Annotated in this window: 55 protein-coding genes and 3 pseudogenes (2 of these 58 running past the window's edge); 31 read left to right on the forward strand and 27 right to left on the reverse strand. The window is 64.6% G+C overall.

Annotated features, from left to right (window positions below):
• Together HL671_RS13825 and HL671_RS13830 are read right to left on the reverse strand one after the other, a co-directional pair.
• Window positions 1-970, reverse strand: partial view of a sigma-54-dependent Fis family transcriptional regulator gene (locus HL671_RS13825; protein ID WP_172236709.1) — the 5' portion only. Its footprint begins 971 nt before the window's first position; 970 of the gene's 1,941 nt are visible here — the first part of the coding sequence; the start codon lies at window positions 968-970; its stop codon lies beyond the left edge, outside the window.
• Window positions 971-1,478: 508 nt separating this feature from the next.
• A pseudogene (locus HL671_RS13830) lies at window positions 1,479-2,429 on the reverse strand (LysR family transcriptional regulator); the annotation flags it as partial.
• 250 nt (window positions 2,430-2,679) lie between these two features.
• On the opposite strand from HL671_RS13830, the gene HL671_RS38000 reads away from it, so the two are divergent.
• The 4 genes from HL671_RS38000 to HL671_RS13850 all read left to right on the forward strand — a co-directional run bounded on the left by HL671_RS38000 (window position 2,680) and on the right by HL671_RS13850 (window position 8,235).
• Window positions 2,680-3,048, forward strand: a complete 369-nt coding sequence (locus HL671_RS38000; protein WP_210263887.1) for a hypothetical protein — start codon at window positions 2,680-2,682, stop codon at window positions 3,046-3,048.
• Between the two features lie 96 nt (window positions 3,049-3,144).
• Entirely contained in the window at window positions 3,145-3,537 is a 393-nt protein-coding gene (locus HL671_RS13840) for a FixH family protein (RefSeq protein ID WP_012043734.1), read from the forward strand.
• An 82-nt stretch (window positions 3,538-3,619) separates the two neighbouring features.
• Window positions 3,620-5,047 (forward strand): efflux RND transporter periplasmic adaptor subunit, encoded by a 1,428-nt coding sequence (locus HL671_RS13845; protein WP_172236711.1) that lies wholly within the window; start codon window positions 3,620-3,622, stop codon window positions 5,045-5,047.
• Complete coding sequence (locus HL671_RS13850; RefSeq protein WP_172236712.1) at window positions 5,044-8,235, forward strand: efflux RND transporter permease subunit; 3,192 nt, start codon at window positions 5,044-5,046, stop codon at window positions 8,233-8,235. Before HL671_RS13845 ends, HL671_RS13850 begins: the two co-directional genes overlap by 4 nt.
• 341 nt (window positions 8,236-8,576) lie before the next feature.
• Here HL671_RS13850 and HL671_RS13855 read toward each other — a convergent pair whose 3' ends face one another.
• The 3 genes from HL671_RS13855 to HL671_RS13865 all read right to left on the reverse strand — a co-directional run bounded on the left by HL671_RS13855 (window position 8,577) and on the right by HL671_RS13865 (window position 10,272).
• On the reverse strand, window positions 8,577-8,729 hold the full coding sequence (locus HL671_RS13855) for a hypothetical protein (protein ID WP_210263888.1): 153 nt from the start codon (window positions 8,727-8,729) through the stop codon (window positions 8,577-8,579).
• A 195-nt stretch (window positions 8,730-8,924) separates the two neighbouring features.
• Window positions 8,925-9,989: a HoxN/HupN/NixA family nickel/cobalt transporter gene (locus HL671_RS13860; RefSeq protein WP_172236713.1), complete on the reverse strand. Its 1,065-nt coding sequence runs from the start codon at window positions 9,987-9,989 to the stop codon at window positions 8,925-8,927.
• A 4-nt stretch (window positions 9,990-9,993) separates the two neighbouring features.
• Window positions 9,994-10,272: a metal/formaldehyde-sensitive transcriptional repressor gene (locus HL671_RS13865; RefSeq protein WP_041750712.1), complete on the reverse strand. Its 279-nt coding sequence runs from the start codon at window positions 10,270-10,272 to the stop codon at window positions 9,994-9,996.
• 381 nt (window positions 10,273-10,653) lie between these two features.
• On the opposite strand from HL671_RS13865, the pseudogene HL671_RS13870 reads away from it, so the two are divergent.
• From HL671_RS13870 to HL671_RS13880, 3 genes and pseudogenes are all read left to right on the forward strand, one after another.
• A pseudogene (locus HL671_RS13870) lies at window positions 10,654-10,795 on the forward strand (chromate transporter); the annotation flags it as partial.
• 131 nt (window positions 10,796-10,926) lie between these two features.
• Window positions 10,927-11,163, forward strand: a complete 237-nt coding sequence (locus HL671_RS13875; protein WP_012043741.1) for a PepSY domain-containing protein — start codon at window positions 10,927-10,929, stop codon at window positions 11,161-11,163.
• Between the two features lie 15 nt (window positions 11,164-11,178).
• Entirely contained in the window at window positions 11,179-12,090 is a 912-nt protein-coding gene (locus HL671_RS13880) for a DUF1259 domain-containing protein (protein WP_172236714.1), read from the forward strand.
• Between the two features lie 135 nt (window positions 12,091-12,225).
• Here HL671_RS13880 and HL671_RS13885 read toward each other — a convergent pair whose 3' ends face one another.
• A complete protein-coding gene (locus HL671_RS13885; protein ID WP_012043743.1) occupies window positions 12,226-13,467 on the reverse strand; it encodes an APC family permease in 1,242 nt (413 codons plus the stop codon).
• Window positions 13,468-13,794: 327 nt separating this feature from the next.
• Between HL671_RS13885 and HL671_RS13890 the strand changes: the two genes are divergently transcribed.
• The 3 genes from HL671_RS13890 to HL671_RS13900 all read left to right on the forward strand — a co-directional run bounded on the left by HL671_RS13890 (window position 13,795) and on the right by HL671_RS13900 (window position 15,607).
• On the forward strand, window positions 13,795-14,361 hold the full coding sequence (locus HL671_RS13890; RefSeq protein ID WP_172236715.1) for a cytochrome b: 567 nt from the start codon (window positions 13,795-13,797) through the stop codon (window positions 14,359-14,361).
• Between the two features lie 143 nt (window positions 14,362-14,504).
• Window positions 14,505-14,909: an OsmC family protein gene (locus HL671_RS13895; protein WP_012043745.1), complete on the forward strand. Its 405-nt coding sequence runs from the start codon at window positions 14,505-14,507 to the stop codon at window positions 14,907-14,909.
• Window positions 14,906-15,607, forward strand: coding sequence for a VIT1/CCC1 transporter family protein (locus tag HL671_RS13900; protein ID WP_012043746.1), 702 nt, complete (start codon window positions 14,906-14,908; stop codon window positions 15,605-15,607). Before HL671_RS13895 ends, HL671_RS13900 begins: the two co-directional genes overlap by 4 nt.
• Before the next feature lie 397 nt (window positions 15,608-16,004).
• On the opposite strand, the gene HL671_RS13905 is transcribed toward HL671_RS13900, so the two are convergent.
• Complete coding sequence (locus tag HL671_RS13905; RefSeq protein ID WP_210263889.1) at window positions 16,005-16,196, reverse strand: helix-turn-helix domain-containing protein; 192 nt, start codon at window positions 16,194-16,196, stop codon at window positions 16,005-16,007.
• Between the two features lie 31 nt (window positions 16,197-16,227).
• On the opposite strand from HL671_RS13905, the gene HL671_RS13910 reads away from it, so the two are divergent.
• Together HL671_RS13910 and HL671_RS13915 are read left to right on the forward strand one after the other, a co-directional pair.
• Window positions 16,228-16,542, forward strand: coding sequence for an alpha/beta hydrolase family protein (locus HL671_RS13910; protein WP_172236643.1), 315 nt, complete (start codon window positions 16,228-16,230; stop codon window positions 16,540-16,542).
• A 335-nt stretch (window positions 16,543-16,877) separates the two neighbouring features.
• Window positions 16,878-17,213 carry a hypothetical protein gene (locus HL671_RS13915; protein ID WP_172236716.1) on the forward strand — a complete coding sequence of 112 codons (336 nt, stop codon included), beginning with the start codon at window positions 16,878-16,880 and terminating at the stop codon, window positions 17,211-17,213.
• A gap of 318 nt (window positions 17,214-17,531) precedes the next feature.
• Here the strand turns inward: HL671_RS13915 and HL671_RS13920 are convergent, their stop codons facing one another.
• The 4 genes from HL671_RS13920 to HL671_RS13935 all read right to left on the reverse strand — a co-directional run bounded on the left by HL671_RS13920 (window position 17,532) and on the right by HL671_RS13935 (window position 24,080).
• The gene (locus HL671_RS13920; RefSeq protein ID WP_172236717.1) at window positions 17,532-17,903 is read right to left on the reverse strand and encodes a hypothetical protein; all 372 of its coding nucleotides are present in this window, start codon (window positions 17,901-17,903) and stop codon (window positions 17,532-17,534) included.
• 1,121 nt (window positions 17,904-19,024) lie between these two features.
• Window positions 19,025-20,137, reverse strand: a complete 1,113-nt coding sequence (locus tag HL671_RS13925; RefSeq protein WP_172236718.1) for an ABC transporter permease — start codon at window positions 20,135-20,137, stop codon at window positions 19,025-19,027.
• Window positions 20,138-20,139: 2 nt separating this feature from the next.
• Window positions 20,140-22,914 carry a ribosome-associated ATPase/putative transporter RbbA gene (gene rbbA, locus HL671_RS13930; RefSeq protein ID WP_172236719.1) on the reverse strand — a complete coding sequence of 925 codons (2,775 nt, stop codon included), beginning with the start codon at window positions 22,912-22,914 and terminating at the stop codon, window positions 20,140-20,142.
• Complete coding sequence (locus HL671_RS13935) at window positions 22,911-24,080, reverse strand: HlyD family secretion protein (protein WP_246579810.1); 1,170 nt, start codon at window positions 24,078-24,080, stop codon at window positions 22,911-22,913. The genes rbbA and HL671_RS13935 overlap by 4 nt, the downstream gene beginning before the upstream one ends.
• A 309-nt stretch (window positions 24,081-24,389) precedes the next feature.
• Here HL671_RS13935 and HL671_RS13940 point away from each other — a divergent pair, with 309 nt between their 5' ends.
• Window positions 24,390-24,965: a TetR/AcrR family transcriptional regulator gene (locus HL671_RS13940; RefSeq protein ID WP_172236720.1), complete on the forward strand. Its 576-nt coding sequence runs from the start codon at window positions 24,390-24,392 to the stop codon at window positions 24,963-24,965.
• An 86-nt stretch (window positions 24,966-25,051) separates the two neighbouring features.
• Window positions 25,052-25,246, forward strand: a complete 195-nt coding sequence (locus HL671_RS13945) for a hypothetical protein (protein WP_172236721.1) — start codon at window positions 25,052-25,054, stop codon at window positions 25,244-25,246.
• A gap of 208 nt (window positions 25,247-25,454) precedes the next feature.
• Here HL671_RS13945 and HL671_RS13950 read toward each other — a convergent pair whose 3' ends face one another.
• The 4 genes from HL671_RS13950 to HL671_RS13965 all read right to left on the reverse strand — a co-directional run bounded on the left by HL671_RS13950 (window position 25,455) and on the right by HL671_RS13965 (window position 30,008).
• Window positions 25,455-27,752: an FdhF/YdeP family oxidoreductase gene (locus HL671_RS13950; protein WP_172236722.1), complete on the reverse strand. Its 2,298-nt coding sequence runs from the start codon at window positions 27,750-27,752 to the stop codon at window positions 25,455-25,457.
• 284 nt (window positions 27,753-28,036) lie between these two features.
• Window positions 28,037-29,122, reverse strand: coding sequence for a YeeE/YedE family protein (locus HL671_RS13955; RefSeq protein ID WP_172236723.1), 1,086 nt, complete (start codon window positions 29,120-29,122; stop codon window positions 28,037-28,039).
• A 136-nt stretch (window positions 29,123-29,258) separates the two neighbouring features.
• Window positions 29,259-29,609, reverse strand: coding sequence for an ArsR/SmtB family transcription factor (locus HL671_RS13960; protein WP_012043755.1), 351 nt, complete (start codon window positions 29,607-29,609; stop codon window positions 29,259-29,261).
• A 24-nt stretch (window positions 29,610-29,633) separates the two neighbouring features.
• Window positions 29,634-30,008: a thioredoxin domain-containing protein gene (locus HL671_RS13965; RefSeq protein WP_172236724.1), complete on the reverse strand. Its 375-nt coding sequence runs from the start codon at window positions 30,006-30,008 to the stop codon at window positions 29,634-29,636.
• A 131-nt stretch (window positions 30,009-30,139) separates the two neighbouring features.
• Between HL671_RS13965 and HL671_RS13970 the strand changes: the two genes are divergently transcribed.
• Entirely contained in the window at window positions 30,140-30,874 is a 735-nt protein-coding gene (locus HL671_RS13970; protein WP_012043757.1) for a cytochrome c biogenesis CcdA family protein, read from the forward strand.
• On the opposite strand, the gene HL671_RS13975 is transcribed toward HL671_RS13970, so the two are convergent.
• On the reverse strand, window positions 30,875-31,582 hold the full coding sequence (locus tag HL671_RS13975; protein ID WP_012043758.1) for a hypothetical protein: 708 nt from the start codon (window positions 31,580-31,582) through the stop codon (window positions 30,875-30,877).
• A gap of 99 nt (window positions 31,583-31,681) precedes the next feature.
• Between HL671_RS13975 and HL671_RS13980 the strand changes: the two genes are divergently transcribed.
• From HL671_RS13980 to HL671_RS14050, 15 genes are all read left to right on the forward strand, one after another.
• On the forward strand, window positions 31,682-32,254 hold the full coding sequence (locus tag HL671_RS13980; protein WP_246579710.1) for a thioredoxin family protein: 573 nt from the start codon (window positions 31,682-31,684) through the stop codon (window positions 32,252-32,254).
• A 125-nt stretch (window positions 32,255-32,379) separates the two neighbouring features.
• On the forward strand, window positions 32,380-32,823 hold the full coding sequence (gene soxX / locus HL671_RS13985; protein WP_041750720.1) for a sulfur oxidation c-type cytochrome SoxX: 444 nt from the start codon (window positions 32,380-32,382) through the stop codon (window positions 32,821-32,823).
• A 20-nt stretch (window positions 32,824-32,843) separates the two neighbouring features.
• A complete protein-coding gene (gene soxY / locus HL671_RS13990; RefSeq protein WP_012043761.1) occupies window positions 32,844-33,296 on the forward strand; it encodes a thiosulfate oxidation carrier protein SoxY in 453 nt (150 codons plus the stop codon).
• 15 nt (window positions 33,297-33,311) lie between these two features.
• On the forward strand, window positions 33,312-33,638 hold the full coding sequence (gene soxZ, locus HL671_RS13995; RefSeq protein WP_012043762.1) for a thiosulfate oxidation carrier complex protein SoxZ: 327 nt from the start codon (window positions 33,312-33,314) through the stop codon (window positions 33,636-33,638).
• 33 nt (window positions 33,639-33,671) lie between these two features.
• Complete coding sequence (gene soxA / locus HL671_RS14000) at window positions 33,672-34,496, forward strand: sulfur oxidation c-type cytochrome SoxA (RefSeq protein ID WP_172236725.1); 825 nt, start codon at window positions 33,672-33,674, stop codon at window positions 34,494-34,496.
• 24 nt (window positions 34,497-34,520) lie between these two features.
• A complete protein-coding gene (gene soxB, locus HL671_RS14005; protein WP_172236726.1) occupies window positions 34,521-36,215 on the forward strand; it encodes a thiosulfohydrolase SoxB in 1,695 nt (564 codons plus the stop codon).
• Between the two features lie 5 nt (window positions 36,216-36,220).
• On the forward strand, window positions 36,221-37,504 hold the full coding sequence (gene soxC / locus HL671_RS14010) for a sulfite dehydrogenase (RefSeq protein ID WP_172236727.1): 1,284 nt from the start codon (window positions 36,221-36,223) through the stop codon (window positions 37,502-37,504).
• Window positions 37,488-38,201 (forward strand): c-type cytochrome, encoded by a 714-nt coding sequence (locus tag HL671_RS14015; RefSeq protein ID WP_374050103.1) that lies wholly within the window; start codon window positions 37,488-37,490, stop codon window positions 38,199-38,201. The genes soxC and HL671_RS14015 overlap by 17 nt, the downstream gene beginning before the upstream one ends.
• Before the next feature lie 26 nt (window positions 38,202-38,227).
• A complete protein-coding gene (locus HL671_RS14020; protein ID WP_172236729.1) occupies window positions 38,228-38,662 on the forward strand; it encodes a DsrE family protein in 435 nt (144 codons plus the stop codon).
• 10 nt (window positions 38,663-38,672) lie between these two features.
• Window positions 38,673-39,575 (forward strand): alpha/beta hydrolase, encoded by a 903-nt coding sequence (locus tag HL671_RS14025; RefSeq protein WP_172236730.1) that lies wholly within the window; start codon window positions 38,673-38,675, stop codon window positions 39,573-39,575.
• A 9-nt stretch (window positions 39,576-39,584) separates the two neighbouring features.
• Window positions 39,585-40,025, forward strand: coding sequence for a DsrE family protein (locus HL671_RS14030; RefSeq protein WP_172236731.1), 441 nt, complete (start codon window positions 39,585-39,587; stop codon window positions 40,023-40,025).
• A 68-nt stretch (window positions 40,026-40,093) separates the two neighbouring features.
• On the forward strand, window positions 40,094-41,194 hold the full coding sequence (locus HL671_RS14035; protein ID WP_172236732.1) for a YeeE/YedE family protein: 1,101 nt from the start codon (window positions 40,094-40,096) through the stop codon (window positions 41,192-41,194).
• A 93-nt stretch (window positions 41,195-41,287) separates the two neighbouring features.
• Window positions 41,288-41,830, forward strand: a complete 543-nt coding sequence (locus tag HL671_RS14040; RefSeq protein ID WP_172236781.1) for a YeeE/YedE thiosulfate transporter family protein — start codon at window positions 41,288-41,290, stop codon at window positions 41,828-41,830.
• A gap of 12 nt (window positions 41,831-41,842) precedes the next feature.
• The gene (locus tag HL671_RS14045) at window positions 41,843-42,403 is read left to right on the forward strand and encodes a YeeE/YedE thiosulfate transporter family protein (RefSeq protein ID WP_172236733.1); all 561 of its coding nucleotides are present in this window, start codon (window positions 41,843-41,845) and stop codon (window positions 42,401-42,403) included.
• A gap of 41 nt (window positions 42,404-42,444) precedes the next feature.
• Window positions 42,445-42,786: a rhodanese-like domain-containing protein gene (locus HL671_RS14050; protein ID WP_172236734.1), complete on the forward strand. Its 342-nt coding sequence runs from the start codon at window positions 42,445-42,447 to the stop codon at window positions 42,784-42,786.
• A 65-nt stretch (window positions 42,787-42,851) separates the two neighbouring features.
• Here HL671_RS14050 and HL671_RS14055 read toward each other — a convergent pair whose 3' ends face one another.
• The 10 genes and pseudogenes from HL671_RS14055 to HL671_RS14095 all read right to left on the reverse strand — a co-directional run bounded on the left by HL671_RS14055 (window position 42,852) and on the right by HL671_RS14095 (window position 54,778).
• A complete protein-coding gene (locus tag HL671_RS14055) occupies window positions 42,852-43,487 on the reverse strand; it encodes a DsbA family protein (RefSeq protein ID WP_172236735.1) in 636 nt (211 codons plus the stop codon).
• Window positions 43,484-45,592, reverse strand: a complete 2,109-nt coding sequence (locus HL671_RS14060; protein ID WP_172236736.1) for a protein-disulfide reductase DsbD family protein — start codon at window positions 45,590-45,592, stop codon at window positions 43,484-43,486. The genes HL671_RS14055 and HL671_RS14060 overlap by 4 nt, the downstream gene beginning before the upstream one ends.
• A gap of 704 nt (window positions 45,593-46,296) precedes the next feature.
• Window positions 46,297-47,184 (reverse strand): MBL fold metallo-hydrolase, encoded by an 888-nt coding sequence (locus tag HL671_RS14065; RefSeq protein ID WP_172236737.1) that lies wholly within the window; start codon window positions 47,182-47,184, stop codon window positions 46,297-46,299.
• Window positions 47,185-47,251: 67 nt separating this feature from the next.
• Window positions 47,252-47,455, reverse strand: coding sequence for a YgaP family membrane protein (locus HL671_RS14070; RefSeq protein ID WP_012043778.1), 204 nt, complete (start codon window positions 47,453-47,455; stop codon window positions 47,252-47,254).
• An 87-nt stretch (window positions 47,456-47,542) separates the two neighbouring features.
• Window positions 47,543-48,211 carry a Crp/Fnr family transcriptional regulator gene (locus HL671_RS14075; RefSeq protein WP_172236782.1) on the reverse strand — a complete coding sequence of 223 codons (669 nt, stop codon included), beginning with the start codon at window positions 48,209-48,211 and terminating at the stop codon, window positions 47,543-47,545.
• Window positions 48,212-48,466: 255 nt separating this feature from the next.
• A complete protein-coding gene (locus tag HL671_RS38340; protein WP_246705860.1) occupies window positions 48,467-49,717 on the reverse strand; it encodes a 3'-5' exonuclease in 1,251 nt (416 codons plus the stop codon).
• Window positions 49,718-50,428: 711 nt separating this feature from the next.
• Window positions 50,429-50,629: pseudogene (locus HL671_RS39065) on the reverse strand (exonuclease); the annotation flags it as partial.
• Between the two features lie 235 nt (window positions 50,630-50,864).
• Window positions 50,865-53,708: a PAS domain-containing protein gene (locus HL671_RS14085; RefSeq protein ID WP_307768992.1), complete on the reverse strand. Its 2,844-nt coding sequence runs from the start codon at window positions 53,706-53,708 to the stop codon at window positions 50,865-50,867.
• Window positions 53,709-54,020: 312 nt separating this feature from the next.
• Window positions 54,021-54,152: a hypothetical protein gene (locus HL671_RS38775; RefSeq protein WP_256374712.1), complete on the reverse strand. Its 132-nt coding sequence runs from the start codon at window positions 54,150-54,152 to the stop codon at window positions 54,021-54,023.
• A 20-nt stretch (window positions 54,153-54,172) separates the two neighbouring features.
• Window positions 54,173-54,778, reverse strand: a complete 606-nt coding sequence (locus HL671_RS14095; protein ID WP_172236740.1) for a TetR/AcrR family transcriptional regulator — start codon at window positions 54,776-54,778, stop codon at window positions 54,173-54,175.
• Between the two features lie 67 nt (window positions 54,779-54,845).
• On the opposite strand from HL671_RS14095, the gene HL671_RS14100 reads away from it, so the two are divergent.
• Window positions 54,846-55,271, forward strand: a complete 426-nt coding sequence (locus HL671_RS14100) for a VOC family protein (RefSeq protein ID WP_012043784.1) — start codon at window positions 54,846-54,848, stop codon at window positions 55,269-55,271.
• A gap of 293 nt (window positions 55,272-55,564) precedes the next feature.
• Here HL671_RS14100 and HL671_RS14105 read toward each other — a convergent pair whose 3' ends face one another.
• Window positions 55,565-55,775: the 3' end of a GNAT family N-acetyltransferase gene (locus HL671_RS14105; protein WP_172236741.1), read on the reverse strand. The gene runs 308 nt beyond the window's last position; 211 of the gene's 519 nt are visible here — the last part of the coding sequence; its start codon lies off the right edge, out of view; it ends in the stop codon at window positions 55,565-55,567.

A 55,775-nucleotide genomic window follows, 5' to 3' on the forward strand; every position in this document is an offset into this window, starting at 1 on the left:
GAAGCGCGGCGTCGCGCCCGCGGATGGCCACCGCACCGCGCTCTCCGGGGGCGCGGCGGCGGGTGTGCATCACGACGATCGCGCCGACACCCGTGCTGCCGTTCTTGACCAGCTCGAAGCTCGCATGCGGCAGGATCTCCTTGAGCTTCGCCGGCCAGTCCTCGAACGCGACCGTCTTCAGGAACCGCGTCGGTGCGTCGCCGTCGGTGTTGAGACCGTTGTCCTTCATGGCGCGCAGCCCACGCTCGGTCGCATGCAGGATGGCGCCGCGGCGGTCGAGCAGGATGCATTCCTCGGTCGCCCAGGACGCGCGCTTGGCGATGAAGTCGCACAGCAGCTGCTCCTTGTCCTGCCGCGCCAGCTGCGCCAGCACGCTCTCGACGTGATGGCCGACCGCCACCGCCAGCGCCAGGCTCTGCGGATTGAACGTGCTGGCGGGACCGGAGATGTCGACGACGCCGAGCAGCTCGCCATCGCTCGGATCGTGAACCGGGACGGCGGCGCAGGTCCAGCGCTGGACCTCGGTGCAGAAATGCTCGGCGCCGTGAATCTGCACGGGGCACGAGTCGGCCAGCGCCGCGCCGATTGCGTTGGTGCCGATGTCGGCCTCGCTCCAGCGCCCGCCGTGCTCGAGATGCACTGCGCGACCGGCATCGATGACCCTGGCATCGCCCTGGGTGTCGATGATCAGGCCGGTGGGATCAGTGAGGATCATGATCGAGCCGGCGTCGCTCAGGAACGTCCTGGAGTTCTGCAGCGCGCAACGCGCGGCCTGGCGAAGCGCCGCGTGCTTGGCGCGCTGGCGAAACAATTCAGCCTCGGCGACGAGCGGCGCCTTCGCCCGATCGACCGTGACGCTGTGCTGCCGCGACCGCTGCCACGAAGCGGCCACTGTCGACCTCACGTCGCCCGACAAGGTGCCGCGCTCGACGAATTTCTGCCATGCGGCCCGTACGTCGCGTTGGTCCATTCCGGTTCCTCCAACGTGTCGATGCCCGCTGCCCACGTCGCCTCGCGATCAAACGCCTGCTGCGGATGTCATGGCGTGGCCAATCGGCCATTCATCAGCCGCAATTGTCGAATCGTTCGAGCCGTTCGAACCTGCTACCTCCAAAATGTCGGAAAATATGTGCGCGTGCGACAACGAGGGCGACGAACTCAGCCCGTCAACCACCTTGCTCGCGTTTCACGTCCCCGACGTTCCAGCGCTTCGTCGACGCTGGTAACGCCCGACCTTATACGCCTTGGTAGAATGCGCAAAGCCGAACTCATCGCGTTGCTGATCAATCATGCGACAATTTGAACGCGCATCGCATCTGCTCTGTCCAGCAATGTTGACATGCACCGCATCCGAATGGCTGCAACACACGACATCGCCGCAACCATCAACGCGCCTCGCGCATCGGTGTGCGATGCGGGACAGCATCCATCATCTCGCGGCCCCGACGTGCTAGCCGGCTACTACGTTGCATCGCGGTTCAAGCTTGAGAGGGCGGCCGCGCTTGGCGTGCGGGCCGAGGCGTCACAGACGTGGCCGCGGACTCACGACGCTCGCGCGGGCCGATGCTTGCTTTCAGTCGTACAAATTGCTGCTTCAGCCGCGGAACCGCGAAATCGGTGAAGGCGCGGACCTTGGGGACTGACAACCGGCCCTGCGGAGCGATCACATGCGCGGGCATCTCCGGATCCTCGTCGCCGGCGAGCACGATGTCGAGCTCACCGCGCGCGACCTGCTCAGCCACCTGATATGAGTACATCCGCGCCACGCCACGGCCGGCTACGGCGGAGGCCACGGCCGCATAGGTGCTGTTGACGACCAGCCGCGCCGTGAACTGCTCCGTCCGCGGTGCTGACGATCCAGCCGCCGGCGCGAACGTCCAGGAGTTCGGCAGATGCGCCATGGCCACGATCTGGTGCTTGGCGAGATCACCGGGCTCGGCGATGCGTGGATGCTGCTTCAAATAGCGCGGAGAGGCGACCACGACCCGGCGCACATCGCCGAGGCGGAATCGCGACCATCGCCGAATCCGCCAGCGGACCGATGCGCAGCGCGACATCGAAGCCGTCCTCGATCAGATTGACCGCACGATCGAACAGCAGGAGCTTGGCGGACACGGTCGGGTCGGCGTCGAGAAACGCATCGAGGATGGGGCGCAGCACCATCTCGCCCGAACCACCGGCGCCGTGATGGCGATGACGCCGCGCGGCGCCGCCTTCCGGCCGGCCGCGATCATGTCGGCCTCTTCGAGCTCGGCGAGCACGCGGCGGCAGATCGCGGCATAGCGCTCGCCTTCCTCGCTCAGCCTGATCGACCGCGTCGTCCGGTGCAGCAGTTCGGCGCCGACCTGGTTCTCCAGGAAGCTGATGGCGCGGCTGACCGCCGCCGGCGAGCGGCCGAGCTTGCGGCCCGCGCCGGCGAGGCTGCCCTCCTATGTCCTCGTCAACGGAAGTGGTGATTGTTTCGCGATGAAATGCCTTGCGGGCGCATGCAGTCGCACGGAGACGGGCGCACGATGATCTGGCTGCATCGCGGTCTCCGGATGGTGGCCACAGCGCCTCGGCTGGACAGACAAGCGCCCGGCGACGGTCACGAATGCTTGACCCGGATCAATGACTGCGTCAGGACGCGAAATATGATATTCAGAGGCTGGTTGCTGCCCGAAAGGTAAACGCGTCTCCATGCGGCTTGTCCGTACCATGCTGGCATTCGTGATCGCCATCTCGCTGGCGATGGTGCCGCTTGGCGCGTCGGCCGCCGCGCATGCCATGCCGTCGGGTGGCATGAAGGCGAACATGACGATGGCCGGCGCCGGCGACATGTCGATGGATGAGTGCTGTCCGGACGACATGGACGGAAAGACCTCCCACACCGACGGCCAGAAGTGTGGAATGGGCGTCTGCTGTATCGGCGGCGCGGTCGCTTTTGACGACGTTCGACCGATCGCGTTCGGCCCATCTGCCGTCGCGGCGAGCAAGATCGCCATTCCTTCGGATCAGGTCGCCGATTTGCGCGGGACCAGTCCTCCGTTCCGACCTCCACGAATCTGATCTCGCAAATCCGCGCGAGCAGCACGCTTGCTCGCGATGAAGCGGACGTGTGCGCCTGCAGCGCCACGGTCGAGATCAATCCATGAGGACAGAACAATGCTTTCCAAGCTCACGACTGCGGCTTTGGCCGCCACCCTTTCGCTTGCCGCTTCTGCCGCCATGGCCGGCGCCAGCGACTTCGCCTTCGAGCCTGTCAATCCGGAGATGAAGAAAGGCGACGACGTCACGCTCGCCGTTCGTTTGTTGAACAGACAGACCGGCAAGCCGGTGCCGGATGCGGTCATCTTCAAGACCCGCGTCGACATGGCGCCCGACGGCATGGCCGACATGGAATCGTCCGTTTCTCCGCTGCCCTCGAAAGAGCCGGGCGTCTACACCTTCAAGACCGACCTGCCGATGGCCGGCCGCTATCAGGTGACGCTGTCGGCGAAGGTGCAGGGCGAGCCGGAGACGGTCACCGGCAAGGTCATCGTCAAGGCGACCAAGTGAGCGCTGGGGCGCCGCTCGGCGGCGTCCCGACATCCCCAATTCACGATCACATGGACGCGCTTGATCGCGCGCGGAACACGCCATGAAGACGCTGCGTCTCCTGACGACGGCCCTGGCGCTGGGCGGGGCCTTGGCTCTGGTCGGCTCCTGGTATCTGAACGGCGGGCCCTGGCCTGCACACGCCGACCTGACTTCTCCAGCGGCTGCCGCAGACGGAAGTCCACTTTACTACAGGGATCCCGGTGGCGCTCCGGCCTGGTCGGCGGTGCCGAAGAAGGATGCACAAGGGCGCGATTACTTGCCGGTCTACGATGACGAGGCCGCGGCCGAGCCCCCGAAGTTGCAGCAACAGGCGAACGCCTCGCGAAAGATCCTGTACTACCGCAATCCCATGGGACTGCCGGACACCTCGGCGGTACCGAAGAAGGATCCCATGGGGATGGACTACGTCCCCGTGTACGACGGCGACGACACCGACGACGGCACGGTGAAGCTTTCGCCGGGCAAGATCCAGCGCACCGGCGTGAAATCCGAGCCCGCCGAGCGGCGCAGCATCAGCGTGGTGGTGAAGGCGCCGGGCACGATCCAGCTCGACGAGCGGCGGATCTCGGTGATCGCGATGCGCTCGGAGAGCTTCGTTCAGAAGGTTGCGGATGTCACGACCGGCACGCGCGTGAGCGCCGGTCAGCCGCTGATGGAGATCTACAGTTCGGCAATTGCGGCCGCCGCGGCGGAATACCTCGCCACGATCAACTCGAAAATCGTGGGAGGTGTGGAGTTCTACGGCCGCGGTTCGCGCCAGCGCTTGACCAATCTGGACGTTCCGGAGCCGGTAATCACCGCCATGGAGAAATCCCGTGTCGCGCCCGTGACCGTGCAATGGACAGCGCCGCGCGACGGAATTGTGCTCGAACGCAACGCTGTGGAGGGCATGCGTGCCAACCCTGGCGACGTGCTGTTCCGGATCGCGGACATCTCGCTGGTCTGGGCGCTGGTCGATGTCGCCGAGCGCGATCTCGGCACCGTCGCGGTGGGACAACCCGTCTTGATCCGGGCACGCAGCTTCGCAGGCCGGACCTTCTCTGGAAAGATCGCCGTGATCTATCCGCAGGTGAACCGGGACACGCGCACCGCTCGCGTTCGAATCGAGCTGTCCAATCCGGACGTGGCCTTGCTGCCGGACATGTATGTCGATGCCGAAATCAATACCGCCGATGCATCTCCGGTCGTTGTGGTGCCGGATAGTGCGGTGCTCGACACTGGCGCCCGGCAGGCCGTTCTGGTCGACAAAGGCGAAGGCAAGTTCGAGCCGCGGGACGTGAAGCTTGGACGCCGGGGCGGCGGATACATCGAAATCCGTGACGGTCTCAAGGAAGGGGAGGCGGTCGTCACCTCCGCGAACTTCCTGATCGATGCCGAAAGCAACCTCAAAGCCGCCCTGAGGGGCTTCGCCGACGCGCACCCGTCATCGGATGCCGCGGGTGGACATGCCCATGGAGAGCACAAATGATCGCCCGCATCATCTCATGGTCGGCGCGCAACCTGCTGCTCGTCCTGTTCGGCACCGGCTTCGCGGCGGCGGCGGGACTCTACGCCTTGGTCCATCTTCCACTCGACGCCATCCCGGATCTCTCCGATACGCAAGTGATCGTCTATACCGAGTACCCCGGCCAGGCACCGCAGGTGATCGAGGATCAGGTCACCTATCCCCTGACCACCGCCATGCTGACGGTGCCGAGGTCGAAGGTGGTGCGCGGATTCTCGTTCTTCGGCGTGTCCTTCGTCTATGTGATCTTCGAGGACGGCACCGACATCTACTGGGCGCGTTCGCGCGTCATGGAGTTCCTGAACAGCGCCAGCTCGCGCTTGCCTGCCGGCGTCACACCGACGATCGGTCCCGACGCCACCGGTGTCGGCTGGGTCTACCAGTACGCTGTGATGTCCAAGGAGCTGAACCTCGCCGAGACGCGCACGATCCAGGACTGGAATCTGAAATTCGCGTTGGCCAAGGCGGGTGGCGTCGCCGAGGTCGCCAGCATTGGCGGCTTCGTCAAGCAGTACAACGTGATCCTCGATCCGCAGCGGATGCGCGACCGCGGCATCAGCATGCAGAAGATCCGGGACGCGATCCGCGCTTCGAACGCGGACGTCGGCGGTCGGACCGTGGAGCTCTCCGAGTTCGAATACGTCATCCGCGGTAAGGGCTACCTCAAGAGCATCAACGATCTCGGCAACATCGTCCTGAAGACCTCCGGCGGCACGCCTGTGCTGTTGCGCGACGTTGCCAGCGTGGAGCTCGGGCCCGACGAGCGGCGGGGCATCGCCGAGCTGAACGGCGAGGGGGAGGTTGCCAGCGGCATCGTGCTGCAGCGGTTCGGCGTCAACGCGCTGGACGTCATCGAGAACGTCAAGGCCCGGTTCAAGGAGATCGCCAGCAGCTTGCCGAGTTCGGTGGAGATCGTGCCGGTTTACGACCGCTCCAACCTGATCTACGCCGCGATCGACACCCTGAAGCACACCCTGCTCGAGGAAAGCCTCGTCGTGGCTGTGGTCTGCGTGGTCTTCCTGCTGCACATCCGCAGCGCGCTCGTCGCCATCCTGATGCTGCCGGTCGGCGTGCTGATGGCGTTCGGCGCGATGAAGCTGCTGGGCCTCGGCTCCAACATCATGAGCCTCGGCGGCATCGCGATCGCGATCGGCGCGATGGTGGATGCGGCCATCGTCATGATCGAGAACGCGCACAAGCATCTGGAGCGGGCCAAACCCGGTCAGTCGCGCGTCCAGGTGCTGATCGATGCGGCTGCGGAAGTCGGGCCGGCGCTGTTCTTCAGTCTGCTCATCATCACCGTGTCGTTCATGCCGATCTTCACGCTGGAGTCGCAGGAGGGGCGTCTGTTCAGCCCGCTCGCGTTCACCAAGACGTTCTCGATGGCCGCAGCCGCATTGCTGTCGGTGACGCTTGTGCCCGCGCTGATGGTGATCTTCGTTCGCGGCAGGATCGTTGCGGAACACCGTAATCCTATCAATCGTTTCCTGATCTGGATCTATCGGCCGGTCATCAAGGGCGTGCTACGGGCGAAGACGCTGGTCATCCTGGCCTCGTTGGCCGTGCTGGCCATTTCGATATGGCCGGCCCGCCAGCTCGGGACCGAGTTCATGCCATCGCTGAACGAGGGCACGCTGCTCTATATGCCGACGACGTTGCCGGGCATCTCGATCACGAAGGCGGCCGAACTGATGCAGACGCAGGACCGGATCATCAGGTCGTTCCCGGAGGTCGCCTCGGTCTATGGCAAGGCGGGACGAGCGGCGACCGCGACCGATCCGGCTCCGACTGAGATGTTCGAAACCGTGGTCAATTTGAAGCCGAAGGAGCAGTGGCGCCCCGGCCTTACTGTCGACGGGTTGATCGCGGAGATGGACAAGGCATTGCAGTTCCCGGGGGTGTCGAACGCCTGGACCATGCCGATCAAGGCGCGCATCGACATGCTCTCGACCGGCATCCGGACGCCGATCGGCGTGAAGGTGATGGGCACGGACCTGGTCGAGATCGACAGGCTGGCCAGGCAGATCGAGCGTGTCATCAAGACGGTCCCCGGGACGTCGTCCGCCTACGCCGAGCGCGGCATCGGCGGCTACTATCTGGAGATCTCTCCCGACCGCGAGGCGCTCGCCCGCTACGGCATCCTGATTCAGGACGTTCAGGACACGATCGCTGCCGCGTTGGGAGGCCAGACGGTGACCACGACGGTCGAAGGCCGACAGCGGTTCACGATCAACATGCGCTACCCTCGCGACCTCCGTGACAATCCCAAGGCTATCGCCAGCGACATTCTGGTGCCGATGCCGGCAGGCGGCGCCGTGCCGCTGGGCGAGGTGGCGACGGTCGAGCCGGCGCGTGGACCGACCTCCATCCGTACCGAGAACGGGCAGCTTGCCACCTACATCTACGTCGACATCAGGGATCGGGACATCGGCAGCTACGTCGCCGCCGCGCAGCGCGCCGTGACGGAGAGCATCCAGTTTCCGGCCGGATATTACGTGGTGTGGAGCGGTCAGTACGAATATCTGCAGCGCGCCGCGGCCCGCCTGAAGATCGTCGTGCCCGTGACGCTGACAATCATCTTCCTGCTCCTGTACCTCAATTTCAGGGCTCTGACGGAGACGATGATTGTCATGCTCTCGTTGCCGTTCGCGCTGGTGGGCGGCATCTGGATGATGTGGTGGCTCGGCTTCAACCTGTCGGTTGCCGTCGCTGTCGGATTCATTGCGCTCGCAGGCGTCGCCGCAGAGACCGGCGTGGTGATGCTGATCTATCTTGATCACGCGCTGGCCGAGGTCAGGGCGTCGCGAGCCGCCGAGAACCGCGCGCTCACCCGGCAGGATCTCCATGCGGCGATCATGGTCGGCGCTGTTGAGCGCGTGCGTCCCAAGATGATGACGGTGGTCGCCATCATGGCAGGCCTGCTGCCGATCATGTGGAGCACCGGCACGGGCTCCGAGATCATGCAGCGCATCGCGGTGCCGATGATCGGCGGCATGATCTCGTCGACGCTGCTGACGTTGATCGTCATTCCGGCGATCTTCGGCCTCGTGAAGGGCAGGGGCCTTCCGCCCGACCGCGCAGGCGACGTCGCCCTTGATGGGCGTCCTGGCCAAAACGCGAGACCGGCGCAGGTTCCGCAAGCGGCCGAGTAGGCATCGCGTCTTTTCATCGACCAGAGGGCAGAAATCCATCAAGCGAAGCGTCGTCCGCTTAGCCTTCCTGGCCCCGGCACTTGCCGGGGAGCCCCTACGCGGGCTGTCTCGGCCAGGCCGAGTCGGCAATGCTGGACAGTTCCCAATTGACCAAATCCGCCGGGCTGCGCAGCTCGTCTATCGCGGGGCCGATGCCTCAGCATCAGCACCTCCGCGGCAGCCTCGCCGATAAACATCGAGCGCCTGCTCGCCTGATGTCCGGTTTACCAGCCTCGTTCGCTGAAGAGTGCATGGTCTCCGAGGTCGCTGATGAGCCATCGGTTGGGGAGGGGCCAGTTGAGCTAGCTCTGCTTCTTTGTGAGAGCCTTCGGCGACTGTTCTGCCATGGCATCGACCTCGGGGACCGCCGGGAGTTCCTCCGTGCGCTCCTTGAGATCGGCCGCACGCTGGATCAAGCCGGACGCCACGGCCGGATCTGTTGTCGTCTTTGCCATCCTCAGGAGCGTGGCTGCGGCTTCTCGGGCGAAATAGTTGAAACGCGGCACGAGCTCGTTACCCCATCTGAGTTGCGATGGAATGAGTCGCGAGCTGGGAATCCGTTCCGATCTTTTGTTAAAAAAACGGCTGCAAGCAATTGGTTCCAAAACTGAAAAGACCTCAGTCCGGGGCCGATACCGAGGCCGCGGACATCACGACGCGAACTCATGCAGCCCGATCCAGCCGGTGTAGAGCCCGACCAGGGCGATCAAGGCTGCCGAGACGTAGGGCGCGCGATGTGCGAAGCGGCTGAAGCCGCTCCAATGGCGTTCGACGTGCCGAATACCGAGAGCGGCAACGACGCCGGCCGATACCATGGTGATGGCGAGGCCGAGGCCAAAGCAGAGCACCAGTGCGAAGCCGAGGCTGAACTGCTTCAACTGAATACAGAGCAGAAGAACTGTAATGGCTGCCGGGCACGGGATTAGGCCGCCGGTGAGACCGAACAGGACGATCTGCGGTGTGGTGACGGTGCGTCCGGCGAAGCGCCTTTGGATGTCGGCGGCATGAGCGCGAGCGTGCGCGTCATCCTGTTCCCCGAGGTCCATGTGGTCGTGATCGTGCTCCTCGAAACGAATTTCGGCGACATCGCCCGCGAGTGCGATGCGTGCCTTGAAGGCGTGCGGTTCCGGAATCTCCTCGGTGCTCTCCAGATATCCGTCGCGGTCGACGAACGCGAAGCTCTGTTCGCTGCCATCGGCACGGACTGTCGTCACCCCGATGTCCGCGGCGGAAGGGAGGCCACCTGCGTCGCTGGAAATCCGCCAGCGCGGCGGAACGCCGGTCTCGAACACCGCGATCGAAAGCGTCCTGCCCGCGAGCGAGACGGCCTGCGGTTCGTCCTGGTGATGATCGTGGCCGTGCTCCTCGGTCGTCCCGCGCCAGGTGCGCCAGACCATCCACGCGGCGACTCCGAGGATGATGAGTGCAGACGCGATCTGGAGATAGGCTTCGCTGCGCTCTCCGGAGAGATCGTGGCCGAAGTAGAGGCCGAGAAAGGCGACCGCCCATACCACCGCCGTGTGCGAGATCGTCGCCGACAGTCCAAGAAGCACGGCCTGGAAGACCGTGCCACGGATCGCAACGATAAAAGCGGCCATCATGGTCTTGGAATGGCCGGGCTCGAGACCATGCAGCGCGCCGAGAAGAATCGCGCTCGGAACGAAGAGCCATGCGTGAGCACTGCTCTGCTGCAGCAGGTGCGACAGATCGGTCATGAATTCACTTCAAATAGGTTCGGACGACGTCGATCAGGTCGGCCGCACCCTTGGCCTTTTCGGGATCCTCTTCGCGGTCCGGATCCACGACGTGATGGCGGATGTGGTCCTCGATCAATTCGGTGGTGAGCCCGCCGACGGCGCCCCGGACCGATGCGACCAGCATCAGGACGTCCGTGCAGCCGAGCTCGGCCTCCAATGCACGCTCGACCGCGTCCAGTTGCCCCTTGATGCGCTTCACCCGCGCCAGGAGCTTCGACTTGTGCTTGATGGTGTGCGACATCCCCATAAGATAGGGGGGTACCCTATTTCGGTCAAGGTGAGCGCGATGGCGCGTGTCGCAGGCCGGCCAAGCGAGACGGTTCCGCTCCCATTGACGCCGGCCTGCGCCTTGGCGGTGAGATGAACGGTTCCGGAGCGGTGAAGTCTTCGTGATCCTTTCGGCGTGACATCTCGGGTGCGAACGGGTTGACAGCTCCGGCTTCAAGAGTTCTATTTGCGGTACGGGGATGTGCGATCTCCCCGCGAGGCGACATGCCCAAGCATCGCGTCCCTGGATCACCAAGGGCGCCGCATGTCATCATCATCCAGTTCGATTCCACCCGACAAATTGTCTCGACTGCTCGGTGCGTCGGCCGCGCGGACGCTTGTCGAGGATGACTTCGAGATGGCGGTGGTGACGTTCGGTGGGGCTTATGCGGTACTCACCTGCGTCGCCCGGCAGGCCGCCGAATGCTATCGTTGGGTGGCTCCCCGGAGATGCTCGAAGGTCTCGGCAGGGCGAAACGACTCCTGGCCGCTTCATCTGCTCCCGGCGGTCACCCGCTGCCGTCGTGATCCTGAATCTGTTGATCTGCTTCTCGCTGCGCACGAGACCTCATCGAGCGGCGGTATGACGACTGACTTCACCTGGGGCAGGACAACCAGGAGAACGATCATGCGGATACCGAATATCTCTCAAGTCGCAGCCTTGCTGGCGCTAGTGGCGGGGCTGTCACCCGCCCATGCGCTGACCCAGGAAGAGCTCGTCGCCAAGATTCAGGCAGCCGGCTATTCGCAAGTCAGGGACATCAAGTCCACCGCGGAAGGCACGACCGCGAAGGCGATGAAGAACGGCAAGGAAGTGCGGCTCGTCGTCGATAGCGGCGGCCGGATCAAAGAACAGCAGGACTGAGGAAGGAGCAGCGCGATGAGAAAAGCAATCCTGGCCCTGATCGGCATCAGCGCCTGCGTTCTGGCGCCGGCTTCGGAATGGCTCGCCTCGGCGGCCCATGCGCAAGACGTCGACTGGCAAAAGGTCGACGAGACGCTCGGCCGCAAGCCCGCCGTCTCTGACGACGTTCACCGCTACAGCTTTCCGCGCACGGATCTCGCGGTGACGTTGGACGGAGTGCCGATCAAGCCGGCACTGGCGCTCGGCGGCTGGATCGCATTCAAGCCCGCGCATGGCGGTGCCATGGTCATGGGAGACCTTGTGCTCCTGGACACCGAGATCAATCCGGTCATGGCCAAAATGATCGCGAGCGGTCTCGAGATCACCGCCGTGCATAATCACTTGCTGCGGGCGACCCCTGCGACCTTCTACATGCACGTCGCCGGTCATGGAGAACCTGTCAGACTGGCCTCGGCCATCCACGACGCGCTGGCCGAAAGCAAGACGCCATTGGTGGTCCCGGCGCCGACGGGGCCGTCGCCTGCCGTGGACCTCGATACGGCGAAGCTCGATCAGATCATCGGCGTCAAGGGGCAGGCCAACGGAGGGGTCTACCAGTACAGCGTGAAGCGACGCGATGCGATCACGCAAGATGGCACTCCGCTGACGCCAGTCGGCGCGATGGGCGTCGCGATTGGAATCAATTTCCAGCCGACCGGAGCAGGCAAGGCGGCAATAACCGGAGACTTCGTTCTGACTGGCGACGAGGTCAACCCCGTGATCTTGGCGTTGCGGGCTCACGGCATCGAGGTGACCGCCTTGCACAGTCACATGCTCGACGAACAGCCGCGGCTCTTCTTCATGCACTTCTGGGCGAACGACGATGCCGTGAAGCTCGCGGAAGGTCTCCGCGCGGCGCTCGACAAGACTGCCAGCACGAAGAGCTAGCCAAAGACGGCCGGCCTGCCCGCTACAGCCTAAGACGCGTGGTGGTCTCCGCACTGCGCGAGCCGGTTCGTGAGCCCCCGGTGCTTACACTGTAGCGGACGCAGAGCAGGGGATGCCGAAATCGGCAAACCTTCTTCACGCCACAAGATCGACGACGAGAAGCAGGAGGCTCGAGGCGAGGCCGAAGCAGGGCACCCACATCGGGCAAATGAACGCCCCAGATGGCGCCGGCTGTCGTCTGCCCTTAATCCGGATCAGCGCGATATTCACGATTGCGAAAACAACAAGGGTGAAGCGCGCCGTGAGATCTGCAAGGCCACCAAGCGGAACAGCCAGTGAGAGTACGAGGATCGCTCCGATGCCGAACGCCGTCGCAAGAAGCGGCGTCTGCGTGACTGAATTCAACCGGGCAAAGACCCTTGGCAAATTGCCTTGATCCGCGAGACCATAGATGACGCGACCGATCATGATCATGTGCACAATGATGCCGTTGAGCGTGGCCACAATGGCGATTGCGCTCATGGTGACGAGCGGCAGGCCTGTCAGTCGCTCGAAGACCAGCGCAAGCGGTGCCGATGAGCGCGCGAGTTCCTGCGGAGGTACCGCCGTGACGGCAATCCACACAACCAGCGCGTAGATCAGCGCGGTCAAACCGAGGGTCAGGAACAGCGCACGGGGCAGGGTGCGACTCGGCTCCTTCATTTCCTCCGCAATGTTGACCACGTGCTCGAAGCCGATGAAGGAAAAGACTGCGATGAGGGCCGTTCCGCCCAATCCAATCCAGGCCTCCGTATCACGTGTCGGCGGCCACATTTCCGGCAGGCGTGTGACAACATCCGTCCCGTGACCGAGGCCAGTCACAATGATCAGCACGAGACCGCCCACCTCGACAACCGTCATGATCCCGGCGAAGGTGACGGATTGGGCCGTGGCGAGACACGCCACGACGCCCATCGCAAGAACGACTCCCGAGATGATCCACGGAGCCGAAATCGGCAGAAACACGGCAACATAGCCCGAGCTACCAACACTGATGGTTGCGGCGGAGATTGTTGCCGTCGCGACCACCAGAAGCCCGACCCCGAGGCTGAGCCATTTGCGACCAAAAGCGGCCTGCACATAAGCGGCCTCGCTGGCGCTGACGGGCATGCGCGTTCCCAGTTCGGCAAATGATGCTGCACTGAACGCCATCACAAGGGCTGCACCGATGAAGGCAAGTGGCGCATGCATACCACTGCGTGCCGCGGCGATCCCGACCAGGACGTAGATTCCTGCGCCGATGGTGACGCCAAGGCCATAAAGCACCGCTTGGGTCAGCGACAGTGACCGCAACAGGCGCTGCGACTCGGCCGGCGAGCCAGCAGCCTCGATAGACATTCGACGTTCTCCTCGCTTGGAATGACACGTGCACCCGCACGTGTTCAGGGCAGAAACGGTCTCAGCTGCAAGTCGATCGAGGAAGTCTTGAGTGGAGTGGTCTTGCTCTCAGCCGATGGCTGGGCCGTAAAATGCACCAGCCGCTGCCGCGAAAGCAACCAAGATGGCGAGGGCGCCGGAATTCCTCCAACGGCATTCACGGCCTCGACTGATGCCGGAGCTACGAAGTCCGAGTGGAGCCCGAAGCAGCGCAGGCCTGCAAGGACTTGATCCACGTCAACGAGGGGTCATCGAGCCCGAACTACGTTGTGTCGAGAGGATCTTGAGATGCAGCTCTTCAATTCGACGCGGAGATACGGCGCGATTCCTCAGATACTGCATTGGCTCACGGTGCTGCTCGTGGCCGTTGCCTGGGTCATTGGCGTGTTCGGTGATGTGCTGCCCAAGGGCGCGCCGCGGGAGTCCGGCCTGTTCGTCCACGTGATGGCCGGAACCGTGATCCTCGCGCTTCTGGCGGTGCGTCTGGCTTGGCGGCTGGCCGATCCATCTCCACCGCCCGAAGCGACCGAGTTCGCCTCATGGATGGGAAAGTGGCAGGATCCGGCCGCGCGTTTCGCGCACTACGTCCTTTATGCGCTGCTTTTTGCCGTGCCTGTCGTTGGCATTGTGTTGCAGTTTGCGCGCGGTGATGCCTTGCCGCTGTTTGGCATCGCCGAGATCGCCTCGCCTTGGGCCAGGGACCGCGCGTTTGCTCACAACGTCAAGGAAGTGCATGAAATTCTCGCCCATGCGCTGGTCATCGTGGCCGCAATGCATGCGGCTGCAGCGCTGATCCATCACTGGATCTTCCGCGATCGGACGCTCCTTCGCATGCTGCCTCACTCGGACACTTAATTAAAGGAATGACGCGCCTGCAGGAGATGACGAGTCCGCCGGACACCTCTGCCGGCGTGACTGAAAGGCCGGGATCTGGTCGATCGCTCCGCTCGTCGTACGGATTGACAATCTCCAGGCAAACCCGATCGGGAGACACGCCAATGCTGGAGTATCGCGTCAGCGCCAGACGGATCGATGCGCATGAAAGCGTCGCAGACTGCAAGGATGCGACCGTGGTGCTCGATACGGATGTCATGGGACGGCGGGATGCGTTCAACCCTGCGGAGCTTCTGCTTGCTGCGGTGGCTGCCTGCATGATCAAGGGAATCGAACGTGTCACGCCGATGCTCAAGTTCCATATGAGCGGCGTCGAAGTGCGCCTGATCGGCGTCCGGCAGGACAGCCCGCCGATGATGGCGTCGATCGACTATGAGCTGATCATCGACACCGACGAAGATGACCGTCGGCTCGAATTACTCCATCAGAATGTCCGGAAGTATGGGACGATATCCAACACCGTGGCGGCCGCGACGAAGTTGCAGGGCGTGATCAGGAGAAAGACATGAGCCGCCTTCACGTCCATCCGGAAAGCCACCTGGTGGCGCGGATCGGATGGCTCAGGGCGGCCGTTCTGGGCGCCAATGACGGCATCATTTCGACTGCGAGCCTGATCGTCGGTGTTGCCGCGGCAGCAGCGACTCGAAACGACGTCCTGATCGCCGGCGTTGCGGGGCTGGTCGCTGGAGCGATGTCGATGGCCGCCGGAGAATATGTCTCGGTCAGTTCGCAGTCGGACACGGAGCAGGCCGACCTTGCGCGAGAGCGCAAGGAACTCAGCGACAACCCGGCATTTGAACGCGATGAGCTTGCCGACATCTACATCAAGCGGGGTGTCGAGCAATCCCTGGCGCGGCAGGTGGCGGAGCAGTTGATGGCGAAAGACGCACTGACAGCTCATGCGCGTGATGAATTGGGAATATCCGAGATCACCGCAGCGCGGCCTATCCAGGCTGCCCTGACCTCGGCCATGATGTTTTCGGTGGGGGCCGCCATGCCCTTGCTGATGGTCGTCCTGTCGCCGGTCAACGCGCTGGTCCCGATCGTGTCCGCGGCGTCTCTCGCCTTCCTCGCGGTGCTGGGTGCGATCGGCGCAAAGGCGGGCGGGGCGAACATTCCGCGCGCCACGGTTCGCGTGACGTTCTGGGGGGCTTTCGCCCTCGGTCTCACCGCAGGCATCGGAAAGCTGTTTGGGGCCGTCGTTTGAAATCGGTGCTTTGAATAGCCTTCGAGAGCGAACTTGCTTCCGGCATCGTGCGCCGGATGCGAAGCCGGCAAGAACCGAAGCGATGATCCCGCACAATGGCGCAGCGATCGCCGCCATCGAGGAGTAAGCCGCGAGCACCAATGCTGCCTTTCCATCGGCGGCAGGGTCTGTCGCGGCAAGAAATATGCGACCATGCTCGGCAGAATGATGGTCAACGGCACGCTGGCGGCAACGGACGCCGCAGAGTTCAAGTCCGATCGCGGCGCGACCGATAGGGTCATCCTCGACGCTCGCGCGATGAAGGAGGACGTACTGGTTCGCATTCGCCTGCAGATGCGGGGGCTGTTCGGATTGTTCGGGATGTCCGGTTACGAGGCCATCGAACCGCGGCGCGTAATCAGGCCTCCTGCCTCTTTCGTGCCAGCGCGCGCGGCGCGATGCCGTAGCGGCGACCGAACAGGCGGCTGAAATGCGAGGGGTCGTTGAAGCCCCAGCGCAGGGCAATGCTGGTGATGCTTTCGGTGCGGCGCGCGGCTTCTAGATCGCTGCGGCAACGGTCGAGGCGGCGCTGGCGGACGACGCCGTGCATTCTCGCGACACCCGACGCGTATGATTGGTGCATGGAGGCGGCGAAATTCTCGCCATTGTGGCGCAACGAGGTCACCGTGCGGAGCCTGGAGCTGACCTTCAGCTTCGAGCCGGCTGCTTATCTGCATCGCATCGCGCCGCGTCCGCTGATGGTCATCGCTGCGGAGGGCAACACGCTGATGCCGATCGAGGCGGCGCGCGCGGCCTTCGCCCAGTCGGGCGAGCCGAAGCGGTTCGTCAGCCTGCCTTGCGGTCACTTCGCGCCTTATGTCGAATGTTTCGAGCAGTCGTCGGCGGCGGCACGCGACTGGTTCGTCACGCATTTGCTGGAGATGCGTCGGCCTTGAGTGCGCGAGGTGAGGGCGCGGGCCTTGAACCTGCTCGCCGCCCTTGCTCTGCGCGAGCGTCGAAGGGGCATCGTTGCCGGTGTCATTGACGTGCCCTGTCGTGAGCTGCTGGAGCGAGGAGCCAAACTCCGATCACTTGACCAGGTGGACCGAAGCCGCTTCGGCTGATGAGCATCATCGGCCGTACGCGGTCACTGCGCTCAACTTCCCGCTGATCGACAGTCGTTGCCTCACGGCTGCAATCCACCTCTTGGTTTGTCCGGTCATTGGCGGTACGCTTGTCGTCGGAAAGGGCATGGCGCCCAGAGCAAAGATCATGGAGAACAGTTGGTCTGATGGATGAGGACGACCCGAGCGATGAAGTCGCCCGGATTGAGGCGCGGATCGAGGAGCTTGCTGAGACAGCCGAACGGTGTCGGAAGATCATCCTGGCCTCGAAGGTCGTGATCTGTGTCGGCGCAGGATTGCTGCTCGGCGCGATGCTGGGTCTGCTGGGGTCCAATGCGGTCGTCGCCCTCGGGGCGATTGCTGCTGTGCTGGGCGGCATCGTTTCGCTCGGATCGAACGTCAGCACATTGCGACAGACCATGGCGGCGATCGCCGCCGCTGAGAGGTTTCGCGCGGAGCTGATCGGCAGGATCGATCTTCGTTTGGTTGGTGACGCGCGATGACGCGGATGGCAGCTTCGGCGACGCACGCCGCTGGGTGTTGCTCTCCGGGCGATCCGTTTGCGGGGGGGAGCCGCGACAGTGCGCGAGACTGACTGTGCCGGGATCAACGCAAGTCATCGCGTTTGACGTTGGCCGGGGGCGCGCCCGCCGAGGCTCAGCGGGCTTCGGGGAAACGCCCCCGCGACCGGTCCCGCATGCCGCTACGCTCATGGCGGGCCACGGGACTGGTCACGAGGGCAGGGACGCGCTGGGCCTCGGTGCCGGGCGAACGCCGCGAAACCGCCCCCTGTGCGGCCCGAGGTTTCCATCAGCAGCCCCTCAGCGGCAATTCCAGGTGGTTCCTTGCGCGCAGACCGCGTTCGGGCTTTCGCCGCCATACACCTGATAGGGGTATTCGCCTTTGCGATAATAGCCATAGGCGTAGGGGTTCGGGCCGTAATAGGCCGGCACCTCCTCATAGGCCGGGCCGCCATAGACCGGACCACCATAATAATCATAGGCGTCGCGGCTCGCGGCGATCGCAAGACCGGTGCCGATGGCTCCCGCCGCAAGGGCCGCGCCGGCCGCAGCGCCGCCGTGCCAGCGCCGATTCCGAGCATCGGCACTGGTCGGCGTCAGGGCGCCGATCGCGAGTGCGGTCAGTGAAGCGATGATGGCCGTGCGGCCGAAGAGTGATTGTTTGGTCGACATGTTGTGCCTCCGGTGAAGTGCGCCGTGATCGGCGGATGTCTCCCGCGTCGGGCTCTGCCGAGAACTGTTGACGAATGCCAGAGCCGAACAATGCCGGCAGACGGATAATCGATTGCGGTTCTGAACCTGAGCTCGCTTGCGGAGCCGGCGGCGGTCCCAAAGCGAAGGTCAGGTCCACCTTATGAGAACCGCTGCTCCCCTCTGGAGTTCCAGCTCGGCCGGAACTTTGATGCGATCGGACCTGTGCCGCTGCGTCCTTGCTCTGCCGACCCAGGCGCTCGGCGCGGCGGACAATTCATCACTGTGACAGACGTTTGAAGGGATGTCGACGAGACCGGCCACGATGCTCCGCTCAACGCGTGCCATCCGGAGCCGCACGACGGGCAATCTCTGCATCGCCCGCATGCGCCAGCCGCCCGTCGTGCCAGTTTGTCGCGGACGCATCGCTTGTCTCGTCGGGCAAATCACCTTCACCTTTCCGCGCATCCCGGCTCGCTGAAGAGGGACGTTTCGCGATCGTCACGAGCGTCGAGCTGGAAGATGCGACGGGCGTGTTGCTCTGCAGCCTGGTGTCACAGCCGGGCCGGCGAACGGAGCGATGCGACGGCGAAATGGTGTGGTCCTGGCATCGCGGTGCTGATGCCAAGCCGGTCGGGATGATGATCCGCTGGCGACGGGGGCAAGACAGCCGATCCCCGGGGAGAGCGCCTATAACCCGTTCAAACCGTCGCGCAGGGAAGGCCGGATATTGGGCTGAACCTGTGGTTCTACCGCGTGCTTATTTGCTGCACGCGGACCGCGGGTATCAGTCGATACCCGGCCTTCCCTGCGCCTCTTCTTCCCGGGAAGAGGTCGACCGATCGCAAAAACTCGGGCACGGGCCGCCGCGAGATGGCATCATCGCGCCTGCTGTTTGAAACGTGGAGAAGGTGACCGTGACGAGATCGCGCGCCGGCGTGGCGCCCACGTCTCAATCCTGTAAGCGGCGTAAGGTGTCACAGGCCGCATACGGATCGCGTTCATCTGAGAGCCGCTTATGTGGCGGTCGAAGATCTCGTTCAAGCGGCAAGCTGCGATGTGCAGATCTGATCGTCGGCAAGTGGTCGGCAGCAGCTGCCTCGCTACTTCAGAAACCCTCTGAACTTGCGCAGCGAGAAGGCGAAGAGGATCGTGCCGATCACGAACAAGGACGCGAACTGCTTCCAAACGACGTCGAAGCCGGCTCCGCGGAACAGGATCGACTGCGCCATCATGACGAAATGCGTATTTGGCGCGGCCAGCATGATGTCCCGGATCAGCTCGGGCATACTCTCCCGCGGGGTCATGGTTCCGGAGAGCAGCTGCAGCGGCAGCAGCACGAGCATCAGCAGCAGACCAAATTGCGGCATCGTGCCGGCCTGGGTGGCAAGGAAGATGCCGAGGCTGGTCGTGGCGAACAGGTAGAGGGCCGTTCCGGCCAGGAACAACAGCCACGAGCCTTCAATCGGGACGGCGAGCAGCCCGTGGATGACGACGCCCAGCGCGAAAGTGGACGCCGCCAGCACCACGAGCCCCATCGACCAGATCTTGGCGAGCATGATCTCGGACGGCGTCACCGGCATCACGAGCAGGTGCTCGATCGTACCGTGCTCGCGCTCCCGAATCAGCGCGGCTCCGGTCAACACGATCGAGAGCATCGTGATATTCGACATCAGGTTGTTGATGGCGCCAAACCAGGCCTGCTTGAGCTCCTGGTTGAAGCGCGCCCGCAGGTCCAGATCCACCTGCGGGGCGGCGGAGCTGCGATATCGCCTGAGGAACTCGCTGACCTCACTTGTGAGGATCGACTGGATGTAGCCCGCGCCGGTAAACGCCTGTGAGACGCGCGTCGCATCAATGTTGAGCTGAAGCGCGGGAGATTTCCTCGCCAGCAGGTCGCGCTGGAAGTTTGGCGGAATGTCGAGAGCGAAGGTGTCGATGCCATTGTCCATCCGCCGATCCATCTCCGGCTGGCTGATCAGCCGGGGCAGGGAAAAATAGGGCGGGTTGAATGCCGTGATGATGCGGGACGAGGCCGGCGACCGATCCTCGTCGACGATGGCGATGGTCGCCATGTTCAGGTTTTCCGGCATCGACTTGGAGCCGGTGTAGATGGCGACCGAGAACGCGTAGATGATGAGCACGAGCATCATCGGATCGCGGAGCAGGCTGCGCAGCTCCTTGATGCCAAGCTGGACGATGTTGACGATCTGCATGATCAATCTGCCTGCTTCTTGAGGAGCGCGGCGCCCGCTCCGATCAGCACGGGAATGGCCGCGGCCAGCGGCAGCAGCTGCGTCCACAGCTCGCGAAGATCGAGCGCCTTGGAGAACGTGCCACGCGCAATGGTCACGAAATAGGTGGTCGGGTAGACCCGGCCGATGACTGCTCCCACGCCCTGCAGCGACGAGACCGGATCGATCAGACCGGAGTATTGGACGGCGGGGATCATCGTGAGCAGCGTCGTGGCGAACATCGCCGCGATCTGGCTGCTGGTGAAGCTCGAGATCAGCAGCCCGATCCCGGTCGTGGCGGTGACATAGAGCAGCGCGGCGAGCATGAAGGTCGGGAAGCTTCCCGTGAACGGGACGCGGAACACGAGGACTGCAAACAGGACGAGCAGCACCGCGTTGGACAGGGCGAGTGCGACGTAGGGGAGCTGCTTGCCGACCAGGAACTCGAGCCTGGTGACCGGCGTGACGTAGAAGTTGATGATCGAGCCGAGCTCCTTTTCCCGGACGACGCTGAGGGCCGCCAGCATCGAGGGGATCATCAGCAGCAGGAGCGGAATGACGGCGGGCGCCATGGCGACGAGGCTCGCCACGGCCGGATTGTAACGATAGCGCATCTCGAGCTGGAATTCACTGGTGGCGGCGCGCTTCCCCAGGAGCTGGGTCGCCTTCTTCGACAGCCAGTCGGCATGGATGCCTTGCACGTAGCCGCGCACCGTCTCGGCGCGGCTCGGCATCGCTCCGTCGATCCACGCGCCGATCTGCACGTTCCGTCCGTGCTCGAGATCGCGGCCGAACCCCGGCGGGATCTCCAGCGCCAGGCTGAGTTCGCCGTTGCGCATGCGCCGGTCCAGATCGGTATAGTCCGCGATCGGCGGCATTTCGACGAAATAGCGCGATCCCGCGATCTGCAGCGCGTAGTCGTGGCTGATGGTCGTATTGTCGCGATCGAGCACGGCGAAGGACAGGTTGTCGACGTCGAGGTTGAGGCCGTAGGCCATCACCAGCATCAAGACCACGCTGCCGATCGTGGCGAGAGCGGCCCGGATCGGATCGCGCCGCAGCTCCAGCGCCTCACGCTGGCTATAGGCGAGCAGACGCCTCGCATCGAACAGGCGCCGTCGCCCGGCTTTGTGTTCCGCGGCGACATCGTCTCCGTCCCGAGCCGTCGGGGCAGGCGTGGGCACCGGATCCGTTGCGTGCGTCGCCTCCTCCAGATACGCGATGAACGCCTGCTCCAGCGTCGATGCCGCGCGCTGCGCGACGATGGCCGCCGGCGTATCGCTGACGAGCACGCGTCCCGCATGCATCAGCGAGATGCGGTCACAGCGCTCCGCCTCGTTCATGAAGTGCGTCGAGACGAAGATGGTGACGTTGTCCCGGCGCGACAGATCGGCCAGGATCCGCCAGAACGCATCGCGGGCCACCGGGTCCACGCCCGATGTGGGCTCGTCCAGGATCAGCATCTCGGGCAGATGGATCATCGCCACCGCCAGGGACAGTCGCTGACGGATGCCGAGCGGCAGGGCCTCGGGCAGTGCGTCCATGACGCCGGCAAGCTCGAAGCGCTGCGCCATGTCTTCGATCCGCGCCGGTGTCTCTGCCGGAGGCAGGCCGAACAGACGCGCGTGCAGCTCGAGGTTCTGCTGCACGGTCAATTCGGTGTAGAGCGAAAACGCCTGCGACATGTAGCCGACGCGGCGGCGGACGGCCATGTCGTTCGGGTCGACGTCGTGCCCGAATAGGCGCGCCTCTCCCGAGCTGGCCGGCAGCAGCCCGGTCAGCATCTTCATCGTCGTGGTCTTGCCGCAGCCGTTCGAGCCGAGGAAGCCGAAGATCTCGCCACGCCCGATGCGGAAGCTGACATCGTCGACCGCCGTGAAATCGCCGAACCTCATCGTCAGGTGGTCGGCCTCGATCGCGATGTCCTCGTCGGCTGCAGCGGCACGCGGTGGAATGACCACGGGCGCGTGGTCTTGGCGCTTTTCATCCGGCAGGAGCGCAATGAAGGCGTCGTCGAGCGTCGTCGTTCCGGTCTGCTGCAGCAGTTCGCGCGGCGTCGCGGCCGTCAGCACCCGTCCGGCATCCATCGCCACCAGCCAGTCGAATCTGGCCGCTTCCTCCATATAGGCGGTGGAGACGATGACGCTCATGCCGGCCGAGTCGGCCCGGATGTTGTCGATCAACTGCCAGAACTGGCGGCGCGACAAGGGATCGACGCCCGTGGTTGGCTCGTCGAGAATCAGAAGGTCCGGGTCATGAATGAGCGCGCAGCACAGCCCCAGCTTCTGCTTCATGCCGCCGGACAGCTTGCCGGCCGGCCGCTCGGCAAAGGCCGCCAGGCCGGTGCGCTTCAGCAGGTCGCCGATGCGGCGCTCGCGCTCGTGCCTGTCGTGCCCGAACAGACGTCCGAAGAAGTCGACATTCTCGAACACCGACAGCGTCGGATAGAGGTTCTTGCCCAGCCCCTGCGGCATATAGGCGATCTTCGGGCAGACCCGCGCGCGATGCGCGGCATCCGCCATGTCGCCGCCGAGCACCTCGACCCGGCCTTCCTGGATGACCCGCGCGCCGGCGATCAGCGACAGCAGGCTGGACTTGCCGACGCCGTCAGGCCCCAGCAGGCCGACCATGCAGCCCGACGGCAGATCGAGCGTGATAGCGTCGAGCGCTCGCGTCTTGCCGAAGCGGAGGCCGACCTCTTCCAGACGGACGATGTGGCGTTGCGGCTGGTGATCAGCGCCCACCGGCTCCCCGCTCATTGCACCAGACCTCGCTGCAGCGTCGCCGGCCAGTCCGCATTCTGATCGAGCTGGACATAGGCCATGCCCGGCAGCCCGGTCTTGACGTTGCGGATGTTCTTCCTGAGCAGCTCCGGCGATATCCGGGCCTTGATCCGGAACATCAGCTTCTGCCGTTCCTCCTCGGTCTCCACTGTCTTCGGCGTGAACTGCGCGACGTCGGCGACGAACGTGACCTTTGCCGGCACGATGTATTGCGGCGCCGCGTCGAGCACGAGGCGGACATCGCTGCCCATGGTGACCCGCCCGGCCTCTGCCGTCGGCAGGAAGAACGTCATGTAGACGTCGCCGAGATCGACGAGGTTGAGGATGCGTCCGCCCGCCGCCAATACCTCGCCGAGCTGGGCGACGCGATATTGCACACGACCGTCGCGGGGTGACCTCAAGGTGCTGTCATTGATATCGGCAGCGATTGTCTCGATGGCCGCCCGCGCTGCATCGACCGCGGCCTCGGCATCCACCACCTGGGCTTTGGCCGCACTCAGCGCTGCCTCGGTCGCGGCCGCATGGGCCTTGGCTGCACTTACCGCTGCCTTGGCCGCGAGTGAATTGGCGCGATCGTCGTCGAGCACCTGCTGCGAGACCGCGGCGGTGGTGATCAACTGCTCGGAGCGTGCACGCTTCTTCTCGGCCTGTTCGAATTTCGCGTCCTGCTGGGCAACCGTGGCATCCGCCGCGACGCCTTCCGCCTCCCTCTGGCGGATCAGGCTCTTCGCCGTCTCGACTCCGATGACGGCGCGCCGCAACTCGGCCTCGGCTTGACGACGCCGCGCTTCCAGCTGCTCCGTGTCCATTCGCACCAGGACCTGACCGGCGGAGATGAAATCGCCCTCGTTGACCAGGATCTCCTTGATCCGGCCGGCGATCTTGGTCGACACGTCGATCTCGGTCGCCTCGATCCGCCCGTTGCCGCTGGCGAGCCCTGGCGGGAGCCCCGGATGGCTGAGCTTCTGCCACGCATAGTACCCACCGCCCGCACCCAGCAAGATGAGCAGCAACAGGATCTTCCGCCATGACGTCCGCGGCGGCGGCCGTTTGGTCGGCTTGACCGAAAGCGGGGCCGCGCCGGTCGGCGACGGGGCAGGGTGCAGCGAACTCTTGGAAGGGGTCTCCAGGGCTCCAGCCATCGGTCAGTCCTCCATGATCTGCGCGACGCGACGCGCCATGCGCCGATGCGCGCCGAAGCTCCGCGTTCGACCCGCGCATGCGGTGGGACCTGCACCAGCCAATGCCGGACGTGCTCGCTTGACCATGGAGATGATTTCCTCTGCAGCTTCGAAAGGCTGGCCAAGCCTAGGCCATCACGGGCCGCCCGGCTTGATGCAAGTCAACACACGTTGACCTGCCGAGCATGTTAGGATGATCGTGGCCGGACCGACCGGCATGCCGCTCCGCTCCTGTCCAATCGGAACGGCGACACCCGATAGCGAGCCCTCATGACCGCCACCGCAACATCGCGCCCTAAGACCAGCTCTCGCGAGCGGATCCTGAAGGCCGCCGTCAAACGCTTTTCGCAGAACTCTTACGAGCGGACGAGCCTGCGGGACATTGCAGGGGACGTCGGCATCGATGTCTCCTATGTGCATCGCTGCTTCGGATCCAAGGAGAAGCTGTTTACGGAAGCCATCCGAGACGCTGCGGACATGACGGATTTGATCGCGGGAACGCCGGAGGAGATCGCCGCCTCTATGGCGCAGCGCGCGGTGTCAAGCCGCCCACCAAAGGGGCATGCGCTCGGGATCTTCATTCATTCGATTTCGAGCCCGGAAGCGCTGCCGATCTTGCGGCAGTTCGTCCTGGAGACGGCGATCGAGCCTCTGTCCGGCCGGATCGGGGATGCGAGCGCCCGCCGTGCCACGCTCGCGATGGCGCTGCTGACCGGGGTCACCCTGTTCAGGAACGTCATTCGCGTCAAACCTTTCGTGGAGTCCGACGAGGACGAACTGCGGGCCCTCATCGCCGGCGTGCTCGGCGCAGTCCTGGAGCATCAAGGCGAGGGCGGCACGACATGACGACGCGGTCCCGCCACGCTGAGTTCGCCACCGGGAGAGTGAGGTCCGGAAAAGTCAAATGAGCTGCTCCGCAGCGGGAGGTTCGCGTGGGCAGGTCCAACTCAGTCGACGTTGAAGCACTGGGGCCGGTCACGGGTGCCGTTGGCGCGGTCATCTTGGGACCGTTCATCGCGAGCTTTCAGAGCCGCCTGCTCGGCATCGGGCTTCCCGACATCAAGGGCGCGATGGGGCTCGGCTTCGACGAGGGCGCCTGGCTCAGCGCCGCCGGTCTGAACAGGTGAGCGGCGCGTATCTCGGCGGCGTGCTCGGTGCGACTCTGGATCGAGGGGCCAAGCATGGCACGACATGATGACGCGGAGCGTGGCCTAAGGATTGTCCGTCACCCGGGGGAATCCGTCGGATTGAAGGAGCCACGTCTGTGGCGTGCCTCGCTCGCTGCCGCTGGGACAAAAACCTGTAGTCGCAGGCGGCCGACGATCGTCTGCCCTCCTAGATTTTCAGTCTCACCGCGATCGATTTGGCCGCCGGTGTCTTCGACTGCTGATCGTGATGCGATAGTGGCATGAGCGGATTCATCTCCGGATAGTACGAGCCGACGCATCCAGCAGGCAGGCTGAACGGCGTCACCTTCAACGGTCCCGCCTCGCGGTGGATGCCATCCTGCGCGTCGCTGATCAGCGAGACCATCTGTCCCTCCTGCAGTCCGGCCTTGGCGATGTCGTCGGGATTCATCAGCAGCACCTGACGGGTGCCCTCGATACCGCGCAGGCGGTCGCTGAATCCGTAGATCGTCGTGTTGAACTGGTCGTTGCTGCGCATCGTCAGCAGCCGGTAGCGGCCAGGTGCGTCGTCGAATCCCGCGGCGTCCAGGGTGTCGGGGACGGTGAACTCGGCCTTGCCGCTGGTGGTTTTCCAGATCCGCTCGCGTGCGGCATTGCCGCGATAGAATCCGCCCGGCGTGAACATCCGTTCGTTGAAATCGTGGAATTCGTCCGGGTAGGTCTGCGCGATCAGATCCCTGATCAGGGCGTAGTTGTCGACCCATTCGCGCCACTTCAGCCTGGGATTGGGCGGCAGGGTTGCCTCGGCCAGACTGGCGACGATGTCGACCTCCGATTTGAGATGTTCGCTTGCCGGCTTCCGCAACCCGATCGAGCCCTGGATGCAGCTGAACGTGTCCTCCATCGACACGGCTTGAGGCCCGCTGGCCTGCATGTCCTGTTCGGTGCGGCCGCGACAGGGCAGCAGATAGGCGGTCCTGCCGTTCACCAGATGACTGCGGTTGAGCTTGGTCGCGATCTGGACCGTCAGGTCCATCTTGCGCCATGCACGTTCCATCGCCTCACGCTCCGGTATCGCTCGGACGAAGTTTCCGCCAAGGCCGAAAAAGGCTTTGACCTTCCCCGAGAGAATGCCTTCGCAGGCTTCGACCGTGTTCATCCCCTTGTCGCGGGGCGGATCGAACCCGAACTGTTCGGCGATCTTGTCGAGCGGCACCAGCTCCGGCTTTTCGGAGATGCCGACGGTGCGCTGTCCCTGCACGTTCGAATGCCCGCGGACCGGAGATATTCCGGTCCCGTCGCGGCCGATATTGCCCTTCAGCAGCAGCATGTTGACGAACATGGCGACATTCTCGAAGCCGTGAACATGCTGAGTCAGGCCCATTCCGTAGACGCCGATCACCCGGTCAGCCTTGACGTAGATCTCTGCGGCCCGCTCGATCGCGCCCTGGCTCAAGCCGGACTTCGCCTCGATCTCGGACCATGATGTGCCGCGCACCTTGGCCTCGAAGTCGCCGAAACCCTGGGTGTGTTGTTCAATGAAGGGGACATCGAGAACCCGTTTCCCCTCGGCCTTGGCCGCGTCGTCGGCGGCGAACACATGCTTGCAGATGCCCAGCATGACGGCGATGTCGCCGCCGAGCCGGACCTGGTGATATTGCGTGCTGATCGGCGTCTCGCTGCCGGTCAGCATCTCCGCCGGGTTCTGCGGGTTGGTGAACGCAATCAGGCCCTTCTCGCGCACCGGATTGAACGTGACGATCGGCACGCCGCGTTTCGCGGCATCCTGCAGCGGATGCAGGAAGCGAGGGCTGTTGGAGCCGGTGTTCTGGCCGAAGAAGAACATGGCGTCGCAATTCTTCAGGTCGTCGAACACGACCGTCCCGACGCCCGCGCCGATGACCTTCTTCAGGGCCACCGAGGTGGTCTCGTGGCACATGTTCGAGCTGTCAGGCAGATTGTTGTTGCCATAGGCGCGTGCGAACAGCGCGTAGAGGTAGGACGTCTCCAGGCTTGCCCGGCCGGACGAATAGAAGATGACGGATGTCGGATCGAGCCGACGGAGCTCTGCGCCGATCGCGTGGAAAGCCTCCTCCCACGAGCAGGGCTGATACTTGTCGCTCTCGGGGTCGTACCGCAGCGGATGCGTCAAGCGGCCCTGCTGCTCCAAATCGTAGTCGTTCCAGGTCAGCAGCTCGACCACGGTGTGTTGCGCGAAGAAGTCGGGCGTGCACCGAAGCGTGGTGAGCTCCCACAGCGTGGCCTTGGCTCCGTTTTCGCAAAACTCGAAGGTGTGGTAGTCCGCGGGCTTCGCCCAGGAGCAGGACACGCACATGAACCCTTTGGGCTTGTTCTGCCGCGCCAGGGTCTCGAGCGCCGCCGGCGTGGCCCACTCCTTGCCGAAGATCCGTGCGATGCCGCGTAGCGATCCCCAGCCGCCGCTGGGCCCGTCGTAATGGACTGTGTGCTCGTGGTCCTGAGGGCTCCTATGATCGGCCTGAGACATCTTCAACTCCGTACGGCACGAGCCCCGCACGCAGCCAACGCACATGCGATGCCGCAGTTCCTGAGCTCAGTCGCAGGTCGATCGTGATCGCAGCTCGGAGGAAGGGCGGTCGTCGCCGAGTGGCTCAGCCACCGTGCTTCGGGGAACCAAATCTTCCGATCTGCCGCGTAACCTTGTTGCACGCCGGCCGCGGCTATCAGCGGACGGCCGCTTTTTCCGACGCTGTTCTTTGAACCGCGTCGGACTGTCGGCTGGTGCAGGGTGCAACCGCAAATTGCCGTCGATCAATGGCTGATCCGGAGCAGGTTGCGCACGGCTGGCCGCCATTCGCCGGTCATGGTGTATTCGAGGCCGAGGCGTGCACCGCAGGTGATCGCCAGCATGGTCAGCGGCGCGGACAGCGCGAGCGTTGAGAACGCCGAGAGGCCTTGGCCGATGGTGCAGCCCATCGACATGATGCCGCCGGTGCCCATCAGCAGCGCGCCGACCATGTGACGTTTCAGTTCGCGCGCGTCGTCGCAGGCCTCCCAGCGAAACACGTGCGAGAACATCGCCGCGACGAAGGAGCCCAGGATCACGCCCGCCACCGAGCCGATCGCGAAATCGGCCCGGCTGCCGGACAGCGTGGCGATATAGAGCACGGTGTTGCCGAGCGGGGCGACGAAAGTCAGCGAGGCCACGCGCGCCGGATCGAAATCGTCATTGCCGAGCCAGCCGGTGGCGAACCAGCCGAACGTAACCGCGCTGCCGACGGCGACGCCCGAGAGCAGCAGCCGTGGCGATTTGACGAGGCGCCCGTCGGCCAGCGCCCAGGCGGCCAGCGCGACGGCCGCGATGGAGACGACGGCCGGCCGCGCATATGATCCAAGCACTGTCGACAGCAGAACGTCGATGCCCTGGCTCATCGTCTCCGGCAGGCGCAGCGACAGCGGCTCGATGAGTCCAACGCGCAGGAATCCGGTGAGCCCGCGCATTGCGGCCAGGGCCGAGACGCCGAGCACCAGGAACACGACGATGGCGCGCAGATCGCCGCCGCCGATGCGGACCAGCGTGCCGAAGCCGCAGGTGCCGACCAGCGCCATGCCGATCCCGAACATGAAGCCGCCCAGGATGGCGCCGCCGAGCGGAATGGATGAGGTCAGATAGATGGAGCGCGAAAGATCGACGAGGCCGAAGCTCGCGAGCAATTGGGTGGCGACCAGCGCCACTGCCGCAGCCAGGGCGAAGGATTTGAGGCGCCGCGTATCCGCACCGAAAAACGCGTCCTCCAGCATCGCGAGCGTGCAGAACCGGCCGGCGCGCCCGGCAACGCCGAGAACGCCGCCTGCCAGCAGACCGCACATGAACGTCAATGCTGACGGACTGAGCATTCCCCCCGATGTCCTTGTTTTCGTCCCGCCATTGTGCGCCAGGATCGGCGGCGAAGCCAGACCTCCTGCCGCGCCCGCTGCTCTGTCTGCGGTGGGAGCCGGATGGTCAGCGAAGGCGATTGCGATGCGACGAATGTCAGCGGCGGCGCTTGCGGACGGGCTCACAGAAGACGTCGTAGATTGCCGTCAGGATCTTGCGGACGTCCTCGCTGGCGAGGCTGTAGTAGATCGTCTTGCCCTCGCGCCGCGTCGTGACCAGCCGGTCGAGCCGGAGACGGGCGAGCTGCTGCGAGACGGTCGACTGCCGCTCGCCCAGGAACTGCTCGAGCTCGGTGACGGATTTTTCGCCTTCGGAGAGGATGCAGAGCAGCAGCAGCCTGGACTCGTGGGACAGCGCCTTCAGCATCTCGCTGGCTTCCCGCGCCTTCTCGATCATCTGCTCGAGCTCGGCGGAGGTTTCGATGTCCTTCAACTTCGGCAGCGGCATGAATTCTGGATCCTCGATTATCCGTCAGGAGCGGGTCGGCGCCCCGCTTGTAGCATTCATTATACGGCCGAGCAGCCCAAAGAAAAACGCATCACCGGGATAGCCGCGGATCCGGCCGATTTCGCGGCCCTGATCGACCACCACGAAGGTCGGGGTGAACGCGCCCGGATCGATGCCGGCGAGATCCGCCGGCAGCGGCTGGCCGAGGTCGACCCGCCGCAGCGGCAGTGCGCGGCCTTCGTCAGTTCTGGAATAGATCGGCGCGATCTCGGCATTGAACCGGGCGCACCAGCCGCAGCCCGCACGTTCGAACATCACGAGTTCGGAGGCGGCGGCCGGCAACGAGAGACAAAGGCCCGCCGCCACCGCCCATGCGAGTTTTGCGATTTTGAGCGTCATGCCGCAATCCTCTTGCTGGACTTGCGCTCCAATCTATCATTGAATTCGAATATGTACTAGTGCTCCGTTTCCGAAGCCCGCGTCGTCAAGGCGGGCTGCATGGGGCAGGGGTGTCCAGCCCGGGAGGAATGATGGATCTCGACGTCACGCTGGGCGCCGCGCTGGCCGCGGGGCTGCTGTCCTTCCTGTCGCCGTGCATCCTGCCGCTGGTGCCGCCGTTCCTGTGCTACATGGCCGGGGTGTCGGCGGCCGAGACCGTCATCGAGGCCGCACCGGTGCCGCGGCGGCGCACGGTCTTGACGGCGCTCTGCTTCGTCGCCGGCTTTTCGCTTGTCTTCGTCGGTCTTGGCGCCACCGCCTCCGTGTTCGGCCGATTCATCGCCGGCCACCTCAGCCAGCTCGGCCTCGTCGCCGGCCTCGTCATCATCATGATGGGCCTGCATTTCCTCGGGCTGCTCAGGATTCCGCTGCTGTACCGCAGCGCGACCATCGATGTCGGCCGCAAGCCGGCCGGACTGCTCGGCGCTTTCGTGATGGGGTTGGCCTTCGCCTTCGGCTGGACGCCATGCGCGGGGCCGGTTCTGGCCGCCGTGCTGATGATGGCCGGCGCGGAGGCGACAGTCGCCAAGGGCGCTCTGCTGCTCGCGGCCTATTCGCTCGGAACCGGAATCCCGTTCCTGATCGCCGCCGCCTTCATGAGCGAGTTCATGACCCTGCTGAAGGGCATCAAGCCGCATCTCGCGTTGGTCGAGAAGACCATGGGCGGCTTTCTGGTGCTGACCGGCGCGGCCTTTCTCACCGGCGTGGTCCCGCGGATGTCGGAATGGATATTCGAGCGCTTTCCCTCGCTGGCCACGATCGGCTGATCAGCCGAAGCGGAAGTCCAGCAGATTGACGAAGGACTGCAGCTCGATCTCATAGCGATGCACGAGACCGGCATCGCCCTCGCGTGCGGCACGGCCGATCTCGCCCGCGCTTGCTGTGGCGCCGTCGATCAGGCGGCGGAATTCGGCCTGGCTCGCAACGTCCGGCGTCGCCAGGCCGCTGCAGCGCTGCAGCCGCTCGCGCAGCGCGGTGCCGGCCTGGACGACATCGCCGGCATCTGCCTTGCCCGCCGCGAACCGTATCGCGGCGTTGCGCAACTCGTTCATGACAGGTGACAGGCCGAACACGCAATCGCTGAGCTCGACCACGCCGGCCTCGCGTCTGAAGGCGTGAAGCGACTGGCGCAACGCGGCAATGGCCGCCGCAGCGCGGGCACCATCACCCGCGGCCAGCGCTTCGTCCGCCTGCTTCAGGCGATCGTGTCCAGTGGCGATCAGCGCGGCGAAGGATTGGGCCGAAGACGGCGCATTGGAGCGCTCGGCGAGCCTGGCCCAGGCGGTCCGGGCGTCGTCGAGCTCGAGCTGCGCCAAGCCCACATTGCCGGTGCGCCCATAACTCGCGGCTGTGCGCAGGCTGGCCATCGCCGCGTGCATGAAGGCCGCAACATCCGCGTTCTCTTCGGTGTGCCCGCGTATGCCATGCGCGAGGCATGACAGCACGAGCGACAGCAGGATGGCGCGGCGCAGCATCGAATGTCCCTTCTCACATTCTACTATTCGAATATTATGTATCGAAATTCCATGGATTTGGCAAAGCGCGCGAGCAGGCTGATGATGACGAACCGGACGATGACCCGACGCGATCTGGTTGCGCTGCTGCCTGCAGCAGCCGCGTTCGGCGCCATACACACGCCGGCGCGCGCCGACGCGGTGCTCGGCGATGACGGGCTCTATCACCAGTCCTGGTTCCTCAACAGTTTCCTGGATCTGCGCGAGGACCTCGAGAGCGCCTCGTCCGAGGGCAAGCGGCTTGCTGTGATGTGGGAGCTGCGCGGCTGTCCCTATTGCCGCGAGACGCATCTGGTGAACTTCGCCGATCAAGCGATCGCGGACTACATCCGCGCCAATTTCGAGGTGCTGCAACTCAACCTGCTCGGCGCGCGCAAGGTGATCGATTTCGATGGCCGGGAGCTGACCGAGAAGGAGCTCGCCGAGCGCTACGCGATCCGATTCACGCCGACGTTCCAGTTCTTTCCGCCGCCGGTCGACGGCGTTGCAGCCAAGGAGCCGCTTGCACGCGAGGTGGCGCGCGCGCCCGGCTATCTCAAGCCGCCGCATTTCCTCGCGATGTTCCGCTTCGTACGCGACAAGGCCTATGAGCGCGGCTCGTTCCGCGACTATCTCACGTCGTCGAAGGGTTGAGTGCGCTGCCGCATCGAATTCGGTTGACATTAATCACATTATCAAATCATAATTTATGAATATGATGGACCGTAAGTCCGTCGCATCAGCAGGCGAGGGGAAGCCTCGTCGGTCAGGGTGGAAACATGCGCCGTTTGATTCCGGCCGCCTTGCTCTGCGTGTTGCTGTCGGCAACCGCGCGAGGTGACGAGCCGATCAGGCTCGACATCGTCGACTATGCGATTCCAAAATCCCTGACGGGTGCGCCCGGCAATGCCGAGGCCGGCAAGAAGGTGTTTCTGACGCGGACGCTGGGTAACTGCCTTGCCTGTCATCAGGTCTCGGCGCTGAAGTCGGAAGAGTTTCACGGCGAGTTCGGTCCGTCGCTGGATGGCGTCGCGACCCGCTACAATACGGCGCAGCTGCGCCTGATCGTTGCCGATCCCAAGCGCATTTTCACCGACACGGTGATGCCCGCCTTCTACAAAAACGACGGACTCAATCGGGTCAGGCCGGAATTCGTCGGCAAGTCCGTCCTCACGGCCGCGCAGGTCGAGGACGTCGTCGCGTTTCTCGAAACATTGAAATAACCGCCTCTGGAGGATGATGCATGGGCGCAATCAACAGACGACAGGCGTTCCTTCTCGGTGGCGGTTTCGTCGCCTTGACGGTGCTGCCGATGGCCGCCAACGCCGAGCCGAGCAACGACGCGGCCGAGCTGATCAAGAAGTTCACCGGTGGCAAGGAAGCGGCCAAGGGCAAGATCACGCTCGATCTGCCTGAGATTGCCGAGAACGGCAACACTGTGCCGCTCGCGCTCACGGTCGAAAGCCCGATGACGGCCGAGAACTACGTCAAGGAAGTGCTGTTCGTGGCCGACGGCAATCCCAATGCCGGCGTCGCGACTCTGATGTTCACGCCGATGTCCGGCAAGGCGGAGGCGTCGATCCGCATCCGTCTGGCGCAGACCCAGAACGTGATCGCGGTCGCGAAGATGAGCGACGGCTCGCTGTTCACCGAGCGCAAGACGGTCAAGGTCACCATCGGCGGCTGCGGCGGCTGAGACAGGAGAGAGAACATGGCAGACAAGCCGCGGATCAAGCTTCCGAAGGAAGCCAAGAAGGGCGAGATCATCCAGATCAAGACGCTGGTCTCGCATCTGATGGAATCGGGCCAGCGCAAGGATGCACAGGGCAAGCCGATTGCACGCAAGATCATCAACAAGTTCACCTGCGAGTTCAACGGCAGGCCGGTGTTCTCCTGCGCGCTGGAGCCGGCGATCTCGGCGAACCCATACATCCAGTTCGACGCCAGGATCGACGAGGAGGGCACCTTCAAGTTCGCCTGGACCGATGACGACGGCTCGGTGGTGACAGCCGAGGAAAAGATCGCGCTGAAGGCCTGACCGGAATCGTGTGATCGCTACGGGGAGTGACGGATGTCCATTCGCTACGGTTCTCTCGCTGGTCTGGCGACGGCTGCGCTGGTCCTCTCGGCGGTCGCGACCTCCGGCGAGGAGCTGGAACGCAAGGGCATTCCGGCGCCTCCCGGTCACGTGTTCCAGACCATCATTTCGGGCTATCAGTTCCGCACCAAGGAAACCCGCGCGCTGCAGGACGACGACCTGGAGAATCCGGGTTTTCTCGCCGTGGAGCGTGCGGCCGATGTCTGGAAGACGGTCGACGGCGGCGAAGGCAAGTCGTGCATGAGCTGCCACGGCGAGGCCGAAAAGACCATGAAGGGCGTCGGCGCGGCCATGCCGAAATGGAGCGAGAAGCTCAACAAGCCCGTCAATCTCGAGCAGCAGATCAACATCTGCCGTACCGAGCACATGAAGGCGGAGCCCTGGGCGTTCAAGTCCAAGGAGCTGACGGACATGACGACCTTCGTGCGCTTCCAGTCGCGCGGCCTGCCGGTGGCGGTGAAGACCGACGGTCCGATGTCGCCATGGTTCGAAAAGGGCAAGGAGATCTACTACACGCGCGTCGGCCAGCTCGATCTCGCTTGCGCCTCCTGCCACGAGAAGAACAACGGCAAGTTCATGCGCGCCGACTTTCTCAGCCAGGGCCAGACCAACGGTTTTCCGACCTACCGGTTGCGCGATCAGCGCCTGATCCCGCTGCACGAACGCTTCGAGGGCTGCATGTTCGACGTGCGCGGTGTACCCTACAAGCCGCTGTCGGACGAGTTCCTCGCGCTCGAGCTCTACGTCGCCTGGCGCGGCATCGGTCTGCCCGTCGAGACACCGTCGGTCCGCAACTAGCTGCGGACACAAGGAAGACACATCATGATATCGCGTCGCGAATTCGTTCAGGTCGCGTTGGCGGCGGCTGCCCTGACGGGCGGCGCCAGCCTCGCGGGCACATCCCGCGCCTTTGCGCAACAGAAGCTGACCGAGAAGGAGCTTCTGGCGTTCGATCCGCTCGGCAACGTCACCCTGGTGCATGTCACCGACATCCACGGCCAGCTGATGCCGCTGTATTTCCGCGAGCCCTCGACCAATCTCGGGGTCGGCGACGCCAAGGGGCAACCGCCGCATGTCACCGGCAAGGAGTTTCTGACGCGGTTCGGCATTGCGCCCGGATCGTCGTCCGCCTATGCGCTGACCTCGGAGGATTTCGAGGCGCTTGCCAAGACCTACGGACGGATCGGCGGACTCGATCGCGCCGCGACCGTCATCAAGGCGATCCGCGCCGAGCGCGGCGACAAGGTCGTGTTGCTCGACGGCGGCGACACCTGGCAGGGGTCCTGGTCGTCGCTGCAGACCCGCGGCCAGGACATGATCGACTGCATGGCGTTGCTGAAGCCGGATGCGATGACCGGGCATTGGGAGTTCACCTACGGCACAGAGCGCGTCAAGCAGGCGGTCGACGGGCTCGGCTTTCCGTTCCTCGGCCTCAACATCCGTGACACCGAGTGGAATGAGCCGGCGTTCGAGGCCTCGACGATGATCGAGCGGGGCGGCGTCAAGATCGCAGTGCTCGGCCAGGCCTTCCCGTATACACCGGTGGCCAATCCGCGCTGGATGATCCCGAACTGGTCGTTCGGCGTGCGCGAGGAGGATGTCCAGACCCAGGTCGACAAGGCGCGCAAGGCCGGCGCCGGGCTGGTGGTGCTGCTGTCGCACAACGGCTTCGACGTCGACCGCAAACTGGCCAGCCGCGTCAAAGGTCTCGACGTCATTCTCACGGGCCACACCCATGATGCGCTGCCCGAAGCGGTCAAGGTCGGCAAGACGCTGCTGATCGCATCCGGCTCCTCCGGCAAGTTCGTGTCGCGGCTCGATCTCGACGTCAAGGATGGCGAGGTCAAGGCCTATCGCTACAGGCTGATCCCGCTGTTCTCCGACGTGATCACGCCGGATACGGCGATGGCAGCCAAGATCGCTGAGGTGCGCAAGCCGTTCGCGGCCGATCTCGGCCGCGCGCTCGGACGCACCGAGACGCTGCTGTACCGCCGCGGCAACTTCAACGGCACGTTCGACGATCTGATCTGTCAGGCTCTGCTGCAGGAACGCGATGCGGAGATTGCGCTGTCGCCGGGCTTCCGCTGGGGCACCAGCGTCATGCCGGGCCAGGACATCACCTTCGAGGACGTCACCAACGCCACCGCGATCACCTATCCCGCGGTCTATCGCATGGGCATGACCGGCACGCGCCTCAAGGAAATCATCGAGGACGTGGCCGACAATCTGTTCAATGTCGACCCCTACTACCAGCAGGGCGGCGACATGGTCCGCATCGGCGGCATGTCCTACGCGATCGACGTCAACAAGCCGCAAGGACAGCGCATCTCCGACATGCGCCTGATCAAGACCGGCGCGGTGATCGATCCGGCGCGCGAGTATCAGGTCGCCGGCTGGGCCAGCGTCAACGAGGGTACGCAGGGCCCGCCGATCTGGGAGGTCGTGTCGGGCTATCTGCAGCGTCAGAAAACCGTTCGTCTCGAGCCCAATCGGGCCGTCAAAGTCTCCGGAGTGTGACGACGATGTCGAAGGACAAATCAGTTTCCTCACTCCCGCGCGCCTCGCGCCGCGGTTTCCTGACCGCCGCCGGTGGCCTCGCGGCCACTGCGATCGCCGCGCCGGCCCGCGCCGGCGCAGGCAATCCGGCCAACCAGCCGCCGAACGTACCGGAATGGACGCGTACCCTCGGCGAGGGCGTGGCCGTGCGTCCCTACGGCAAGCCGTCGAAATTCGAGAAGGACGTCGTCCGGCGCGACGTCGAATGGCTGACAGCCTCGCGGGAATCCTCGGTCAGCTTCACGCCGCTGCATGAGCTCGAAGGCATCATCACGCCGAACGGGCTGTGCTTCGAGCGCCATCACGGCGGCGTGGCCGATGTCGATCCGGCCGATCACCGACTGATGATCCATGGCCTGGTCGAGCGGCCGCTGCTGCTTTCGCTCGACGAGCTCAAGCGCTTTCCGCGCGTCAACCGCATCCACTTCATGGAATGCGCGGCGAATTCCGGCATGGAATGGCGCGGCGCCCAGCTCAATGGCTGCCAGTTCACGCATGGCATGATCCACTGCGTGCAATACACCGGCGTCTCGCTGCGGACGCTGCTGGAAGAGGCCGGCGTCAAGTCCAGCGGCAAGTGGCTGCTGGTGGAGGGCGCCGATTCCGCCGCGATGGATCGCAGCCTGCCGACCGAGAAGGCGCTCGACGACTGCATCATCGCCTACAAGATGAATGGCGAGGCGCTGTATCCCGAGCAGGGCTATCCGATGCGTCTGGTGGTGCCGGGATGGCAGGGTAATCTCTGGGTCAAGTGGCTGCGCCGCATCGAGGTCGGCGACCAGCCCTGGCACACCCGCGAGGAGACCTCGAAGTACACGGATCTGCTACCAAATGGCAAGGCGCGGCGCTTCACCTGGTCCATGGATGCGAAGTCGGTGATCACGAGCCCGAGCCCGCAGGCGCCGATCAAGCACGGCAAGGGGTTCACCATCGTCTCGGGCCTGGCCTGGTCGGGCAACGGCAAGGTCAAGCGCGTCGACGTGTCGCTCGATGGTGGCCGCAACTGGTGGCCGGCGCGGCTCGACGGCCCGGTGCTCGATAAGGCGCTGACCCGCTTCTACTACGAGTTCGACTGGAACGGCGAGTCGCTGCTGCTGCAGTCGCGGGTGCAGGACGAGACCGGCTATGTGCAGCCGTCCAAGGCCGAGCTGCGCAAGGTGCGCGGCTACAACTCCATCTATCACAACAATGGCATCCAGACCTGGCACGTGCAGGCAAATGGTGAGGTCGAGAATGTCGAGGTCGCCTAAGCTGATCATTGCAGCCGTCGCGCTCGCCGCGCTTGCCGGCTCGGTCGCGTTCGCCGGTGGCCCGGGCGAGAAGACCGAATCCAAAGCCGAGGCCAAGCCGGCGCAGCGCTTCAACATCGGCCGGGCGCCGAGCGCCGAGGAAATCCGCGGCTGGGACATCGACGTGCGTCCGGACGGGCAGGGCCTGCCAGTCGGCAAGGGCACCGTCGCCCAGGGCGAGAAGCTGTTCATGGATAATTGCGCGAGCTGCCATGGCGAGTTCGGTGAGGGGGCCGGGCGTTGGCCGGTGCTCGCCGGCGGCAAGGGCTCGCTGACATTAGACAATCCGGTCAAGACGGTCGGCTCCTACTGGCCGTACGCCTCGACGCTGTTCGACTACGTCCGCCACGCGATGCCGTTCGGCAGCCCGCAATCGCTGAAGGTCGACGAGTACTACGCGCTGGTCGCCTATGTGCTCTATCTGAACGACGTGATCACCGATCAGAACTTCGAGCTGAGCAACAGTAATCTCGCCACGATCAAGATGCCGAACGAGGGCGGGTTCATGATGGACGACCGGGCGACGAGCGAGAAGGCGTTCTGGCAGAAGGAGCCCTGCATGAAGAACTGCATCGCGCCGGTCAAGATCACCGGACGCGCGACCGCGGTCGACGTCACGCCGGAAGACAAGGACGGCAAGCCGCGAGGCGTCGAGTGAGGATCGCCGGATGCAGCCGCCGCAGGATGCTGTTGGCGGTCGCATCCGTCTTCCTGGTCGCCAGCGGGGGTGGATCCGTTGCCGTCGCGGCCGAGCCGCACAGGCTCGCGCTGCAGATCAGCGACGAGGAGCCGGCCAAGATGCGCGCGGTGCTCGACGTCGCTGCCAATGTCTCGCGTCACTATTCGGGCGAAGGCGACGAGGTCGAGATCGTGATCGTGGCCTTCAATGGCGGCCTCGACATGCTGCTGGCCGATCGGTCGCCTGTGAAGGAGCGGGTGATGGGCTTCGCGAAGTCGATGCCCAATGTGAGCTTCATCGCCTGCGGCAACACGTTGGAGACGCTGGCGGGCAGGGAGGGACGGCAGCCGCCGTTGCTCGAGGGCGTCACCGTGGTCAAGACCGGGGTCGCGATCCTGTTGGAACTGGCTGAGAAGAACTGGACGATCGTGCGTCCCTGAGGGTTTGACGATGCGGTGGTGGCTCGCTCTGGTGCTCTCGTTGGTGAGTTGTGCGGTCCTCGCCGCAGAGGAGTCGCGCGAACTCATCATCGGCGGTCGCACGGCGCTCGGCACCCTCAGGCTGCCGGCGCTTTTGGGGCCGGATGTGCCGCTGGTGCTGATTACGCATGGCACGCTCGCGCACAAGGACATGGAGACCATCCAGGGCCTGTCCAAGGCGCTGTCCGAGCGCGGCATCGCCACGCTGGCCCACAATCTCGTGCTCGGTCTCGATCGACGCAGCGGCATGTACGATTGCGGCAGGCCTCATGACTATGCGCCTGACGACGCAATCCCGGAGATCGCGGCGTGGCTGAGCGAAGCGCGCAAGACGTCGTCGCGCGTCTTCGTGCTCGGGCATTCGCGCGGCGCCAACCAGGTGGCGCGGTATCTCGCCGCCAATTCGAAGGCTGCCGTCGCAGGCGCGATCCTGCTCGCGCCGGCCACCGCAGGCACCGAGGCGAGCCTGAGAGCGGCCTATGCGGAGACCTATGGCCAATCGCTGACGGCGCTGCTCGACAAGGCCGAAGCGGCGCTCGCCGCCGGACGGGGCGGAGAATGGATGTCCGTCCCTGGCTTCATCTACTGCCGCGATGCCGAGGTGACGGCGCGGGCCTTTGCCGCATTCTATCGCGCCGACCGGCGCCAGGACACGGCGTCGCTGATTGCCGATGTCAGCCTTCCGATTCTGGTGCTGGCGGCTGCGCAGGACAAGACCGTGCCGGACGTCGCCGCGTCGTTCGCGCCGCTGGCGTCATCGGCCGGTGGCCGTGTCCGGCTGGAGACGATCGACGACGCGGACCATTTCTTTCGCGATCTCGCCGCCGAGGATGCAGCGGATCGCATCGCAGCCTTCATTGCAGCCGTGCGTTAGGAGTCACCTATGGAAAGACGATCTTTGATGCAAGCTGGACTTGCCAGTCTGTTTGGACTCTTCGGCGTCGGCAGCGCCCGGGCGGCGACCGAGTCTGCTCGCCAGCGCGTCGTCTATCATCTTGCCGATCAGGATCGCGCCCTGTTCGTTCTCGGCAACATCCAGAACCACGTCGACGGCACCGGCGGACCTGGACGGGCCGACATTCGCCTGGTGATCCACGGTCCGGGCTTGCGGGCCTTTCATGCGATTTCGGCCGACCAGACCATCTCGGCACTGGCTGAGCGGCTCATGAAGGCAGGCGTCGGGTTCGACGCCTGTGCCAACACCATGAAGGCGCAGGGCGTGAAGCTCGACGATCTCCTGCCGGGCTTCGCCGTGGCGGAGAACGGCGGCGTGGTGCGCCTTACCGAGTTGCAACAGAGCGGATATGCCTATCTGCGCCCGTGACGACCGCATACGTCCTTGCCGACGCCGCCCGGCGCGTTGTGCGGCAGACTTGAACGACGAGAGCGCCCGTGCTCACCGCATTGATCGATCGTCTGGGTGAGGAGCCGGTGCTGCTGCTGTGCGGGCTCGCGGTCGGCGGTGCCTTCGGCTTCTTCGCCCAGCGCAGCCGCTTCTGTCTGCGGGCCGCGACGATCGAGTTCGCGCGCGGGCAGGGCGGGCCGCGCCTCGCCGTCTGGCTCCTGACCTTTGCCTCGGCGCTGCTCGGCACCCAGTCGCTGGTGGCCATGGGCCTGCTCGATGTTTCGGAAGCGCGTCAGCTGGCGCAGCAGGGCAGCATCTCCGGGGCGATGATCGGCGGCACCCTGTTCGGCTGCGGCATGATCCTGGCGCGCGGCTGTGCCAGCCGTCTCTTGGTGCTCTCCGCGAATGGCAATCTGCGAGCCTTGCTGTCGGGCCTGATCTTCGCGGTGACGGCGCAGTCGGCCTATCACGGTCTGCTTGCGCCGTTGCGTGAGTGGCTCACCAATCTCTGGCTCGTCGATGGCGGACCGTCGCGCGACATCATGAGCGTGCTGGGCGGCGGTACGCCCGAGAAGCTCGGCTTCGGCATGCTGTGGTTCTTGGCCGGGCTCGCCGCCGTGTCCAAATTCCAGGTCGGAGGTCGGATCCTGTACTCGGCGGTGGCCACGGGTGCTGCCGTCGCAGCCGGCTGGCTGCTGACCTATCAGCTCGGCCAGGCGTCGTTTGCGCCGGTGCCGCTGAAGAGCCTGACCTTCAGCGGGCCCTCGGCGGAGCTCTTGATGCAAGTGCTCGCCAGCCCCCAGCTGAAGCCCGGCTTCGACCTCGGCATCATCCCAGGCGTGTTCATCGGCTCGTTCGTCGCGGCGGCGCTGGCGGGCGAGCTCAATCTGGAAGGCTTTTCGGACGGGCGCGGCATGCGGCGCTATCTGGTCGGCGCCGTCCTCATGGGATTCGGAGCGATGCTGGCCGGCGGGTGCGCCGTCGGGGCCGGCGTGACCGGGGCATCGGTGTTCGCGCTGACAGCATGGATTGTGCTCGGCGGCATGTGGCTCGGCGCAGCCGCCACCGATTTCGTCGTGGACCGCTGGCTGTTCGCCGCCAAGCCGATGCACGACGCTGCACAGCCGACCGCTACGATACCCTCATAATAAATATTCATAAGTACGAATGTGCGTATATAATCCGTCGTTGTCAGCGCGGCTGCGCCGCGCGCGAGCAGGAGGACTGGCGTCATGACGATGATGACCGATGTCGTGGTCGGAGATGTACGGAAGGCGAGACGGATCGACTGGTCGCCCTATCTGGTCGGTGCCGGCATCGGCATTCTCACCTGGGTGGCTTTTGCCGGGTTCGGCGATCCACTTGGCGTCACCACCGCGTTTTCGCGCGTCGCTTCGCTGTTCGCGGTCCCGGTGATCGGATCCGACGCCGTCGCCACCAACAGCTACTGGAAGTCGATGCCGCTGAAATGGGACTATGGCGTCTGGTTCCTGGTCGGCATTCCGCTCGGCGCGTTCCTGTCGGCGATCATCTCGGGCACCTGGCGGCTCGAGCTGGTGCCGGAGGTCTGGAAGGAGCGCTTCGGCCCGTCCGTGTTCAAGCGCTTCGTCGCCGCGTTCCTGGGCGGCATCGTCATCATGTATGGCGCGCGTCTCGCCGGCGGCTGCACCAGCGGACACGGCATTTCCGGCGGGTTGCAACTGGCGCTGTCGAGCTGGCTGTTTCTTGCCGTGATGTTCGCGACCGGCCTATTGGGGTCGCGCCTGATGTTCCGCAAAGCCTGAGAGGAGAAGGTCATGACGTCAGTGATGAGCATCGCCGGCCCGCTCCTGATGGGCGCCGTGTTCGGCTATCTCTTGCAGCAGGGCAAGGTCACGAGCTGCAACGTTATCGAGAACCAGTTCCGGCTGCGTGACTTCACGGTGCTGAAGGTGATGGGGACTGCGATCGTGGTCGGCGGCATCGGCGTGCTGCTGCTGGTCGATACCGGCAACACCAAATATTACGTCAAGGACGCGAACATGCTGGCCGTGGCGCTCGGTGCGGCGCTGTTCGGCGTCGGCATGGTCGTCTACGGCTACTGCCCGGGCACCGCGCTCGGCGCCATCGCCAGCGGCAGCGTGCACGCCGCTGTCGGCGCGTTCGGCATGATCGTCGGTGCAATCCTCTACGCATTGAGCTTCGACTGGGTGAAGGCTCACATTCTCAACGTCTGGGCGCTCGGCAAGGTACGTCTGCCGGACATCACCGGCGTACCGGATGGTATCTGGTTCGCCGCTCTGGCGATCGGCGCGGGCGCTTTCTTCCTCTGGGTCGAATCGTCAGAGGCCAAGGCGCGGCGCACGCGGGCCGGCTGACCGGCCCGAACGTCCATCGTCAACAGTAAGAGGCGTCTCCCATGCTAGCAGGATTGTTCAACAGGCTGACGGGATCGGTCAGCGTGCCGGCCATCGCGCATGACGAGCTGGTTCGGGCGCATCAACAGCGCAGCTGCGTGATCGTCGATGTACGCGAGCCGCACGAGTTCAACGGCGGCCATATTCCGGGCGCCGTCAATCATCCGCTGTCGCGCTTCGATCCGGACAGTCTTACCCAGGACAAGCCGGTGGTTCTGATCTGCCAGGCCGGCGGCCGTTCGGCGACGGCGCTGCGGCGCGCGCTATCGGCAGGACGACAGAACGTCCGCCACTATGCCGGAGGCATGAGCGGCTGGCGCGCACACGGCGGTCCGGTGGCCTGAGCCGCCGGTCCGCGCCCAGCGCGAAGAGTCGCGTCCGTGCACGGTACCGGCAACGTCGCCGCCTGCTAATTGGTCGCAGCGGCGCGGGCATCTGCAATGGCCTGCTTGAAGGCCTGGGCGTTCGGCGCCCCGGGGACGCGGAAATGGCCGATGATGAAGGCCGGCGTGCCCTGGAATCCGAGGCCGGTGGCCTGCTCGTGGTTGCGCGCAAGCACCGCATCGATCTCGGTCCGCTTGGCTGCGAGATCGGCCTTGGCGCGAGCGAGGTCGATCCCGGCGGCCGAAAGCGCCGCATCGACCTTGGCCTCGGACAGCTTCTCCTTGAGCGAGATCAGCGCCTCATGCGCCTCGGCGAACTTGTCCTGATATCTGCTGGCCAAGGTGAGGCGGGCCGCGTAGATCGAGACGCCGCCGAAGATCGGCCAGTCCTTGAAGACCAGCCGGACGTGACCGTCCTCGCGCACCACCTTGGCAAGGTCGGGGCTGATCTTGCGACAATACGGACATTGGTAGTCGAAATATTCGACGATCGTGATGTCGCCATCGGCGTTGCCGGCAGCGGGAATGGCGGCGTCATGCAGGATGCGCGCTTCGCTGAGGATGTCGGTGTCGGCGTCTTCGGCGCGGGCCTGCAGCGGCAGCATTGCGGGTGTCAGCAGCAGCACGATCGCAAAGGACGAGCGAGAGCGTGTTCGGGTCATGTCTTGTGGTTCTCCGGGTGAGGCGGGTTGGATGCGGTGTCGATGGCATCGAGCACGATCTGAGGAGTTAGCAGCTCGGGAAGCAGGATGCCGTCCGGCGCGCCCGGGCCGAACACGGCGTTGAAGGGCAGGCCGTAGCGGCCGAAGGACCGGAGATAGGCCGCGATCGCATCGCTGGGTGAGGTCCAGTCCGCGCGGATGGCGACCACGCCGGAGGAGAGGCGGCTGCGCACGGCTGTGCTGTCGAGCACGAGCTTCTCATTGACCTTGCAGGTGACGCACCAGCTCGCGCCGATGTCGACGAACACGGTGTGCCCGGCACGGACCTGCGCTGCGATCTCGGCCGGTTCCAGCGGTTGCCAGACGATCCCGCTCGATGGCGCCGTCGCTGGCGGCTGCGGGACATGGGTGGCGGCCATCAGCGCCACCGCGATCGTGACAGCGAGGCCGGCCCCGACCATCGCCCGCCGGAGCGGAAAGCGGCGCGCGGTCATGATCAGGATGGCAACGAGCAGCGCGGCGGCGAGCACGATGGCGGGCATCGGCCCGCTGATATCCGAGAGCACGATCAGCAACCATGCCGCGGTCGCGGCCATCGCGATCGCGGCGACGGCGCGCAGCTTCAGCATCCAACGCCCCGGCCGCGGGACGAGCGTGGCAAAGCGGGGCGCTGCGGCGAGGCAGAGATAGGGCGCCGCCATCCCGACGCCGAGCCCGGTGAACACAAGCAGGATCTGAGGCGCAGCCTGCGACAACGCGAACGCTATGGCCGTGCCGACGAACGGAGCCGAGCACGGCGTCGCCAGCAGCGTCATGACGAAACCGTTCACGAGATGGCTCGCGAGCGTCCGATCGCGGGTGGTAGCGCCGAGCCAGCTTGCGATCCGCCAGGGCAGGCTGATCTCGAACAGGCCGAGCAGATTGGCGCCGAAGGCGGCGAGCACGATGATCATCGCGACGAGAAAGACAGGCTGCTGGAACTGCAGGCCCCAGCCGACTTGCGCGCCCGCGGCCTTCATGGCCGAGAGGACGACGGCAAGGGTCACGAACGATGCGATGATGCCGGCCGCCGTCGCCAGGAATGCCGATCGCGGCGAAGCCGACCGATCCGGCGCATGATCGACCAGCGACACCAGCTTCAGGGACAGCACAGGAAACACACAGGGCATGAAGTTGAGGATGAAGCCGCCGAGCAGGGCGATGCCGAGAATGGTCCAGATCGACGCGGCTGTGGCATGAGGCATCGCCGTCGCCGGAGCGGTCGCGGGTGCAGTGTCGGCTGCGCTCACGGGGAGCGTAGCTTCAATGGATCGGTCGCCGTCGACCAGCGTGACCCGAAGCCGGTCGATCGGTCCGGCCTGATCGAGACCCAGCACCGGGACGGTGAAACGCACGCCGCCGTCGGACCTGCGGTTCACCCGTACGCGGCCTCCGGAGATTGCGTCATGGCCATCTATGAAGACGTCCGGCGCGACCAGCAGCGGCGAGGCCTGCACGTCGAGCAGCAGCTGCGGCTTGGCCTGGCGATCCAGCCGCAGCGCTGTGATGGACAGGCCGGGCGATGTCTCGCGCGGGACGAGATGCCGCCACGCGTCGATCTGCGCCTGATCGTTCGGCTGGCGTGTCGATGCAGGAATGTCGGCCGCGAGCTGCGCCTCCTGCTGGGTGCAGATGACGGAGCACACAAACAGAACGGCCTTGAGCGCAAGATGCGCGGGAGCCGTCTTGTCCTGCAGCCGGACGCGCAGGGGGAACAGCACATGTTCGTCATAACCGAATGTGTCGATGTCCTGCTCGGTGAAGCGGCGCGGCGCCGGCCATTCGATGGTGACGTCCGCGACGTTGCGGGAGCCGGACCAGTCGAAGTCGGGCGGTGCACCGGCATCGCCCGCTGATCGCCAGTATGTGTGCCAGCCGGATCCGAGCCTGACGTCCAGGCCCGCCCAGGCCTCGGTCGAGCCGCCGCCGATTTGCGCGACCTCGCCGATCAGCAGGCGTGTGTCGACCTCCGCCTTGTGCGGCGGGCCGGCGGCTGCGGCCATTATTGGTATCAGATGCAACGCTGCGAGCAGAAGGGCACCGAGACCGAGACGACGAATGGACATGAAGAACTCCCTCGCGCTGATCGCGCACGGCCCGGCGAGCCCGCGCTGCGCCGCATCCGGCGTTGGGCGAGCCAGCTCACAGGTTCCGGAGATGATCCGGTCGACATGCGATCGATCGATATATTCGTCCGCCGATGTCGCAGCGTTACGTTGCGTGCGACAAGGAGCGAGCTGTCAGCCAGCGAGCTGTCAGCCAGCGAGCCGTCAGCCTAGGACAGCCGACAGGGAGGGCGGTAGGGTGAGGACGCGTGACACTGCGTCGACAGCGCAGCATCGTGCGGTCGCCATGTCAGCGTCCGAGCGGCCGCGATTGGCTGCGCGGTCAGGTCTTCGCTCGGTGGAAGCGCCGTGACACCGGCTCCGGCGAACGGGCATGTGCTGATGGCACCTGGAAGCACGGCCTTCTTGCAGGGCTTCGGCATGTCCGCTTGTGCGCCAGACCAATGCCGTACGGCGTCAGCGCGACCAGCCGTTGCGGCTGCAGCCGGCTCGAATGCGCCCAGAAGAGGAGTCAGGCCCATGACGATCGCAATCAGCGCCGCAGCCAGGCGGCGTATCATCGCATGCAGCATGAGAACGGGGCGTCGCATCGGGACCATCTGCTCCAATCGGAACTGCTCGCGCAAACCGGCCGTGTCTGGCAACTGACATCTTCGTGACGCGGCAGGGCGGCAGCGCAGGGTGGCTCGACTCCTCATTCGTTGTCAGAGCACGTTGATCGGCACCTTCAGGAAGACCTTTCCGCTCGTGTCCGCAGGCGGGAAATGGCCGGCGCGGATGTTGACCTGCAGCGAGGGAATGATCAGGCGGGGCATGCCTAGCGTCCTGTCGCGGGCCTCGCGGAGCGCGACGAACGCGTCCTCGGTCATGCCGTCCCGCACATGGATGTTGTGCACCCGTTCGTCGCTTACGGTCGTCTCCCAGCGCACGGCCCGGCCGTTCGGCCCGTAGTCATGACACATGAACAGCCGGGTCTCGGGCGGCAGGGTTTCAAGGATGGTCCGGATCGAGCGAAACAGCGTGCGCGCATTGCCGCCCGGGAAGTCGGCGCGTGCGGTGCCACCATCGGGCATGAACAGGGTGTCGCCGACAAAGGCTGCATCCCCCATGACATGGGTGGTGCAGGCGGGGGTGTGCCCCGGCGTGTGCATGACGAACGCCGTCATCTGGCCGATCGTGTAGGTCTCGCCATCCTTGAACAGCCGATCGAACTGGCTGCCGTCGCGGCGAAACTCGGTGCCTTCGTTGAACACTTTGCCGAAGGTCTCCTGGACAGTCAGGATATGCTCGCCGATGCCGATCCTGCCGCCGATCCTGCCTTGGATGTAGGGCGCGGCGGACAAATGGTCGGCGTGGGCGTGCGTCTCGATCAGCCATTCCGGCTGCAGGCCGTTCAGCGTCACATAGTCGATCAACATGTCGGCCGACCGCGTGCCGATGCGGCCCGCCGCGTAGTCGATGTCAAGGACGGGGTCGACGATCGCGCAGGCGGTGGACGACGGATCCTTGACGACGTAGCTGATCGTGCTGGTTTCCGGATCGAAGAAGCCCGCCACCTTGGGCTGCACGCGCAGATCGATGGGATAGGACATGGCTGCTGCTCCAGGAGGAAGCGCGTCGGGCGGCGCCGTCGCCCGATATCGTTGTCGTCCGGTCGAGCTAAGACGCCGCGCCGGGCTTGGTTCCGCAGGTGTTGATGCCGAGCATCGCGTAGGGCGGGCACCAGCCGATGAGCGCCGTGCCGAGCGGGATCAGGCCGAGCAGGCCCCACAGCGTCTGCGGGCCGATGATGGTAAGGCTCAGGATCGCCAGTCCCACGATGATCCTGATCAGACGATCGATCTTGCCAATGTTCTGTGTCATCTCGCGCTCCCCTTTGGCTTGTGCCGGCAAATCCATAGAACGCTGCGTTGGAACGGTCTGTAACTAAGTCACCGAGCGGGCGGCTCTCTAGCCATGTCGGGCAAGCTGCGTGAGGGCCGATCCGTCGATGATTTCGACCGTGCCGCGAGCCACTCGCAGCCAGCCCCGCCGTGCGAATTCACTGAGTTGCCGGCTGATGACCTCGCGCGCACTGCCGAGCTCGTTCGCGAGATCCTGGTGCGTTGCCGCGATGTGCTGCCTCGATCCGGCGAGTTCGAGGAGCTTCTGGGCCAGCCGCACGTCGATCCGCTGGAACGCGACCTCCTCGATGAGGCGGAAGAGGTTGGTGACGCGGCGGCTGAACGCGGTGAAGACGAACTGGCGGAATTCGCGCGAGCTGGCGATCAGCCGGTCGAACAGCGCGCGGGGCATGGCCACGGCACGAATCCGCGTCTCCGCGATGCCCTCGGCCTGATAGTCTTCGTAACCCAGCAGGCAGGCAGTGGTCAGCGCGCAGCTTTCGCCAGCCTGCACGCGGTAAAGCACGATCTCGCGGCCGGATTCCGAGGTCTGTTGCACGCGAATGGTGCCGTCCAGCAGCAGCAGGAAGGAGTCCGGCGCCTGACCGGGGCCGAAGATGCGGCTGCCCTCGGGCAGCTCGACGATCAGGCTGGCGTCGCGCAGCTGAACGAAGAGCTCGTTCGGCAGCTGTCGGAGCAGCGGAAATGCGTGGGTCCAATCCTGTGCGCCATCAATTTGCATCGTCGGATACGGCCATCATCGGTGCGTTGCCAAACGGAGATATGACGAACAAATCCCTGGTGAGCTCCCGAAACCCTCCCCGTGAAGATCGATATCGTGAGCGCCGTCCCCGCCGGTTGAGCTATGTCAATGGATGGTCGGCTGAAACGGCGAGGCTAAGCGCATCTCAGACACCAGCCGGGCCGGGTCGATGATGCCGAGCTTCGCCAGCACAAGGCGGTGCTTTCGCCCGCAACTTGCTCGACGCCACTACGCTGCCTGCTCGGCCTCCAGCGGATTTTCGTCGACGCGCTTCTTGTTGATGAGATTCAGCAGCCGCGCTGCTGCCCGCGCATCGCACAGGGCGCGATGATGATCGTCGAGCGCAATGCCGTAGGTCGCACACAATTTTCCCAGCCCGTAGGATTTATGCCCGGGATAGCGCCGCCGCATTCCGACGCAGGTGCACAATTTCGGGAAGCGGAAGCGCCGTTCGAGCCGTTCATACTCGTACGACAAAAACCCGTAATCGAAGTTCACATTGTGGGCGACGAAGATTCCGTCGCCCATGAATGCGATGAAACTGTCGGCGATGTCGTGGAACAAGGGGGCATCCTGGACCATCTGGTTGGTGATGCCGGTCAGCTCGACGATCTTCGCCGGGATCGGCCGCTGTGGATTGATCAGAGAGTGCCACTCCTCGACGATCTGATGGTTGCGGACCTTCACCGCCCCGATTTCGGTGATCCGATCACCGGACGACCAGGAGCCTGTGGTCTCGATGTCCACGACCACGTAGTCCTGCTCCGGGTCGAACCGGTAATCCACGCGACCGATCTCAGCAGGGATGCCGGCGTGCTCCAGCTGGCGTAGCCGGGTCAATTGATTGCGGCGGATGGCGTCGCCTTCGGCCTTGACCTCGACGAAAGACACTTTGCCGTCGCGCACATGCATCAGGTCGGGGAAGCCGTCCCGCATGCCGCGGAAGTCCTCGCACATCGCCCGCACAATGGCAGCCAGGCCGTCCGCATGGGCGCATGCGAGCAGGGCACGCAACGCACCCATCTGCACGTGCTCCCAGGCAAAGATCCCGTTCGGCTGGCCCCATTTGGAAGCGATAGTGCGCAGAACGATCGGAAGCGCATCTCCAGCTCTGACCTGCGCGAGCGTGCTGTCGATCCGCGGGGCGAACCGGCGATGGAAGGTTCGGTCGCGCAGGCAATGCGGGATCCAATCGAAACCACTGCTGAGCTGGCCGGACTCGAAGAGCTCATCCCAGAACAACAATCCGAACAGTGTCAGCCAGAGCGTATTCTCCGCGAAATAGACTTCGCCACCCTGACGTCTCAGCACGCCGGCAACGCCTGCTTCCGGATGACCGCGATGTGTGTCGTCGACGACGATTTGGCGCCCCGAGCGCAGCAATTCGGTACACAGGCCTGTCCGCCGCCCGCCGAACTTCCGAGCATAGAAGTCCGTTGCGAAGAGATGCTCGTCGTCAGTTTCGGGATCGTCGATCATGTCCCGCAGCAGAGCTTCAGCGGCGTCCTTGTCGCCTTTGGCATACAGCAACCGGACAAGGCGCTCGCGGCAGTCGGCCGACCGGCCGAAACGATAGAGCCGTTCGGCGAGACCTGTATCGCCGTGCTTCTCGAAAAACTGTCCGACCTGACACGCGGCGCGGGCCGCAAGGTCGGCGGCGTAATCGGTTGTCCGCGGCGGACCGTCCAGGATCTCCGCGACCGTCCGTTGGTCGATGTCGGCGGATTGCAGCTCGATGCGGTCCAGCACCTGGCTGTAATGAAAGCACGCACGCGCTTCGTCGGCGTCGGCGAAGCGAGAGCTGAACGACGTCTCCTTGTTGGTGCGGAGGACGCCGAGATCGCGCAGCGCGAAGTTCTTGAGACTATCGGCCGTCTTGCCGAAATAGAGATACAGCAGAAATTCGATAGACCGTGTGTTGTCGAGCGCTATGAAGCTTCCGGCGCCGCAATGCTTCGCGGCAAGATCGAAGGGGATTGCCGCGACGAAGAAGTCGGCCAGCGCCGGCTTCGACCAGGACGTGCGGACCTCGCGGCCAAATCCGGCCGCACGGGCACCGTCGAGGAGCGCCGTCTTCGGCAGGCTGAGCACGAAGGCGGAGTAGTCCTCGGCGCGAAGACTGCGCGCCTGGCCACAGTCGATCAAGTCCTGAGCCGCGGACTCGAGATCGGTGATCTCCTTGTACTTGAACAGCGCGCGATTGAAGATCGTCCCGCGCCTGTTGACCATCCTGATCAAGAGACATTGCGCGTCCTTGGAGAGGCCGCGAAAGCGCTGCGTGAACGCATGATCTTCATCGGTGAGGATCTCGCCATACGTCGTCTCGACGAACTGGAGCATTTCGACGAAATGGTCGAGGTAATAATAGACCGGCAGCGTGGGGAGCTTCATGTGAGGTGCGCCGGGCTCCTAACCATGCTGGTCAACGAACCTGCTTTCCGCGAGCAGGCCAGTGGATTCGTTGTTCATTTTTTGTTCTGAATGCGCCCTTTGTCAAGGTGGAGCATCGACGGGAGGCTGCTCATCGTCGAGTTCGTACGCTTGGAGATCGTCACGGGGAGTCGTTCCGTCGCCGCGTCACGTCAGGAGCGGACCTCGAGCAACAACTGCGGACATTGCCGACGTGCTACCGGCCTAAACTGTCGAGGCTCGCCGCCAATTCCAAGTTCCGAAACGGCTTGGTCAGCCTCGGGAGATCAGGCGCTATGCCGACCGCCTCTGCATATCCCGACACGATCAGCACCTTCACGTTGGGACGTTCGGCCTGGATGCGCCGGGCCAGTTCTGTGCCGGACATTCCAGGCATCAGGTGATCCGTCACGACGAGATCGGGGAACAGCCCGCCGTTGAGCAGCCGGAGCGCCTCTTCGGCCGAGCCCGCTTCGACAACTTCGTGCCCGAGTTCGATCAGCATCTCGGCGGTACTGAGCCGAACGAGGTCTTCGTCGTCGACGAGCAGCACGGTCCCGCGGCGAGCCGCAGGCGCCGGCGCTCGTTCGAGGGCAAGCGGCGTGCCCGTCTGCGCATCTCCCTGCGGCAACCAGAGTTCGACGTTGGTGCCTACTCCCGGGGTGCTGTGGATGGTGAGGGCGCCACCCAACTGGGTGGCGAGGCCGTGCACCATGGACAGGCCCAACCCCGTTCCCTTGCCGATACCCTTCGTCGAGAAAAAGGGTTCAATCGCGCGGGACAGCGTCACTTCGTCCATCCCGGTCCCACTATCCGCGACTGAGAGATGGAGATAGGGGCCGGGTTTGAGGTTGGAGCGGTGTTGTCGGCCGATCGTTGCCGCCCGGACGGATATGCGTAGCGTCCCGCCGTCCGGCATCGCATCGCGGGCATTCACCGCAAGGTTCAACACCGCCATCTCGAGTTGATTGGGGTCGGCCTTGGCTGGCGGCAGGTCACGTGCGGCATCGACGACGACCTTGATCTGTGGTCCCGTGGTGCTCGCCACCAGCTCGCCCATGCCGGCAACGAGCAGACCGAGGTCGACCGCGACGGGCTGGAGCGGCTGTCGGCGGGCGAAGGCGAGCAAGCGCTGCACGAGCGTTTTTGCCCGATCTGCCGATTGTGCCGCGCCGGCGATGAGCCGTTGCTCGCGCTCGCCGCCGATGCCCCTGCGCTGGAGCATATCGAGCGCTCCGACGATCGGGGTGAGCAGGTTGTTGAAGTCATGCGCGACGCCGCCGGTGAGCTGTCCCATCGCCTCCATTTTTCGGCTCTGACGCAGCGCCTCGTCCTGCTCGCGTTCCCGGCTGACGTCGCGACCGACAGCATAGAAGCGGTCGCCTTCCGGCACCGCGGCCCAGGCGACCCAGATCGTGTTGTTGTCCGCCGTGATCAGGCGGTTTTCAAACCGCTGCAGCGGATCGCGCGTCTGCAGCGCCGCGATCACCTGACCCGCAGCAGCGAGGTCATCAGGATGGATGACCGCCGCGAGCGGCTTGGCCAGAAGCTCCGCGCGTGAATAGCCCAGCAGTCTTTCCCAGGCCGGATTGATGGTCTTGAGGAAGCCGTCGAAGCCAACGACAGCGAAGAGGTCGTTGCTGAGGTCGTAGATCCGGTTCCGCTCCCGTTCGCTTGCCTCGACCGCGGTCTGCAGATCGCCGGCCAGCTCACGCAGTCCTTCCTCGCGTCGACGCTCGCCCGTGACGTCGACATTCACCCCCACGAGGCGGGCCGGCCGGCCTTGGTCATCGAGCACGGCCGTCGCGCGCGAACGCACCCAGCGCTGCTCGCCGGTCTGCTGGTGCTTGATCCTGAAGTCGATGCTGAACGCTTCGCCCTTCGCCGCCGCTTCTCTCGCCGTCCTGTCGGCCAGGTCACGGTCATCCGGATGGAGAATACCAAGCCACGTGTCATAGGGCGTTCCCGCATGCTTGGCTGGATCGAGCCCCAGGATGTCGTACATCTCCGGCGACCAGCTGATCGCGCCAGTGACGAGGTCCCAATCCCACACGCCGATTCCGGCTGCCTGCTGTGCAAGCTTGAGCCGCGCTTCGCTGGCACGGAGCGCCGCCTCGGCGCGAACGCGTTCGGTGACATCATAGCCCTCGACGAACACCCCGGTGACGGCGCCATCGGCATCGCGAACCGGCTGGTAGACGAAGTCAACCAGCCGCTCAGTGATGGGGCCGCCCGGTGCAGCCTGCATCGCATAAGGAGCGCTCGAGAAAATGAGCGCTTCTCCGGTGCTGAACGCCTTGTTCAAGTGCTCGACGTAACCCTGCGCGGCGGCGTCAGGAAGGGCCGCGGACACTGGTTTGCCAAGCACGTCACGGTGGCCGATCAGTTGCTGAAAGGCGGGGTTGGTGAGCGTGAAGCGATGCTCGGGCCCGCTCAACATGGCCATGAAGCCGGGCGCCTGCTCGAACATGCGCTGCAACCGCTCGCGTTCCTCCAGGGAACGGCGTTCAGCAACGACCTTCGCCGTCGTCTCGCTACACGCACAGAACATTCCTGCGACCTGACCCGCTTCGTTCCGCGCTGGCGAATAGCTGAAGGTGAACCAGGTCTGCTCCTCGAATCCTTTGCGGTTCATGAGGAGCGGCAGGTCCTCGCGATAGGTGGCCTCGCCGGCCATTGCCGCTTCGATCAGCGGCGCGATATCGGGCCAAATCTCCGCCCAGATCTCGGAAAAGCGCTCGCCAAGCGCCTTCGGATGCTTGCCGCCGAGGATTTCGGCGTAGGAGTCGTTGTAAAGGAATCCCAGTTCGGTTCCCCACGCAACGAACATCGGAAACTTGGAACCGAGCAGCAGGCCGACCACCGAGCGCAGGCTTTGAGGCCAGCCGTCCGGGGGACCCAGCGGAGAAGTCGACCAGTCGTGCGCGAGCATGAGGCGGCCCATCTGACCGCCGCCAGACAGGAAGTCGTATTGGGACGTCCGGTCTGCTCTATAGGCCACGCGAAGTCCCTTTGCTCGAACATCGATGTCGGATGAGCCGCAAACCGAAGCGTTCGTCACGGCTCGTCTCATTGTCCAGCGAGTGCGGTGGCTTGAAAATTGGCATGATCCAGACTCATGTCATTCATCTCGCCGGAGTGCAAATGACCAGAATGTGCATCGCGGACGAGCGGCTGGGATGTGGCCCTCCATGCGCCTCAAGGACTTCAAGCCAGGACGTCAATTTGGTCCGAAGCGGGGGAACTCAGCTTCCAGAAAGTCAGCTCAGCCGCTGCGCAAGCCATCGCATTGCAGATTGTCCGAACACGGCTGCCCGGCGTAGCGAACACCAAGGCCGCGCCCACATTCCACATCAGGATCATCGCCGATGCATCACCGATATTCGAGAGCCAGGCGCAAACAGCTGGAGGCCGGCAGCAGCAGCCAGAGCCTTGAACGATCCGGCAGGCTGATATGAAAGGCGGCGACCGCCGCGAGGACGCCCGTCGCGAGCGCCGCAGCCATGCTGGTCGCAAAGGCAAGGTTCACGCCTTCTGCTCTGACGTCGCCAACCCGCGCAGGACTTGTGCGATGACGGCAAGGACATTGTCCATCGGCTCGCCCTCGGCGACATCTATGGCGGCGCGCTCGAACATGGCTGAGAGCAGCGAGGTGAGCGCCTCGATCGGCAGGCGGGGCAGGGTGCCCTCGGCGATCGCCTCTTCGAGGCCGGTCTTCAGGCTGGCGTCCCCGTTGCGGCCTTCGATCTCGCGGATCGTGTCGCGGCCCAGCACGGCTGGGCCTTCGATCAGGAGCAGCCGTGTGCGTCCCTGGGCCTGCATTGCCAGCACATACGCTTTGGCGCCAGCGAGCAGCCGCGCGCGCGCGGACAAGCCCGGCGTGTCGGCTGCTGCAATCGCCGCGGCGACGGCTTCCGATTCAGCTTCGACCACGGCGCGGAAGATCGCCTGCTTGTCCGCAAAGTGGTGGTACAGCGCGCCGCGCGTGACGCCGGCTGCCTCGACGATGGACGGCGTGCTGGTCGCGGCATAGCCGTGGGTCACGAACAGCCGGCGCGCCGTGGCGACCAGCCGCGCCCGCATCTCGGCCGTCCGCTCGGGATTGCTGCGTCGAACCGATGTTACTTGCATGCAGGCTGCCTGTTTGTTAAATAAAGATACAGGCAGAATGTATCTATATTTGAGGGAGAAGGGAAGCATGAAGATTACCAGCTACTACCCCGTCCTCATGGCTGACGACGTCGCCACCACTGCGGCGTTCTATGTCCGGCACTTGGCGTTTCAACCGCTGTTCGAGGCCGATTGGTACGTCCACCTGCAGTCCACGCGCGACCCCGCCGTCAATCTCGCGATCCTGAGGGGGGATCACGAGACGATCCCCGCCGCCGGTCGCGGACGGGCCTCGGGCCTGCTGCTGAATTTCGAGGTCGACGACGTCGACACGATGCATGCCGAGGCGGTCGCGGCGGGATTGCCGATCCTGCTGCCGCTGCGCGACGAGGAGTTCGGCCAGCGGCATTTCATCACCCAGGATCCCAACGGCGTGCTGATCGATGTCATCAAGCCGATTCCGCCGAGCGCTGCGTTTGCTGCTCAATATGCGCCCGACGCGCGACCGCAGTGACGATGACGGTTGCGGTCAGTGGCATCGGTTGAGACGTTTGCAGCAACCAATGGAACGCCTGTGTGCTCAAACTCGGGTCTGTTCCCGCAGCGTCAGCTGAGCTGCAGTGACGGCCATCATGTCTTCGGGAAGCACCTGAACAATTAGCTGATCGTCGGGTAGGCGCGCGTTGCGATCCCAGGAATGAATGACGGCAGAGCGGGGACCCCGCGATCACGCGATGGAGCATGTCGCTGCTTATCGCGGGACAGGGGATCCTTCGCTGCTGCAAGTCGCTCGATGCCGGGCAGGACTCATGGTCCATTCCTCATGATCTTCTCGAGGCGGAAGAAGTCTGCATCCTCCGCCACGTCCTCGGGCGGCGGCCCGAGCGGGTCGCGATGGTGGGCATTGTAGTAGGCCACGATCTTGAACCCGCATTTGTTGACGTAGAAGTGGACGTTGCGTTTCTCCAGATAGGGCGTGTGGGTTTCCCAGATCCGGGTGGCCGGATAATGCGCCTCG

It is taken from the genome of Bradyrhizobium denitrificans (assembly GCF_013179005.1).
Taxonomy (GTDB): Bacteria; Pseudomonadota; Alphaproteobacteria; order Rhizobiales; family Xanthobacteraceae; genus Bradyrhizobium; species Bradyrhizobium denitrificans.

Bases quoted from the DNA above. Each gene is read 5' to 3' on its own strand.
- HL671_RS14045 (WP_172236733.1), top strand. From the start codon at position 41,843: ATGACGTCAGTGATGAGCATCGCCGGCCCGCTCCTGATGGGCGCCGTG.
- HL671_RS13955 (WP_172236723.1), bottom strand. From the start codon at position 29,122: ATGCTCAGTCCGTCAGCATTGACGTTCATGTGCGGTCTGCTGGCAGGC.
- HL671_RS14020 (WP_172236729.1), top strand. From the start codon at position 38,228: ATGCTGTTGGCGGTCGCATCCGTCTTCCTGGTCGCCAGCGGGGGTGGA.
- HL671_RS14060 (WP_172236736.1), bottom strand. From the start codon at position 45,592: ATGTCCATTCGTCGTCTCGGTCTCGGTGCCCTTCTGCTCGCAGCGTTG.
- soxZ (WP_012043762.1), top strand. From the start codon at position 33,312: ATGGCAGACAAGCCGCGGATCAAGCTTCCGAAGGAAGCCAAGAAGGGC.
- HL671_RS13850 (WP_172236712.1), top strand. From the start codon at position 5,044: ATGATCGCCCGCATCATCTCATGGTCGGCGCGCAACCTGCTGCTCGTC.
- HL671_RS13880 (WP_172236714.1), top strand. From the start codon at position 11,179: ATGAGAAAAGCAATCCTGGCCCTGATCGGCATCAGCGCCTGCGTTCTG.
- HL671_RS38775 (WP_256374712.1), bottom strand. From the start codon at position 54,152: ATGGCTGCGGCGCTCGCGACGGGCGTCCTCGCGGCGGTCGCCGCCTTT.
- HL671_RS14050 (WP_172236734.1), top strand. From the start codon at position 42,445: ATGCTAGCAGGATTGTTCAACAGGCTGACGGGATCGGTCAGCGTGCCG.
- HL671_RS13860 (WP_172236713.1), bottom strand. From the start codon at position 9,989: ATGACCGATCTGTCGCACCTGCTGCAGCAGAGCAGTGCTCACGCATGG.
- HL671_RS13875 (WP_012043741.1), top strand. From the start codon at position 10,927: ATGCGGATACCGAATATCTCTCAAGTCGCAGCCTTGCTGGCGCTAGTG.
- HL671_RS13865 (WP_041750712.1), bottom strand. From the start codon at position 10,272: ATGTCGCACACCATCAAGCACAAGTCGAAGCTCCTGGCGCGGGTGAAG.
- HL671_RS14030 (WP_172236731.1), top strand. From the start codon at position 39,585: ATGGAAAGACGATCTTTGATGCAAGCTGGACTTGCCAGTCTGTTTGGA.
- HL671_RS13895 (WP_012043745.1), top strand. From the start codon at position 14,505: ATGCTGGAGTATCGCGTCAGCGCCAGACGGATCGATGCGCATGAAAGC.
- HL671_RS14055 (WP_172236735.1), bottom strand. From the start codon at position 43,487: ATGACCCGAACACGCTCTCGCTCGTCCTTTGCGATCGTGCTGCTGCTG.
- HL671_RS13885 (WP_012043743.1), bottom strand. From the start codon at position 13,467: ATGTCTATCGAGGCTGCTGGCTCGCCGGCCGAGTCGCAGCGCCTGTTG.
- soxC (WP_172236727.1), top strand. From the start codon at position 36,221: ATGTCGAAGGACAAATCAGTTTCCTCACTCCCGCGCGCCTCGCGCCGC.
- HL671_RS14065 (WP_172236737.1), bottom strand. From the start codon at position 47,184: ATGTCCTATCCCATCGATCTGCGCGTGCAGCCCAAGGTGGCGGGCTTC.
- rbbA (WP_172236719.1), bottom strand. From the start codon at position 22,914: ATGAGCGGGGAGCCGGTGGGCGCTGATCACCAGCCGCAACGCCACATC.
- HL671_RS13840 (WP_012043734.1), top strand. From the start codon at position 3,145: ATGCTTTCCAAGCTCACGACTGCGGCTTTGGCCGCCACCCTTTCGCTT.
- HL671_RS13925 (WP_172236718.1), bottom strand. From the start codon at position 20,137: ATGCAGATCGTCAACATCGTCCAGCTTGGCATCAAGGAGCTGCGCAGC.
- HL671_RS14015 (WP_374050103.1), top strand. From the start codon at position 37,488: ATGTCGAGGTCGCCTAAGCTGATCATTGCAGCCGTCGCGCTCGCCGCG.
- soxX (WP_041750720.1), top strand. From the start codon at position 32,380: ATGCGCCGTTTGATTCCGGCCGCCTTGCTCTGCGTGTTGCTGTCGGCA.
- HL671_RS13960 (WP_012043755.1), bottom strand. From the start codon at position 29,609: ATGCCGCTGCCGAAGTTGAAGGACATCGAAACCTCCGCCGAGCTCGAG.
- HL671_RS13845 (WP_172236711.1), top strand. From the start codon at position 3,620: ATGAAGACGCTGCGTCTCCTGACGACGGCCCTGGCGCTGGGCGGGGCC.
- HL671_RS13940 (WP_172236720.1), top strand. From the start codon at position 24,390: ATGACCGCCACCGCAACATCGCGCCCTAAGACCAGCTCTCGCGAGCGG.
- HL671_RS13975 (WP_012043758.1), bottom strand. From the start codon at position 31,582: ATGCTGCGCCGCGCCATCCTGCTGTCGCTCGTGCTGTCATGCCTCGCG.
- HL671_RS14040 (WP_172236781.1), top strand. From the start codon at position 41,288: ATGACCGATGTCGTGGTCGGAGATGTACGGAAGGCGAGACGGATCGAC.
- HL671_RS13920 (WP_172236717.1), bottom strand. From the start codon at position 17,903: ATGTCGACCAAACAATCACTCTTCGGCCGCACGGCCATCATCGCTTCA.
- HL671_RS14070 (WP_012043778.1), bottom strand. From the start codon at position 47,455: ATGACACAGAACATTGGCAAGATCGATCGTCTGATCAGGATCATCGTG.
- HL671_RS13900 (WP_012043746.1), top strand. From the start codon at position 14,906: ATGAGCCGCCTTCACGTCCATCCGGAAAGCCACCTGGTGGCGCGGATC.
- soxA (WP_172236725.1), top strand. From the start codon at position 33,672: ATGTCCATTCGCTACGGTTCTCTCGCTGGTCTGGCGACGGCTGCGCTG.
- HL671_RS13890 (WP_172236715.1), top strand. From the start codon at position 13,795: ATGCAGCTCTTCAATTCGACGCGGAGATACGGCGCGATTCCTCAGATA.
- soxY (WP_012043761.1), top strand. From the start codon at position 32,844: ATGGGCGCAATCAACAGACGACAGGCGTTCCTTCTCGGTGGCGGTTTC.
- HL671_RS13905 (WP_210263889.1), bottom strand. From the start codon at position 16,196: ATGCACGGCGTCGTCCGCCAGCGCCGCCTCGACCGTTGCCGCAGCGAT.
- HL671_RS13855 (WP_210263888.1), bottom strand. From the start codon at position 8,729: ATGGCAAAGACGACAACAGATCCGGCCGTGGCGTCCGGCTTGATCCAG.
- HL671_RS14025 (WP_172236730.1), top strand. From the start codon at position 38,673: ATGCGGTGGTGGCTCGCTCTGGTGCTCTCGTTGGTGAGTTGTGCGGTC.
- HL671_RS14095 (WP_172236740.1), bottom strand. From the start codon at position 54,778: ATGCAAGTAACATCGGTTCGACGCAGCAATCCCGAGCGGACGGCCGAG.
- HL671_RS13915 (WP_172236716.1), top strand. From the start codon at position 16,878: ATGGATGAGGACGACCCGAGCGATGAAGTCGCCCGGATTGAGGCGCGG.
- HL671_RS14100 (WP_012043784.1), top strand. From the start codon at position 54,846: ATGAAGATTACCAGCTACTACCCCGTCCTCATGGCTGACGACGTCGCC.
- HL671_RS38000 (WP_210263887.1), top strand. From the start codon at position 2,680: ATGCGGCTTGTCCGTACCATGCTGGCATTCGTGATCGCCATCTCGCTG.
- HL671_RS13965 (WP_172236724.1), bottom strand. From the start codon at position 30,008: ATGACGCTCAAAATCGCAAAACTCGCATGGGCGGTGGCGGCGGGCCTT.
- HL671_RS13910 (WP_172236643.1), top strand. From the start codon at position 16,228: ATGGAGGCGGCGAAATTCTCGCCATTGTGGCGCAACGAGGTCACCGTG.
- soxB (WP_172236726.1), top strand. From the start codon at position 34,521: ATGATATCGCGTCGCGAATTCGTTCAGGTCGCGTTGGCGGCGGCTGCC.
- HL671_RS13935 (WP_246579810.1), bottom strand. From the start codon at position 24,080: ATGGCTGGAGCCCTGGAGACCCCTTCCAAGAGTTCGCTGCACCCTGCC.
- HL671_RS13950 (WP_172236722.1), bottom strand. From the start codon at position 27,752: ATGTCTCAGGCCGATCATAGGAGCCCTCAGGACCACGAGCACACAGTC.
- HL671_RS13980 (WP_246579710.1), top strand. From the start codon at position 31,682: ATGACCCGACGCGATCTGGTTGCGCTGCTGCCTGCAGCAGCCGCGTTC.
- HL671_RS38340 (WP_246705860.1), bottom strand. From the start codon at position 49,717: ATGATCGACGATCCCGAAACTGACGACGAGCATCTCTTCGCAACGGAC.
- HL671_RS13970 (WP_012043757.1), top strand. From the start codon at position 30,140: ATGGATCTCGACGTCACGCTGGGCGCCGCGCTGGCCGCGGGGCTGCTG.